The sequence below is a fragment of the Listeria cossartiae subsp. cayugensis genome (genome assembly GCF_014229095.1).
Classification (GTDB): domain Bacteria; phylum Bacillota; class Bacilli; order Lactobacillales; family Listeriaceae; genus Listeria; species Listeria cayugensis.
The window spans coordinates 344752-402422 of record NZ_JAARZC010000003.1 but is presented as its reverse complement, the minus strand read 5'-3'; the positions used below and the strand labels follow the sequence as shown (position 1 = coordinate 402422).

The window sequence follows — 57671 nt, the reverse complement described above, 5'->3', positions numbered from 1 at the left end:
GGAAAGAGCATTAGGGTCATAAGGCGAAAGGAACGCAAAAATACAAGCCACCGTAATAAGTATCAGCACACTCGTCGCAAAAACAGCGCGGCGGTCAGCAAGCATAAAGCGCCAAAAACTACGCTCTCGTGTTGCATGAACAACTTCTGCATCCCGCTCGAAATCTTGCATTGTTTTTTTCGAAAAATCTAATCGCATCATGAACTCCTCACCCCATTTCCCTAATCCGCGGATCGACAATCATATAAGCTAAATCGGCCAGCAAGTTTCCAATAATTAATAACAGCGCTGAAAAAAGTGTAATCGCCATAATAACTGGATAATCCAGTTGGAAAATCGCATTAATTCCAAGCGAACCCATGCCCGGCCATGAAAAAATACTTTCGGTAATAAAAGCACCTGTAATGACTTGCGGAAGTGACATCCCAAGTAGTGTTATGACTGGCAACAAGGAATTTTTCAAAACGTGATGCCCCATAATTTGCACTTTTGACAGCCCTTTTGCATAGCCGAATAAAACATATTCTTCTTTTAATTGGTTGATGGTATTCGAGCGGACGTAACGATAATATGCCGCGCACCCTTGGAAAGTCAGCGTTATAACCGGCAAAATTGCATGCTCCGCCATATCCCAAAAAGAGTCGACCCCAATCGTTCGCATTCCTAGACTCGGAAGCCAACCTAACTGAATCGAAAATACATCAATTAAAATCATCCCAAACCAAAAAATCGGAATCGAAATCCCAATATATGAAATCCCGTTTAACACTTTATCAATCCACGTATTTTCATAATTCGCTGCAACCAAACCAAGTGGAATTGATAATAATAGCGTTAGTACAAGCGAAGTTCCCACCAAACCAAGTGTCGCCGGAATTCTCTCTAAAATTTGTTGTAAAACTGGCTGGCTGTTCACAATCGAATAACCAAGATTCCCTTGCAACAAGTTTCCAAGCCAAATAAAGTACTGCACATAAATCGGTTGATCAAGACCTAAGCTCTGTCTAATCCGCTCCACATCATCAGGATTCATATCAGGCGTAACAAAGGAATTCACAGGATCCCCGGGCGCTAATTTTATAAGGGCAAACGAAATAATCGAGATAATAAATAGCATCGGAATAATTTGCAATACGCGTTTTATGATTGTTTTTAGCATAATTTATCTCCTATCTAAAACACTAAAAATGACAAGTAAAAACCTGAACCTGCCAAAAACAAGCATGGCAGGTCAGATTTTTTACGAATGATTTTTAATTATTATTCCGTTAAATAAAGTTTAGAAAGATCACGGAACATTGTTACTGGTTGTGGTGTTGCAGCTTTTTGTCCACCATAACGGTTATCAAGAGCGAGTACTGCATTATCATAAGAAATTGGATAAATTACAGCATCATCCGCAATTGTTTTTTGGATTTTTTCATAGATTTCTTGACGTTCTTTGTCGTCAGCAGTTACAGCGCCTTTTTCCCAAAGTGCGTCTAGGTCTTTGTTGTGGTAGTTCGAGTAGTTGTAAGGTGCATCGCTTAGATATAGAGATTTATATGCATCAGGGTCGTTCCCCATGATATAACCATTTAGCGCGATGGAGTAATCTGCGTTTTTACGGTCAAGTGTAATGTTGCTAAGTGCATTTGGATCTGTTGGTTTCAAGTCCAGTGTCACGCCGATTTCTTTGTATTGTTGTTGCAAGTAAAGCGCGATACTTTCTTGTGATTTACTGTTGTTTAAATAGTAAACAGTTAGTTTTTGACTTGTATCAAAACCACTTTCTTTTACTAATTTTTTCGCTTTGGCGATGTCTTGGTCGTATGTTTCTACTTTATCCGTGAAGTATTTCGTGTTTTCTGTTAGGAACGAGGAAGCTGGTTTTGCGTATTCATCTGAACCGTATGCTGCATCAATGATATCTTCACGGTCAAGCGCATAAGAAAGGGCTTGGCGAAGTTCTTTTGATTTAAGTGCTGGTTGGTTTTCGTTGAATGTCGCATAGCTTAAGCGATTTTCAGGGTAAGTGATAATGTTTACGGCGCTCGCTTTTTCTACTTTGTTTCTATCAGAAGGTTGAATGGATTTTAAGTTGATTTCACCATTTTGCAGTGCTAAATTAGCTGCGTTTTGGTCTTTTGTGATTCGGAAAGTAACTTTATCCAATTTCGGTTTGCCGTCAAAGTAGTCGTTGAATCTTTCTAAGGAAACGTATTCCCCTGTTTTGTATTCAACAAATTTGTACGGACCTGAGCCGATTGGATTTTTGTTTTTATCACTTTTCTCGATGTTTTCTACCCCTTCAAAAATGTGTTTTGGAATTGGGAAGAAAGTTTTAATTGTATTTTCAAAGGCTGGAGCAACAGTTGGTAAAGTGAATTTCACCGTAGTGTCGTCTACTGCTTCTACTTTTACAGGTTTATTGTCAAAAACAAAGTTGCCGCGGTTCGGGCTGTTTTGTTTTGTATCTAAAATAGAATTTACAGTAAATACTACATCATCTGCAGTTAAAGGTTTGCCGTCGTGCCAAGTTAAACCATCTTTTAGTTTCACAGTGTAAGTTAAGTTGTCATCTGAAATATCTAAGCTTTTTGCAAGTGCCGGTTTCCCGTCAACTTCCCAAAATAGCGGTGCATATACAGCTTGTTGAATCGTTAATGTTACACGGTCAGAAGCGTAGTTAGGATTGATAACTTCTGGATCTCCAGTAACGCCGATAATTAGAGAGCCGCCGTCTTTCGCTTTGCCTGAACCGTTTGCTTTGTCTGAGCTAGCGCCAGAGCCTCCGCAAGCCGTTAACACCAAGGCAAAAACCGAGATAACCGCTACTAATAAAAATTTCTTCATCTAACAAAAACTCCCCTCTTTAAGCGCTAAAAATAACGCTTCCTCTGTTTTTTGGTCAGAATCGAAGCGCCTCATTAAAAGCTACTACTTATCTGCCAGAATATTACTTCTGATCGGATTTAGCATAGAACTTGCGCTCCGCTGCTGGGTTTCACTGGGCCGATTCCCTCCACCACTCTTGATAAGAAAACGTAATACTATTATTCCTATAAGTTTACTGTGAATTAAAGATACACTGAAACAAAGCAGATGTCAAGAAGAGAAAACTGGAATTCTAAAATTTTTTCATAAAAATAGACTAGGCATAAAACCTAGTCTACACTTCTTATTTTGCTGCTTGTACTTCTTGATACTCCGGCTTCTTAGCAAACTCCGCTTTTGCAAATGGACAAAGCGGAACAATTTTCTTTCCTTCTGATTTTGCTTTTTCAACCGCGCGTTTCACGAGTTCTTGGGCTATCCCTTGACCTCGAGCCGCATCATCTACACCTGTGTGGTCAATAATAAACATATCTTCCCCAGTTGGCACAAAAGTCACTTCGCCAACCTCTACTCCTTCATCATTTACCGCATAAATTCTGTTTTCACCGTTTTTATATTCCATCTGATATCCTCCTATTTCTCGAGATATTGAAGCGCTCCACTCGGGCAAGTATGAATCACCCGTTTTGCTTCTTCTTTCGATACATTGTCCGGCACAATCCATGGTTTTCTATCCAAATTAAAAAGTTCTGCGTTACCTTTTACACAATTACCCGAATGCGCGCAAACATTTGTATTAAAATAAATATCTACTTCCGCCCCGCGATACTTACGGTAGCCACGTTCTAGCAATGTTTCTTCGTCCATCTGATTACCTCCTTCGCCAAAGTTTCTCTACCTTTCATCTATTCCACTCTTCCCCCAAAAGAAAACGTCCGAAAAAGCTCCCCCAATCATTGACTTTCCATCCAGTTATTGAAATAATAAAGATATTTTATAAATTCATTTAAAAATAGAAGAAGGAGTGGAAATAATGGCATTTTATTTTGAAGAACCGTCCCGCACATTTAGTGAATTTTTACTTGTTCCAGGCTACTCATCCGCTGAATGTGTTCCAACAAACGTTAGCTTAAAAACACCAATTGTAAAATTTAAAAAGGGTGAAGAATCTGCAATCACAATGAATATTCCGCTTGTTTCCGCAATTATGCAAGCTGTTTCCGATGATAATATGGGGATTGCACTCGCGAAAGAAGGCGGCGTATCATTCATCTTCGGCTCCCAATCCATCGAAAGTGAAGCAGCAATGGTTTCTCGCGTGAAAAATCATAAAGCTGGCTTCGTTATTAGCGATTCCAACATCAGCCCAGACAAAACCCTTCAAGACATTCTTGATTTAAAAGAAAAAACGGGTCATTCCACAGTGGCAGTTACAGAAGACGGCACGGCGCACGGTAAATTACTAGGAATCGTGACAAGTCGCGACTACCGCGTAACGCGCATGAGCCCAGACGAAAAAGTTGCTGATTTCATGACTCCTTTCGAAAAATTAGTTACTGCTAACAAATCGACCACTTTAAAAGAAGCTAACAACATTATTTGGGACAACAAATTAAATGCCCTACCACTTGTAGACGACAATAAAAACTTAGTCCATATGGTATTCCGCAAAGACTATGACTCCAATAAAGAAAACAAATTAGAACTACTTGATTCCTCGAAACGTTACGTTGTTGGAGCTGGTATTAACACGCGCGACTATGAAGAACGTGTTCCGGCTCTTGTAGAAGCTGGCGCAGATATTCTGTGTATTGATTCCTCGGAAGGCTACTCCGAATGGCAAAAACGCACACTTGATTACGTTCGCGGCAAATACGGCGATACTGTCAAAGTTGGCGCAGGAAATGTTGTTGACCGCGATGGTTTCCGTTACCTTGCCGAAGCTGGCGCAGATTTCGTAAAAGTCGGTGTTGGTGGTGGTTCAATCTGTATCACTCGTGAACAAAAAGGCATCGGCCGCGGCCAAGCAACTGCCTTAATTGACGTTGCTAAAGCCCGCGATGAATATTTTGAAGAAACAGGTGTGTATATTCCGATTTGTTCTGACGGCGGAATTGTGTACGACTACCATATGACGCTAGCTCTAGCAATGGGTGCTGACTTCATCATGCTTGGTCGTTACTTCTCCCGTTTTGACGAAAGTCCTACTAATAAAGTGAATTTAAATGGCACATATATGAAAGAATATTGGGGCGAAGGAGCTAACCGCGCGCGTAACTGGCAACGTTATGACCTTGGCGGCGACAAAAAATTATCCTTTGAAGAAGGCGTAGATTCTTATGTTCCTTACGCTGGATCTTTGAAAGACAATGTTGCCATCAGCCTTAGCAAAGTCCGCTCTACCATGTGTAATTGCGGTGCGCTCAATATCCCTGAATTACAACAAAAAGCAAAAATCACTCTTGTTTCGTCCACTTCTATCGTAGAAGGCGGCGCGCATGACGTGGTTGTGAAAGATGCTTCTAACAATTTAATCAAATAAACTAAAATTGGTTGGTGTGAATTTGGTAAATTACCATTCTCACACCAACCAATTTTTTATTTATACAAAGGAATATTTTTCTTTAATTTCTTCCATTGGGAGTGGGCGGCTAAAATAATAACCTTGGAAATAGTCCACTTTCATTTCCCGTAATTTCTCGACTTGCTCGATGTCCTCTACGCCCTCCGTCACTACTTTTCCACCTAAATCATGGCATAAATTCACAATCGCGCGAATAATAATTTGCTGTCTGCGATCCGTTTTTAAAAGCGCAATAAATGACATATCCGTTTTAACAATATCAATCGGCAAGCTCCGCAAATACGCAAGCGAGCTATAACCCTTCCCAAAATCATCCATACTCACTTTGACGCCGAGGTTTTTTATTTTTCGTAAATTTTTGTTCGCAACAGCAAGCTCCGTAATTTCGCCCCGTTCGATAATTTCTATTTCTAAGCATTCAGGGTACTTTAAATTTTCTTTCACATAATCGTGCAAATGAGCCATATAATTACTGCTTACCACGTAATGCGCCGGAATATTAATCGAAATCGAAAAACGTCCACCTAGTTGGTTGAGTTGTTCTATCGCTGTTTCCGCAACAAAATCTTGCATTTCCCGCGTTGCATTTAAAAGGACAATATCTTCAAAGAAATCAATTGGAGTCAAAATTGCCGTCGCTGTTTTTAGTCGAACCAAACCTTCAAAACCGATAATTTTGTTCGTTTTCGCGTCTACTTTTGGTTGATAATAAAGCAAGTAACTATTTCTCCTAATCGCATCCCAAATTTCCGTGCTAGAGATATCCATCTTATCCCTCCTTTTTCTATAGTTTACCCTTTTTTCCATCGAAATGAAAATATAGCCAAATTTTATCATTACATTTACACAAAATCCATATTTCCTATTGCTAGGGTGATTCCACTTTGCTACAATTATAGCTAGGCACCTATGAGTTAGCGCTTACAAAATTGCCACTGGCGAAAAAAGGGAGAGTGTGAAAGTGAACAAATTTTTCAAGAAAACTACACATGTTTTACTCGTAGCAGGGCTCACAATCGGACTTACAGCACCATTCACCGGGACAACAGCACAAGCAGCAGCAGATACGGTTCCCATTCAAATTTTGGGAATAAATGATTTCCACGGAGCGCTTGAGACAGCCTCCAAAGATGCATCCGGCTCACCAATCGGCGGCGCAGATTACTTAGCTACCAACTTGGATAATGCCACTAGCTCATTTTTACAGGCAAATCCTGGAGCTACTGCTGACAACGCCATTCGTGTTCAAGCGGGTGATATGGTCGGCGCAAGTCCAGCAGTATCAGGTTTACTGCAAGACGAGCCAACGATGAAAGTTCTCCAAAAAATGAATTTCGAAGTCGGCACATTAGGTAACCATGAATTTGATGAAGGATTACCTGAATACAAACGAATTTTGGACGGGGTTTCTACAAACAAATTCGGACCAATCGTAGAAGCTTATCCACGCGTTAAAAGTGACATGAAAATCGTCGCAGCTAACGTTGTCAACAAAGGAACAAACACAGTCGCAGAAGGCTTTTTACCATACTATGTAAAAGAAATTGATGGCGTCAAAGTTGGCTTCATTGGTATCGTTACAACAGAAATTCCTAACTTAGTTCTTGCTAATCATATTAAAGACTACGATTTCCTCGATGAAGCAGAAACAATCGTCAAATACTCTGCTGAACTTAGAGGCCAAGGCGTTAACGCAATCGTTGTTCTATCTCATGTTCCGGCACTTTCCACTGGAAATCCAAATACTGGAACAAAACAAGATGTAGCTGGCGAAGCTGCCAATATGATGACAAAAGCAAACGAATTAGACCCAAATAACTCGGTCGATTTAGTCCTTGCTGGTCACAATCACCAATACACAAACGGATTAGTTGGCAAAACTCGTATCGTTCAAAGTTACAACAATGGTAAAGCTTTTTCAGATGTAACTGGCGAACTTGATAAAACAACTGGCGATTTCGTTTCACCTCCAGACGCTAAAATTACATACAACACGAGAAGCGTCGCACCAAATGCCGATATTACAGCCGTAACCGAAGATGCGAAAAGCCGCATTGAAGGAGTTATCAACGAAACTATCGGACTAGCGAATAAAGACGTTATTTCTCGCGACACAAATCTAGACAACAAAGCAATTGATGATAAAGAATCTGAGCTTGGTAACATGATTACGGATGCGCAACGTTACATGGCAAACAAAGCCGGGGCCGATGTCGACTTCGCTATGACAAACAACGGCGGAATCCGTTCCGATCTTTCTACTCGCCTTGCAAATGGTCAAAATGAAATCACATGGGGCGCGGCTCAAGCTGTTCAACCATTTGGTAACATTTTGCAAGTAGTGGAAATGACTGGCGCTGATATTCTTGAAGCACTAAACCAACAATATTTAAGCAACCAAACTTATTTCCTACAAATTTCTGGCCTAAAATACACTTTCACAGATACAGATGACTTAGATCACGCGTACAAAGTGGCAAGCGTTACAACCGAAGACGGCACTCCATTAAAAGCCGACCAAAAATACAAAGTCGTAATCAATGACTTCCTATTTGGCGGCGGCGATGGATTCTCAGCCTTCAAAAAAGCAAATCTAGTAACTGCAATCGACCCAGACACTGAAACATTCATCAACTACATTAAAGACCAAAAAGCTGCTGGCAAAGTCATTACAGCTCAAAAAGAAGGACGCAAAGTCTACAAATCCAAAGCTGAAATCGACAAAGAAACCGAAGATGCGGCCATCAAAGCAATCAAAGACGCAACAAAAATCAACAAATTCGCTGAAAAAGACAAAACATTAACCGGAACTACTTTACCAGGCGCAACAGTTTCCGTTCAAAAAGCTGCTACTAATGCAAGAATGGCACTTGCTGCTGGACCTAACGCAACAGCAGACGCAAACGGCAAGTTTTCCGTAGATGTAACATCTTTAAACCTTAAAAAAGGCGACCAAATCACAACAACTATCACTGACCCGAACGGATACAGCACTACTTTCCAAGCAACTGTTCAAGCTGCCGCAACGACTCCTCCAGATAATGGAAACGGCGGAACGGACAACGGTAATGGAAACGGCAATAACGGTGGAACAGATGGAAATGGCGGAACAAATAACGGTAACGGCTCCGGCACAAATGGCGGAACAACAACTACCGAAGACCCAACTACATCTACACCGAATACAACTAAACCAGGAACATCCTCTAATGCTAATTTACCAACAACTGGTGATACTGCTGGGTTTGCAACTGTTTTTGGGATTATTTTAACAACTACTGCGCTTTATGTGTTGCGTAAGAGAAGTTAATTTTAAAAAGGAGCGGCTAAGTTAGCCGCTCCTTTTTCTATCTTTTCCCTGTGCTCACTTCTGTTTTTAGAACCCAGCTTCCTGGGATCCCTTTTGTAGTAGTTAGATTCAGCGTTTTTTCCGTTTCTTTATAAACAGAAACCTTCGTTCCAGCCGCCAAATATCCCTTAATATTTTTACCGGAAATCGCATCATTACTAGTCGAATATTTTCCTGCTCGGTATTTTGTTGCTGCTGATCCAAAAATCTCTTTCACGCCCGCCACAATACCTAAGCAAAAATCATCTTGATACGTTTTTGCTTTCAAAATAGTCGCATCAGTCGTATCACAAAAACCCGCTTCTAATAAAATGGCATCCATCGCAGTTTCACGTAAAACGGCAAAATTAGCTTTCTTCATACCTCGATCACGCATACCATGTTTGCTGATTCTAGCAATGACATTTTTGTGAATTGTTTTTTGTATATCCGCTGTTTTAGCTGGGGTCGAAGTATAAATATAATCTTCATAACCCATGCCGCCACCCGCATTAAAATGAACTGACAAGAACAAATCTGCTTTAAAACTATTCGCTTTTTTTGCACGTTCACTTAATTCTAAAAACGTATCATTTGTTCGTGTCATCCCCACTTCAAAACCAGCATTCACTAGTTCCGTTTGCAGCTGTTTTGCGATAGCTAGCACCCAATTTTTTTCAACTAAGCCGTTGCCGGTCGCTCCAGAATCTTTACCACCATGGCCAGCATCAATCCATATTTTTGTCATGCTTTTCCTCCTCATCCCCTGACTTCGCATCGAAAATCAAAATTAAATTTTTCAACACTTCCGGAACCTTCATTCCCATTCGAACGAAATTTTCCAAGATGGAAATCAGCTCATTCGCCAAATAGAAAAAGATAACCGCATCCCGCGTCGTATTATGCGTTCCCAGAATCAAATCTATTTGATGCGCAATAGCCACTAAAATTAAGATAGCAATTTTTTTCGCGATTCCTTTGAAACCCATTTTGCTGCTAAGTTCCCCTAGATACCCTGAAGCGAGTAGCCCTGAAACATAGTCAGCTACAATAAAGCACACTAGCACTTTTACCAATATATCCACTTCCCCAAACAAGTATCCAAACACCGCGCCAAATCCTAAAATCCCAATTTTTAGTACGACTTCCATGGAAAACCTCCTTTTTGATTACATAATTGTTACTTGGCGTAGCGCCCATGCTTTATAATTCGAATTATCTGCATGTCCTGAAATACCCGTTGTAGAAACATAGAAATATTTTTTATCTCCATAAGTTCCTGAAGGCATTTGAATTAAAACGCCACCACCTGCAATCTCCAACAATTGTGCTTTGGATAAGAAAACAGAATGATAATAATAATCTTGAGGGGTATTATTTGTTGAGTCATAACGGCTAAATAATAGCGTCATCCCAAATTTCAATTTAGCAGAATCCCATCTGTACGACTGACCCGCACCCATAAGGTTAGCTCCTTTAAAAATGACAATTCCGGAACCAATGGTATCTACATAATCCTTCGCACTATTTAATGCAGTATTTGCTTTTTGTTCTGCACCCGCAGTAGTTTCTTTATCATTCCAAGTTGTTTTCTCTTCCTCTGAAACGGATACCAATCCCTTAACAGCCTCTGCATGTGTTTCTGGATAGAATTGTTCTAACGTTCCATGTTCATTTTTCTCTGACATTTTTACGATTTTAGTCATTCTGTTACCTCCTTAATAGTTTCCAGCGCGATTACTTGCATCGCATCTAATTTTTCTTTGTCATTACTTGATAAAAATCCGCTTTCTGTTGCCGTGGCATCAGGATGGCTATGGTTTATATCAGCCGCCTCCACATCTGATGCAAATAAATCGACTATTCCAGTTCTGCCATTCACACTGACAACGCCAGCTTCCGGTGATACTAATTCATCTATCTTTTGCTTATCAAATGAACTCATAAAGCCATCAGTCGTATAAGTGGCTAAATCATGGCCGTGATTTTTTTTCGCAGCATAAACATCATCTGCTTCGAGCAAAACCCTTCCAGCCTTCCCATTCACACTGACCACACCTGTCGGAAGCTGCCCTGAAACGTATTCTGTCAATCCAACAATTCCTTCCACATGCGTTTCTGGATAAAATTGCTCTTTCGAATTATCTTCCTTTGTTTGCAGCATTCGTTTTATTTCAGTCATTATTCACTCCTCCTTCACGCGCCAATTGACTCCATTTGATATCGTTCGTTTGCCCCTATTTTCGCAAATACTAAACTAGTTAACTTTTCAGAAAAGCTTGTTTCACCAGTTTTTTCAAGAACAATATCCGCGCCTTCGTTAAAACTAGAAACATTTGAGAAACATACCGTTTGCGCCTCTGAAATTGTTTTACTCGTCAACAATCCGATATCTTGCTTCTGCATATTTATGATATTTTCCACATCAAATTGTACTGTACTTTTATTACTAAAAATGAGCTGCTCTTTGTTCAATCGCTCTCTTAAAACTGGGTACCTTGTGCCCTCTGCGTCTACTCTGGAATCCACAACTTCACTTAGCTGTTCTGAGCCACTAATCAGTTCATTTACTCGGGCATTAACTGCTTTGTCCACAGTATCAATTTTTTTATTTAAAATTGAATCTGCTTTGTTTACATAGACGTAAATTTCATTTAAACCCGTCGAAATAAAACTAGACCAATCTATTAATTTCTGCCAATTATCATTAGTTTTATTTCTAAATTCTCGACCTTGAAGAAGCATTTCCCATTTCCATAAATCCAACTTCATATGCAACCTCCTCCCTATTCCACTCTAGTCGCCATTAGCTCGCCTGTATTTGTCACCGTTATTTTAAAATTAGATCCATTTTCTGATACTAAAATTGCATCCTGTTTTTTATTCCAGTTCAAAATATCACTTGCAGTCACATTGTTTTTTTCTGCATTTTCTTCAATTCCATTTAATTTCGTCTTATCACCGGGCGCCATTAGCCCTGAAGTACTGGTAGTAACTATGCCTAGACCGTCTATAGCATTTAAATGTGTCTTAGGATAAAAAACTGTATCATCTGTATTTTTTAAAACTCTAATTTCAGTCGCCATCTACAACACCTACTACTTCTGTTAAAATTCGCGAATCAAAAGCATTCATTGCGATGCTCGAAAACGAATTAATTTTATTTGATTCTACTTTTGCTTTTTTTACTTGGTTCGCAATTTGTGTTTGAATCCTTACCATATCCCGCCGAGAATTACTAAAGCCAACCTCTTGAAATTTCTTACTCCATGGATGCCCTGATTTAATTCTTGTTACTTTTACTTCTGTTTCAAATCCCATTGGCTCATGAATAAAGCACCAAACATCTCGCTCTGTTACTTCCTCAGTTCCTTTATAGGTAATATTTAAAGATGTTTCAGGAACGTCGAGAATTTGTTTTTTTGCAAAGTCTAATAAGTCGTTATTGTTCGTAATTTTGTCATTACTTTTTGCATTTGCCATCCGTTTTCCATAAATAGTTTCATTTGGCGAAGTATACGTAACAACCGCCATATACTTATTATCTCCAGTTAGTTTATCAGCATTTTCTTTTTGCTTTCCGTAACATTTTATCTGCGTTTTCAAATTATCTGTGTTTGTATCGACGGAAGCATCTTCTGTATTATATAAATAGCGGAATTGCTTTTCTGTCTTTATATACCAGCTCGCCTCGTCATAGAAATACAACTTCTTATTGTCCGCAAATAATATCGCCCCGAACTCTTCTAAGCACAAATTTACTAATTCTAAGCCATTTTTATTGCCTAAGTCCTCTAGCTCAACTAACGGAAAACGACCTTGTATCTCATGGGAAAAACCAAGCTCATTACCTTCCAGCGCAAATTCCATCACCGTTTGAATCGAATATTTTTTCAGACCAGCTTTCACATTATACTGAACATGATCCTGCACTGTATAACTAATATGCTGAGCTGTTACTTGCTTAGAAATGGTATTCCCAATAGCTTTTGGCGCACATTTTTTTATGACAAATTGTTGACCCTGATAAGTCAAAATCGCTTCATTTCCTACTAAATCAAAGGTATTAGCATTCTGTTTCGTTTTATTAACTGTAAATGAGATGGCACGACTCGTATTTTTTTCATAATCGTACGAAAATGAGCCGTAATCAATGTCCGTTAAAATCTCTTCTATTTCTTTATCCATACTTTGAATAATCAAATAATCCATGCTTATCACCTACCGATAAATGAACGGAAAATTAAAAGCAATCGTTACATCCGTTACACCCTTAATTTCAAAATCGTTCCAGCCTTTTTCCAGTGTGATAATCCCGTGGTTAGTGTCTTTTCCGACTCGCTTATTATTAACTAATGGATAAATATTATTTAATAAAAGGACATCTGTTTTTTTGATTTCTTTACGATACTCAAAAGTTTCTCCAGTTGTAAGATTATTAATGGTTGGTATTCCATTTGCTGTCAGCGCAATATCTAACTCATGGCGCATCAGTGGATTTACTCGGTCACTTCCGGCATTGTATACACGGAATGTATTCTCTTTAAAAACATAGAATAAATCATCACGGTTCGATAAGTTCATTCCCATTTGCCATAAGTCCTCTTCAAAAGTCATCGGATTAAGACATGTACCTCGTGACTCCGCGTATCCTTTAAATACATCAAATTCGATGTTCAATGTCCCTACACGATCAGATTCTCGGCTAAAATCAAAAGGCTTTGGATGTACCTCATACCGAATTCCCGGCATTTGATCACTCCAAATATAATAACTATCCCGCTGAAATAAAAACTCATAAATTTCTCGTACAGCTAAATGGTAATCTGGTATATCCAGCGCTTGTATATTGCATTTTGCACTGAAAACAAAAGGTTTAAATTGAATTGTTCCCGGAATCACTCCATCAGTTCCGCTAATTTCAGCAGTTTCCATGCTTAGTTGTGGACTTTGCCTCGCTACTTCTTGAACCGAAAGCCCCGGAAACGTTTCACTAAGCGAATGAATTTTTCCATTTAGTTCTAAATACAAATCACTCATTAATAAGCCGCACCTCCCATTGCATAATTATATTGATCAAATGAGTTAGCTTGGTTACGACTAACTACTTCAGACACAACTTTATCATCCATCTTGATAACTGGATTTTTTTGTAGTAAACGTTCTAAAAGATTTTCCACCCTAGCCAAATCAGTCCCTTGATTTGTATATAGCATGGACTTATTACCACGTGCGCTTTCTCTTGCGTATTTCATCGTTGCATCATGTGGAATAACTTGCGAACCAGATGGTAAAACAACCATTTCCCCCCGGCCACCTTCGTTCATTCGAGCAAATCCGCCTTGGAAATTCGTTGTCCCAGAAATTAATTGTGGGATTTTACTTATTTCAACACCTGGAATTTTATTAATCAGACCAATTGCTGAGTTAATTCCGCTAATTACAACATTGACAAACCCTTTTACATTGTCTACAACTGTCTGAATTGCACTGGAAACTCCATCAAAAATATTGCCAACAAAATCAGTCAGTCCACCCCAAGCACCTTTAATTCCATCAAAAACATCTGTGATAATTCGCTTCACACCATTAAATACGGATGAAACAGTGTCTGAAATGCCCGTAATGACTGCTTTAATTCCATCAATAATCCCTGAAATTGTCGACATAATAGAATTCCAAATTTTAGATGCGACTGCAAATACAACTCCGAATGCTGTACCAATAATAGAAACGATAGTGGTAAAAATATTGGTAATAAAAGCAATAATCGGCTGGATAATTCCAATAACTGCTGTAATTACACTAGCAATAAAGCTAATAATTTTCCCAATAACATTGGAAATCGTTGTCGCAATAATGACAACATAGCTAATAATTGTAGTAATAATCGAGATAATAATGCCAATAATCGTCATAACAATCGGCATAATTTTACTTATATAAGAAATAATCGTCATAACAATCTGGATAACAACCGTGGCAATCTGCATAATTATCGGAATCAAAAATTGAATAACTCCCATGATTCCTTGAATAATCACCATAACACTCGGTAAAATTGCCGAAACAAGTGACATTACAGCTTGAACAATTTGCATAATAACTGGCATAAGCATTGAAACCAGCATAGAAATAAATGGCATTAATTGAGCCACTAACTGAGCGAAAAAGGTGATAAATTGCATAACCATTGGCATTAAAGCAGCGCCAATTTGACCGACCGCTGTAACAATTTGCATGATAATCGGCATTAAACTGGCCATTAATTGTCCAAATAGCTGCCCAACTTGCGTCACCACCGACATTACAGTATTACGAAATGATTCATTAGTACTCATCAAATACACAAATGCTGCTACTAGTGCTACAATCCCGATAATAACTAATCCCATTGGTGAAGTTAACTTACCCATAATTCCGCCAACACTACCAATAGAAGACATCAATCCGCCTAAATGCTTCTTCACTTCCATGAAGCCACTAGCTAGATTCGTAATTCCTTGCACCCCGCCAGATACTCCGCCAAGCATCGTGCTCAAGCCACCAACCCCGGTTGACAAACTTGAAAATAACGTACCATTCTGGACACTTGACCCTAGATTTTTAAACGCATCCGTGATCCCACCAACAGAGCCAACAGCTGTACCAAATCCCGATGTAATCGCTTGGCTACTAGAACCCAGTTGACCAAACGCCGAACTGATACTACCAAGTCCAGATTGGAGACCATCCAAAGACCCCGTAATTTTGGAAGCTGGATCAGCTTTTCCTACGTCTTCAATCGTCATTTTCATTTCTGTAAATCGTTGCTGAACAGTAGCTGCCATTTCATCTAACCTACCAACTTGCGCTGTCAAAACACTCTCGTTAAACTCGAACGTTATTTTTTTAGAATCCGCCATCCATTTTCCTCCTTTCTTCTTTATTTTTAGGTCTACGCAACCCATTTGCACCATAAACCCTATCAATCCACGCTTTGCCTTCCTGCGCCTCATTCTCAGAAATTGCTTGAAGTGCATTTACTGTATAATTAACATCTGCTTTCTTCTGACGTTTTTTATGCAACTCGATAAAACGTGAATTCCGTTTTCGATTAAGATTTTGTTCTGCATTTAAAACAGCATTTCGGAGCATAGTCGATTCAAAGATCACCTTGTTTTCCCATTCTTTCATGATGAAATTTTTCTCCACTTCGGTTAATTCCTCAAAATCATGTTTTGTCATATGGAAATTAACTACAAAAAAAGCGAGTTGTTTTTCAAGCTCAAAATTAGTATCACTTTCACTATCCGCTTCATCGTCTTCTGCTCCAAAATATTCAAACTCAATTTGCTTTAACGGAACAAAAAACCCATATCCTCTTGCAATTTCTCAATAACTGCGACGTTAAGCGAAATCAAGCCTTGTTCTTCCACTAACTTGTCGAAAATATCCAAAGCTTCTTTTTGTTTTACAGGTACTAGACCTTTTTCTTCCACTAGGCCAGAAACAAATAGCGTTTCAATTACTTGGTAGCTCAAAATCCCTTTATTCGCAGTCAAAGCCGCGACTAGGCTAATTCCCGATGTTAGTTCCACCGTTTTAACTTTTTGCTTATTAAATCGTAAAATATAAGTTGTATCATTCACTTCAAACATTTAATTTCCTCCTAAGGGAAAGCCACTTTTTCAGTGGCTTTCTATTTTATTGTGCTGGTGTTTCTGGTGTTTCGCCGGGCATTTGATCTCCACCCTCAGTAATTGTTAAATCAACAAGCGCGCCCATTCCGTCTAGTTTTACAGAATAAGTCATTGCTTCATCAAAAGGTGCTTCGAAACTATAGTCAGCTACAATCGCTAAGCCGCCAAAAAGACCTTTTTTCGATGCTTGGTTAATAACTTTCACACAAACCGGGCTATCACTTTCAAAATATTTCGCCAATTCTTTATGAGACTCTGCATCAGCGACATATAAACCGTCATTTTCAATAGACCATTCTTTCATTCCGCCAATTTTAGACTTCCAACCGCCAACTGTATCTTTAGATGTAATTTCGATACTATCTTTAGAACGATTGATAGTTAAACCTTGTTGGCCAGCCACCGCTAATAATTTATCTCCTGTTGCGTTAAAAATCGCTAAAAGTACGTCTTTCCCCGCGACCGCTTTAGCAGCTCCCGGTGTATAATCACAATATAAATTCTCTTCAAATGCCATTAATAATTCCTCCTAAATTTTTACTTTTAACTCACGACAAATACTTACTTCAAAACTAGTTTTTGCATGAATTAACGTATTTTCTTTAACTAAATTTTGTTTTCCAAAATGTCGAACTGCCAATAATTTGTATCCTTCAGGCAAAGTAAAGCCCGTTTGGATTAATGTATCTATTTTTTCGACTCCCGCTAAATCCATTTCATTTGTATAATGATGAACTGCAAAACGGTATTTTTCTCTCCAAGATCTGCGGCTTTCTTCTTCCTCTTGCTCGATCATTTCTAGCATCGTTGTGGGCATTTCCACTTGGTCACGCATTACGACAGAAACATCTAGCTGGCCTTTTTCCTGGAGCATTGTTCGGACTGCTTCCAAAACTCTCATGAAGCTCAAACTCTTCACCAAGCGCTCACTCCTTTTAAAAACGAAAAGCAACATTCGGTCAAGACCATTCTTAATAATTTATTCCTCCGAACGTCACTTCTCAAAATAGAATATTTGTTTATGTCAACGGAATTAGCATCCAGTAATAAAAACAAATTTCTTGTAAAACATCATGTATTATCAGAAAATCGGTGCACCTTCATTCTGACGCAGCTTTTATTGTCATCCGCTTGCTGGACAATTAGCTTACTTTTATATTAACGGTAAAAGGACGTTTCAAAATATCATGAAAGTATCATCCTTTTCTTACTAAAATCCCCATTATCGTTGCCAGTTCTAGTACTGCTCGTTTTTTGATGCGTTTAAACTGAGCTATTTCATACGGCAACTCCATCATCACCGCCACATCTTGTTTTTGTTCCACATAACATTCCAGCAAAATATTTCGATATAAATCATCCATTTGATTTAACGTTTCCGTATATTTCTCCACCAACCAGCGCGCTTCCATAATCACTTCCTTATTATGTCTAGCAGAAAATGCCAGCGTGCCAAAATGTGGCTCTTCCAAAAATCCATCCTTAAGTAAAAATGGTTTTTTCGATAATCCAGCAATCACCCGAAATCGCTGAAAATCCGCAAAAAATCGTTTTACTTCGTGAACTGTCTTTATATAATTGATATCTTTATTTTCCGGTAAAATTAAAACTTGCATCCCATCACTCCTTAATTGTGAGCTTCGTTAATGACATAGGCTTCATATTGACACTCAATAGCTGCAGCAGGCAAGCGACCAATTTCCTCTTCTGTTTTATCTAAATGAAAAGCTAACACCTCAATCATTTCCTGCTGTACCGGTTGCGACTTTTTTCTATTTAATCCTTTTTTTCGTTTCCACTCAGCAAGCGACGACCTTGATACGCCAATCAACTTGCTAATTTGCACATCGGATTTGGTCTTTTTATATTCTCGGTATTCGCCAGGCGTTAAAATAAGCAGCTTTTGTTCCGCCGTCAAAAGACCTTTTTCCTTATCTCCAAGTGCTTCAAAAAACTCCAACTCTTCTATTAAACGTTTCCGAATAAATCGATCCTCTTCTTGTTCCAGTTGAAAAATCAGTTGGATTTGCTTTTCTTTCAAAAGTTGTCTATCCATCCATTCCCACTTCCATCTCATAAGTTAATAACTAGTTTTTGTCACCAAAACGGTGCTATCAGTTCAAAAATTAGCCTCATTTATTTTTTAGCTCTACAAATATTATAGCACCAATTTGGTTACTTGAAAACTTTTTCCGACAAATATGTTCGGAAAAGTTCCGTTTTGGTGCTAAAAGTGCTATACTGGAGCCATAAACATATGGAGGACAATTATAATGGAGTTAAATAAATTTGTAGGAAATAGAATAAAACAATATCGCGAAGAACGAGGCTTAAATCAAGAAGCTTTAGCAGAAAAGCTTCATACAACTCGCCAAACAATTAGCCGCTACGAAAATGGCGACCGAAAAGCGAATCAAGACGTTTTATTTGAACTTGCAAAAATCTTCAACAAACGATTAGATGATTTTTTCCCAGAAAGAAGTTTACCGCCTGTTGATGAACGCTTGGTTACCATTGCGGCCCACATAGATGATGATGTAACAGATGAAGAAATGCGGGATATTCTAGCGTATATAGATATGAAGAAAAAACTCCATCGCGGGATGTGATTTTATTGTACGAAAAATTGGTAAACAAATACCAAGACGAGGTAACGATTAGAGAAGAGAAAATGCCTTACAAACTACCCGGTCTTTATTTAAACGGGACGATTTTTATTAGCAAAGATCAGTCTTCTATTGAAAAAGGTTGTATTTTAGTAGAAGAATTAATGCATTACAAATATACGGTAGGCAATATCACGAAACAGGAAACCATTACGGATAAAAAGCAAGAAATTTTTGCTCGTCGGAAAGGGTACGAGGAATTGATACCGCTTGATGATATTATTTCGTGCTTTTATCTCGGTTTACGTGAATATTTTGAAGTAGCGGAGTTTTTAGAAGTGACAGAAGAATTTTTGCGCCATACTGTTTCTCATTATGCTGATAAATACGGCCCAATGTATGATTATGGCGGCTATCTAATTAATTTTGGCAATTCCATCGATGTTTATAAGAAATTTTAAAAGGCTCCTTTTTCCGGGCCTTTTTTTGTATTGTTATTTTAAAAAGTATGTTTTTAGTCGTAAAATTATTGGAAATGTTGCTAAAAAGTGACTTTTTCTTATCTGTATTGCGAAAATATTTTTAATCTGGTATCTTTTTAGGACAGATAGCAGTAAAGTAGTATAGTAATTAACAATTTTACTTTAGTATAGGAGTTTTGATCATGCTTTCCACTATAGATTTTTCAGCTATTTTTTCTAGTGATTATTCGAGTAAAGTCTCTTTTAAAAAAGGTGATATTATTCATGCATTTCGCGCTTACGAAGACAAACCACCTCAAATGGGGGTACTTTTAAAAGGAACTGCTGTTTTGGAAGGACCTACAAGCGAAGGACGCTGGATGATAAATGCTTTAATTGCTCAAAGTGCGATTTTTGGAATGGAAAGTTTGCTCGAAACAAAAACGGCCCCGGAACTTACGGAATACCGCGTTCGTGCATTAGAAAATGGCACTGCTTTATTCATCGACCGCGAATTTTTTCTCAATTATTTATATGCGAATCCGCAATTTTTCCATCTTGTACTGGACGATGTTATTGTGCGCTACCTTTTCACAGCGAAAAATTACAAAAATATCAATCAGCCACCAATAGTAAAAGTTACTCGTATTTTTGTGGAAATTGTCGAGCTTCTCAATTTGCATCAATCCGATGGGCCAATTAAACTTCCATCCTATATTAATCAAACTTTCTTAGCTGATTATTGCCGTTCTAGTCGCGCGCGAATTACAGAAGCCTTAGAAGAATTACGCGAAAGTGGCTTATTGCTTTCTAAAAGGCCAATTATAATTAGTTCTCATGAAAACTTGTTAGACCAAGTGGACAGTTTTCAAACAGGGAACGGCTTATTAACTAAATAACCTTGAAAAATCGATACGCCATGGCTTTCTAGTAGAGTCATGGTTTCTTTTGTTTCAATTCCTTCAACCACAAAATCAAGACTGTTTTTTTGCGCAAAATTCGCCCATGCTTTAATAAATAATAGTAAATCTTCTAATGGAATATTTTTGAAATGAATTAATGAGAATTTAATTTCTATTATGTAAGGTAGGTAGCTCATCACTCGCTCTAGGCTGTTTAAGCCACAACTCACATCATCAATTGCGATGTGATAGCCAAGACCGTGAATCACTTTAATTTTGTTTAGGATAAATGCGTCTTTATCATTCGCATTGAGGTGGCGTTTATGCGCGGGAACATCAAAAATATCTTCGGTCATTTCTACGGTAATGCGGTGGCTCTCGATTTTCAATCTGTCTAGCCAGTGGAGAGTCTCTATATAAAAAAGTTGCTGTGGCGCGATGTTTATAGCAAATCGATCATTTGGATATTTCGCTAAAACCTCAAAAAAAGCATCGCAAAACCACTCCGAAAAAGCCAAATATAATTCTTCATCTGCGAGTACTGCCTCTAATTCTGATAGAGGAAATCTAGGAACTTTACTATCATCGCGCAAAAGTATTTCATATTCGACAATATTTCCCTGAAGAACGTCTAACTTAGGTTGAATAAAAAGTTGAAATTTCATGAGTCCCATCATCCCTTCCCATTTCTCCTCTCTATTCTAATACATTTTTAGTACTAATCGCAAAATTTAGTATAATAATATACAATTAGCCAATACTTTGTAAAAAGAAATTATAAAGCGCGCCATATAAATTAGCATCGTTTCGGAAATGACAAGTAACTATTTTGGGGTTGGCGGCGATGAATGGGCTCGCAGCTTTTATTTCTTCAATCGCTTCATTCAAACGTTTAACAACAATGGGTTGCGCACTAATTCCGCCACCAATCGCAATAATTTCCGGATCAATCAAATATTGGATATTCAAAACTTGCGCGGCTAGCCCATAAATATAATCATCAAAAATAGCTTGAGCCTCCTCGTCCCCTTGATTTATCCACTCAAACACTTGCTCGCCGTCTTTTTTATCTGCCATATTTTTCTTGGTAGCAATTCTTTTAATTAACTCAACCGCAGATCCAGTCCGCCCAAAGAACTTCCCTCGTAATTTTTCCGTATCAAAAGAGGTCTGGATAAAACTTACTTCCCCGGCCATTAAATTAAAACCAGATTGCAGCTTACCGTTCATAATAATCCCGCCACCAACACCACTTCCAAGCGTTAAAATCGCTGCACTATCAACATCTTTCGCTACACCTAACCATAACTCTGCTAGTGCTGCACTTTTAGCATCATTTTGTAAAACGACCGGAACATGACATTCGCGCGCGAGCATTTCAGCCAAGTTTTTTTCATGCATAAATAACAGCGAACCGCCTTGGTAAATCACGCCTGTTTCCGTATCAACTACCCCAGGACAACTCACAGCAATTCCTGTTACTTCTTGTTGATAAGGACGCCATTTTTCTACCATCTGCCCTACAAGTTCTTCCGCGTTTTTGGCAGTAGTAGGGAATTTGTCTTTCATTTTTATCGTTCCATTATTCTCCATCAATGCAAATTTTATAAAAGTTCCACCGATGTCATATACAAAATACATCTGCCAGCATCCTCTCTAATGTCTTTTATTCATTGTAATATGCTGGCTATGATTTTGTCCTCTTTTTCAAATAAAAACAGAGATTCTCCGGAAAGAATCTCTGTTTTTGTCTATTAATTTATTAACAACCAAGGGCCCCATTGTTCAGCTCCTGGTTCATTCCCTTGGGTCCACCACTGTGCTTCATATGTTTTCCCTTTATAAGAAACCCTGTCTCCCTTATTGTACGTTTTGGCAGTGTCCCATGCTGGTGTTGCTGGTGGTGTTGCTGCGTCAAGCGTTGTCACAGTTAGCGCCGAGCTTGCTGCCGAGAAATTTCCAGCCGCATCATACGCTTTTACTGTGTAAGTGTACGCTGTTTTTGCAGTTAAGCCACTATCTGTAAAAGTAGTTCCTGAAACAGAGCCAACTTCGGTCCCATTTCGGTACACTTTATATCCAGCCACCGCTTTATTGTCCGTTGAAGCTGTCCACGTTAGAGTAGCAGATTTATCGGTTACATTAGAAGATGTGAGTGCTTTTGGTACGGTTGGTGCTTCTGTGTCACTTGGATCAGGTACAACACTTCCGCCGCCAAAAATAGTTTGTTTACCAAATTCGACACTCGATTTTACCATCCGTTGTGTTAAATCAATTTTAGAAATATTATTTACATCCACACTAGATGCACTCGATTTTAAACGGAACGTATAAGATGCGCCTTGTGGAATTTGCTGTGCATCATATACAGAAGCTAAATCAACTACTGTGTTGCCACCTGAAGTAGTAACTGTCCCAGCTTTATAATCCCCAGCAGTTAGCGTTTCGCCTGCTTTTACCGGAATATAAAACTTAGGTAATTTCACTGTTTCAAACGATAGCTCAGTTGATTTCAAGACTTCATTGGTTTCGTCCGCTTTTTCATTGTTTGTAATTGTAATTTCGTATCCGACCCCATTTTCGCTATAAGGTTTTACAGTTGCTACCACATTTAAATTCGCATATGTGATTGCGTTTTGCGGGATTGCACTTGTACCGAACAATCCAGTTTTAATAGCCTTCGTGAGTTCATCGCGCTTAGTCGAAGTCGTGGTTTTATCCTGCGACTGCATCCAAGAAATCATCCCCCCAAGGTTATTATCTTTTACATATTGTGCCTTATAGCCAATCGAACGTGGATTGTCATATGTGTAAAACTCCCCAGTTTCCTTACTATAAAGATACGGCGCTTTGGCAGTATCATCCCAATATTCTTTCAAAGTTGGCGTTTTAGCTTTCAGCGCATCAATACTTCTATACGCCCAAACTCCGCCAGCACGGCCCCCATCGCCAGTTTTAATTGGGTTTTCGTTGTTTGCCCCATAAGTAAGCGAGCCATCCGCATCTTTATTCGTTTTTTCAGCAGCTTGGAAAAGACCTGGCAATACCGTATCCGTTCCAGCAGCTACTTTATTCCAGCCCCGAGTATAAAATGCTGCCCCAACAACAATTTTATTCGAAACTGCTCCCTTTTCTTTTAAGTATTTCACGGTTTGATCTACGGAAAACCCACTATCATAATTCGGATCTTTCGGATTGCCGTAAAGCGCTGTATGATGCGCACTATTCGGTGTCCAAGCACCATTTAAGTCATACGTCATCACATTCGCAAAATCGACTACTTTAAATAAATTCGCTACATCAATCCCATTTTCTAAAGTAGATTTTGCAGCTGGTAAAGCAACCGATAATTCGTATTTCTTGTTAATATCAACGCCTTGTTTATCCAAAGCCGTTCTTAAATCTTGTAAAAGTGTAATAAAGTTTTGTTTGTCCGCAGGTTTTGCATTTGGAGTGCCTTCATCGTTTTTATTATCAACAAGGTCAGCGTCCCGAACCGAAGCAGGATATTCCCAGTCCAAATCAACAAAATCCATATTGGTATATTTCACAAACTTCATCACGTTTTTCACAAAGTTAGCCCGTTTTGTCGGATCTGCTGCAACCGTCGAGAAATCTCCCGACTTAGACCAGCCTCCAACCGACACACCGATTTTCAAATTCGGGTTTTGAGCGCGTAAATCTTGAATCGCATTCAAAACACCAGCATTCGCTCCGCCCCATTGAACTCCCTCTTGCCCAACAGGCGCCCCAACAGCAGCATCTTTATCAGTAAAAACCAAATCCCCATTACTATTAAAATCCAGAAAAGCAAAATTCAAATGCGTTAATTGATCAGCCGGAATATCTTTCGGATAAAAGTTCCCTTCTCCTCCCCAAATCGACCAATCACCATAATACATTACATTTCGATACTGTGGCACATTTTCAGCCGCTTTCGCCCGTTTTGGCTGTGCACCAATCGATACCACCACTAATGATAAAACCAACAACACAACAGAAGTAATACTAAAAAGCTTTTTCATCTTCTTATTCATCTCTTCACCCCGATTTTTGATTTATAAACCTCATTTCGGTAGTTCTAAGTTTGTCTCTCTGTACCCCTTTTCGTGTGGTTGCCAGAATGCCTTTTTCTCTAATTTCCTCCCCCCAATTAAAGATTCATTCCAAGCATCTGTATATCATGCAATAATCATGCCAAAAGAAAGCGCTGTCATTGTGCGGTTTATCTACCATTTCTTAGCTACACAGATAAAATATCCACTTACACAGATAAAAAAATAGCATGCGCACTTGGCCCATACTATCTACTAGTTATCTCTTTATTTTCACAAATTCAAACCAATGCTTTCGCGAATAAAAAAATGATGCTAAGCAAAGACCAAGCGCAATCAACGTAGCTACCAAACTAGTCATAACAAAACCGTAAAAAAGAAACGGGAACATCGCATAATTTAATATTAGTGCCTTACGATTAATCCGCACAATCACATCACTGCTATTTTCCAAAATCGCTTCTTCGCTCCCATAAAACCAGTTTGTTACCCGAACCTTCGTTTTCTCCACCTTAGGCATAAAAAAGTGCGATTGGTAGTTATCTAATTTCACAATCTCTTCATTTTCAATTCTAATATTCACCGGAGTAATGCTGCCGCCAATGCCTGTTTTACGAGTTATTTTGATAGTCACAGTTGCTTCTCCTCCTTGGCTTTATGTCCCTTTAATTATACCAAGAAACAAAAAAAGAACAAGGAAATATCAACTATTTCCCCGTTCCTATTTTAAGCAAAACTAGTAACATCAGTAATCGGCAATCGATAAGACTGATAACCAGCATTTTTCGCTTTTCCGATAGAAACAATCATCACTGGTACATAACGCTCTGGGTCCATATTAAAAGCTTCTGCAACTTCTGTACGCTCAAAACCGCCGATTGGGTTTGTATCATAACCGTGCGCACGAGCAACGAGCATTAACTGCATTGCTACAAGTCCACCGTCAATAAGTACCACGCGTTCTGCTTCTGAACGAGGAATCGCTTCAAAATACTGGCTTAATTTCGCCATTTGTTGTTCTTTCACTTCTGCTGGCATCAAGCCTCGTTCCACAGATTCTCCATAGATTTTTTCACCGTTTTCGAAGTTTTGTAAGTCACCGAAAACTAAAATCATTGCGGAAGAAGATTCGTTTTGACGAGTATTAAAGCGAACTAACGAGTTTAATTTTTCTTTACCCGCGTCACTTTCCACAACTACAAAACGCCATGGCTGCATATTTACAGAAGAAGGAGCAGTTACCGCATCCTCTAAAATAGCTTTCATTTCCTCTTGGCTAATTTTCACCGTTTCATCGTATTCCCGAATCGAGCGACGGTTTTTCATTAAGTCTTCAAAATCATTATTTAAATAAGTCATCGTTTTCTCCTCCTTATCGCGCAAGTGGCGTTAACACTGAAATTTCAAGTTCTTTAGCAACAAAATTGGCAGCGGCTTTCTGGAATTTTTTGAAATGCTCGCTATCATTGTGTTGTTGAATGGCATCCATATCCGCCCATTTTTCTAACATATAAAAAACTGTTTCGTTTTCCGTCGATTGCACTAATTCATAACCATGGTTTCCTGCTTCTTTTTGTGATGCGGCGATAACTTCTTTAACAGCCTGCAAAAAAGCTTCGGTTTGCTCTTTTTTTATCGTCATTCGCGCTTCAATATGCAACATGTCTCAACAACTTCTTTCAGATTTTATAGTTCGATTAATTTCGAACTATCATAATATAACATAGCAGCAAGTTCCGCGCAATTAAAATGTAAGTTATGATATGATATTTATATGAAAAAGTTAAATGAGCTCTCAAAATCAGATTTATTATTAATTTTCCAAGCATTAAGCGACCCAATCCGTCTCGATATTTTCCTATGTTTACTGAAAAGCAAAGAAAAACGCTTCTCTGGCACAACTTATAATATTTCCAAATCAACCATGTCACACCACATTAAACTGCTTAAAGAGGCACAACTGATTAATTTAAGAAAGGAAGGGACAACGCATATTTATTCGGTGAACGAAGAATTAGTGGATGCAATTGGCTACTTCTTTGATACGTGCAAAAACAAACACTAATAACTTCACCCCGAAAACTATTAACCTTATTAACATTTTGATATAATTTAAATATCAACTTACTTAAGGATGTGGTTTTTTAGTGAAGAGAATATTAATTAGGTCAGGCATGCGACCCACGAATGTATACATGCCGGAAGACCTATATTTAAAAGATCGGACAGGTTTTAACAATGGCAACCTTGCTTATCAATACAGTGTTTATCGAGCTTTATGGAATGACGATGTAGAAATACACGCAGATGGGCTTTCATCTAGTCCTAACCTCGCAGAAAAAATCAATGAAAATTACGACCTCTATGTTATGCCTTTAGCAGATGCATTTCGAGATGACTTCAGGCCCGTACTCCGCAATTACACCCAACTTATACGCAAATTAAAAATCCCCGTCGTCGTCACGGGCGTAGGCTTACGAGCGAATTACGAACCACAACTAGATCAGGGTTTTGCTTTTGATGAAGATGTTACTAACTTTGTAAAAGCAGTCCTAGAAAAATCAGCTCAAATTGGTGTCCGCGGACAAATTACTGCTGATTACCTAAAAAAACTAGGCTTTAACGATGACCTCGACTTTCGAGTAATTGGTTGTCCTTCCCTCTATACATTCGGACGAGAAATAAAAATAAGAGATTTACACTTAACAAATCAATCCTCCATCGCGATTAACGCATCTCCAACCTCTTCAGAAACTGCTATCCAATTCTTAAACAATCTGATTACTACATACAAAGACTATCACTTTATTCCTCAACATCTAGACGAATTCCATTTAATGTACGCTGGTGGTCCAGATATTACTAGCGATATCAAAGGTTACCCCACAAATATCGAACATAAATATTATCAAGAAGGTCGCGTAAAATACTTTACTAGCATGCCTAGTTGGTATGATTTCGTGAAAAATATTGATTTTAGTATTGGTTCTCGCTTGCACGGAAACGTTATTCCTACAATCGTCGGAACACCTAATATTTCTTTTGTACAAGATGCCCGAATGCGCGAACTAGCTTCCTACCACGCTCTTCCTCACGTCACAATAGACGAACTAGAGCAAACCAACAACATTCAAGAATTACTCGATAAAGTCGATTTGAAATCTGCTGAAAAAGTGCAAGCGCAAAATTTCGATAATTACATTGATTTCTTAGATACAAATGGGCTAAATCACATCTATAAACACGACAAAAACAGAAAATCTGCCCCAATGGATGAACTTATTCATTCCATTAATTTCCCCACTAGCCCAGAAGTCATTTCCACATTAAATCCAACAGAGATGCTAAATCGAGTAAAATTTTCTGCCAATCTATTAAAAGAAAGGCATGATTTTAGCACCAAATACCGAGTAAACGCCGTTAATAACCAACTTACCCAACTGAGAAAAACTACTGCAGACCAAAACAAAAAACACCAAGAAAAAAATAAACACTTAGAAAATGAACTTAAACAAACTGAACAAAAATTACAACTTACAACAAATAAAAATAATGAACTAACGAACAAAATCAAACATTATCAAGGGACTTTAAATCGAAAATCCGTGAAAATGACTTTAAAAGTTGCTAACTCATTAGCAGACGTTAAAAAGAAAGTTTCCAAAAGCTGATACACAAAAAAAGCAGCCTTCACACCGGCTGCTTTTTTGTTTATTTTCTTAAAATCTTCTCCATCTTTTTCCCTTTTGCGAGTTCATCAACTAATTTATCCAAATAACGAATTTGTTGCATCAGTTTATCTTCAATTTCTTCCACTCGGTAGCCGCAAATAACTCCGGTAATTAAGGAAGCATTGGGGTTCATTTTTGGAGCTTGGTTGAAAAAGGTCTCGAAATCAATTTCTTCATCAATGGCTTGCTGCAAGGAAGCTTGGTCGTAGCCTGTTAGCCAGAAAATAATTTCGTCCACTTCTTCTTTGGTGCGGTCTTTTTTCTCCGCTTTTTGTATGTAAAGAGGGTATACACTAGCGAATGACATCGTGTAGATTCTTGGTTTTTTCATGTTGGTGTTCCTCCTTTGATTATGTTTTAATTACACTTTCTATTGTATCAAAATAAGCTATTTGTTCAATTATTATGTACGAAAAAAAGCATCAACAGACATGGTCCATTGAAGCTTTTCGGTATAAATCGGCTTATTTATTTTTGTTTTTCTTCTTGCTAAATATCGACCGAAACGAGCGCTTCATAACATCAAAGAAACTGAGCGAGCTCACCATATTGGCCGGGTCGACATAAACTCGTATTTTACGTAAAACTTCTTTAGGTCGTTTAGAAGCAAATGTATATGTGCCGTTGCGCTTTGTTTTAATGGCATAGCGAGGGATCCACTTACCTTTTAGCATAACGGATACAATAACTTGATCTACTTCTTCCCAAGGGATTTGGACGAATTTACGCACATCACGTGAGTTGAAAAATTCAAAACCTTTGTCGCCAATCATAATTTTCCCGTAATCTGTAAGTCCAGTATACGCGGTGGCATCTATTGTTAAGTCTACCTTTGTATTAATCGATTGAACCAACTGTATTCGCTCCATTTCTTTTCGCTTGTTTTGTTTATTATACCGTATTCGTTTATCTGTGTCATATATCTAAACGAAAAGAGGCTCGGTGAATATTGCACCAGCCTCTTTTCGATCAGCTTATTTTTACAGAAGCCCGATTAAGTGACCAACTATACCAACTACGAATAGACCTAGAATGATGATAATTGGGCTGATTTTTTTCTTAAGTAACCACATACATAGGAATGTAAGAGCTACTGCTGCAAGTCCTGGGATTAAGTTATCCAAGTTATTTTGCAAGGTTGTTACTTTAATTTCAGATAGAGCTAAACCTGCTTGTTGTTGTTCTAAAGCAGTTTTGATACCTTGAGCGCCTTGTGGAAGATGACTCCAATCAATATACGCACCTTCATCAAGTTTAACTTTCGAGATAATTGGTGCAAACTGAATATTTACCCATCTCTGCACCAAGGCGGCGAGGACGAACATCCCGAGTATCGAAGCACCTTTTGTAATGTCTTGTAGTAATCCACCAGAAAGGTCATCAGTAATTTTCGAACCAGCTTTGTAGCCGAATTCTTGTGTATACCACATGAAGCCCCAACGGATTACGTTCCAAGCAACGAAGAATAAAATTGGTCCAAGAATGTTTCCACTCAAGGCAAGAGAAGCACCTAATGCACCTAACATTGGACGAATTGTAAACCAGAATACTGGGTCACCAACACCAGCTAGAGGTCCCATCATACCAACTTTAACCCCTTGAATTGCTACATCATCAACTTCTGCACCATTTGCACGTTCTTCTTCAAGTGCAAGTGTTACCCCAAGAATTGGAGACGCGATATATGGATGTGTATTAAAGAATTCTAAGTGACGTTTTAGAGCTTGCGAACGATCTTCTTTAGTTTTATATAATTTTTTAATAGCGGGAATCATAGAGAATGCCCAGCCACCATTTTGCATACGTTCGTAGTTCCATGAACCTTGAATGAACGTAGAGCGCCATGCTACGCGTAGACGGTCTCTCTTTGATAATTCGATTTTTTCTGCCATTCTATTCTCCTCCTTTTTTTATTAATAGTCGTTTAATATATCGCCCAGTGGATCGCGAGAATTTCCGCCTCCACCGCCGTTTGAGTTACCGCCACCCATTTTAGATAGATTAAGGTAAATAAGAGCAAGTGCAACACCTAGAGCACCAATTGCGATAAGTGTAAGTTGAGAAATTGCAGCTACTACGAAACCGATAACAAAGAACGGCCATACTTCTTTAGTAGCCATCATGTTGATAACTAGTGCATAACCAACGGCAACTACCATTCCTCCACCGATAGCCATACCATCTGTTAACCAAGCTGGCATTGCTTCTAAGAAAGATTGAACGCTGTCTGCTGGAATGAATAAAAGTGCTGCTGCAGGAATCGCGATACGAATACCTTGCATACAAATTGCTGAAATATGTAACCACTCTACGCTGCGAATATTCCCTTTTTCAGCGGCTCTGTCCATCAAGTGAACAATTGGAACTGCCAATGTACGAACGATCATTGTTAAGAAAAGACCTGCTACTGCAAGTGGAATTGCAATTGCGATTGCGGACGGAATACCTGCTACCCCTTGTCCACCTAATACTAATATAATTGCTGAAGCTACTGAGGCAAGCGCGGCATCTGGTGCTACGGCTGCTCCGATGTTTGCCCATCCAAGTGCGATCATTTGTAGAGTTCCGCCAAGGATGATACATGCTGTTAAGTTACCTGTTACGAGACCAATTAATGTACATGCGATTAATGGCTGATGGAACTGAAATTCATCTAGAATTCCTTCAATACCTGCTAAAAATGCAATAAGTACTACTAAAATTATTGATATGACAGACATAATAAACCTCCTATTTTAATTTTTTATTGTGTCTTTAATTCATTTTTTGCTTTTTTGATGATGTCATCCATGTTTGCGCTTGAGTCATTAGGGACTTTACGCACATCGAATTTAACGCCTTTTTCTTTTAATTTCTCAAAAGTGGCAACATCATCTTTACCCATGGAAAGTACTTTGCTAACAACAACTTTACCTACAGAGTGAGCCATGGAACCAACGTTTACTTGTTCGATTTCTACGCCACCTTCAATTGCGCGTAAAACATCTTGAGGATTTTCGAATAATAAAAGTGCTTTTGTATTGCCGAAACGTGGATCTTTTGAAATCTCAATCATTTTTTGGACTGGGATAACGTTAGCTTTTACTCCTGGTGGTGCAGCTTGTTCGATTAATTTTTTACGAAGATCGTCTTTTGCAACTGCATCTGAAACAACGATAATTCTTGTTGGGTGTGTTGCTTTTGTCCATGCAGTGGCTACTTGACCATGCAAGAGACGTGAATCAACACGAGCTAGAACGAATTCAATTTTGCCGTCACCAACTGCAGCGATTTCTGCTTGTGGCTGTTCAGTAGCTGTTACTTGCGGTTGTAGTTCTTCTGGTTTCACACGGATACCTTCTTGAGCTGGCGCAAGGATATTTGCTGCGATTTCGTGTGCGCTTTCCATTGTAAAACGTGATGAGAAAGCTTCAATCAACATTGGCAAGTTAAGTCCTGCTACGATTGCCCACTTATCTTTATGTAACTCATAAAGACCGTTTGCTTGATTGAATGGTGTGCCTCCCCAAAGATCCACTAAGAATAAAACTTCATCTTGGCTATCAAAGGATGCAATTGCAGCTTCCATTTTAGCTTTGATGTCTTCTGGACCTTCGCTTGGCATCAAAGTGATTGCTTTAACGTTTTCTTGCTCGCCGAAAATCATTGTTCCGGACTGCAAAATACCTTCAGCAAATTCACCGTGAGTTGCGAGGATAATTCCTACCATCTTTTTCCCTCCTAATATAATTCATTTATTTTGCTACCCGCTCTATTTATTGCAAGTTCCGTGCCAACTTTATAGTATTGCAGCTAGAATACTGTTGTATCAGTACTTTTACGAATTAATTTTTTACGGTATTAATTAGTGTATCAGTCGTCGATACAGAAAAACATGTATTATAATTTAGTGTATTCATGTAATTAATAATGTATATCAAAAAAACACTATTAATTCATCATAATCGCTATAAAAAGTAAAAAAACTACCCAAAAATTGTATTTGAGTAGTTTTTTTATGATATTTACAAGACACATAATACTTCTAAATCCTGCATTAAAATCCAAGGTGTCTTTTTTACATTAATTATTCCTTTATCAGCCAAGCCATTTATAATTAAAGATGTTGTTGAAACGGAGCATTTGGCTAATTTTGCTAGGACGTAAATTTTTAACCATCGTGGAAATACGGGTTTGCTTGCCGGGTGTAATTCATACCACTTGATAATTCTCAGTAAGACTTTTTCAACTCGTTCTTCGGGCCCTGCCGACATTATCTCTCTTTGCCATTCTAAACTTTTCTCAAAATCTTCCGCTATCTGCAAGAAGAAATTCGATAATAAATTGTGCTCGTCTAGCTTTTCGAATAGTTCATCTGTTGGAATAATGCTATAGGTTGTATTTTCTAAGGCGGATAGTAGTAATACTCTTTCCGTGGTGTAAATAATACGTTCACCCGCAAATATTCGTTCAATTGTGGATTTCTTTCCCGCACTCTCTTGTATCATTAAACCTTTTTCCATGATAATTATTTGTCCATGTTGCAATTTAAGTTCCTTACCTACCTCCAATTCTTGGTGAGTAAGAGAAAAATTCTTTCTAATCCATGAATAAATCAGCAAATCTTGACTGATTAGTCTATGAAATTCTAAAAAAGTCATTTTCTATTTCCTTTCCTCCCATTTCTTTAAAAAAATTGGGCTATCGGCCGAACTATCTCTGTCTTTTCACGAAAAAAAATTTGTTTCATTCAGCGGGAAAAGGTAGGCTAGCCTTCAATTTAAGACTCCCTACCTCCCCGTTTTGTTTATTTGTGGCTTCTTCTTTGTCTATTGATCCATAGGAATAACGCTAATCCTACTAAGCAAACTCCTAGCAAGACAATCCATAAGTTCATTTGATCGCCAGTTCTTGGAATTGCTTCACGGAATGTTGCAGTGCGCTGTTTTATTTCCGCCAAATCGTTGCCGCCCTTAATAATCAATTCTTTCTCGACTACTCGAATGTTAGCAACCACGGATAATTCTTTCTTACCTGCGTCTGCTGTACCTTCATTAGGGTCGATTGTGTAAGTGACTTTGTAAGTGCCAGCTTTTTTTGTATTAACTTTCCCTTTGACTTTTACATTAGAAAGTGGGATTTCGCTACCATTTCTCGACATTGCGCTCACGAAATTATCTTTCGGATCCCATTTTCCATTTAGTTGTAACTGACTATCATGGACGATTATTTTCGCGTGATTTTGTAGTACTGTCACATGAGATACACTTGTCACACCATCATAACTATAGGTGATTTCGTATGTGCCTGGCGTTTGTGTATCAACTTGGCCTGTGACTGTAACGTTAGCCAATTTCACGTTGTCGCCTTTTTTGTCCGTAGCCGTGTCAAAGTTATCTTTCGCTTGCCAATCATCTCCAGCATAGATTGTGCTATCATGGCTTTCCACTTTCGTCAGCCTTGGTTTTACAGTAATTTGCACGACTTTTGAGACACCCGCGTAACGATATGTCACGGAATAAGTTCCCGGAGTTGCCAAGTCAACATCAGCAGCATCTTCCACTGTAATGTCTTTATAAGCAACCGCATTTCCGGCTTTATCAATCGCTCGGTCAAAATTGTCTTTTGCTGACCAAGTATCTCCAGTATAAACCACAGAATCATGTGCATAAATAGCTGTTTGTGGATTTTTTACAGAAACTTGAATCGTCTTAGAAAAACCATCGTATTTATATGTGATTGGATACGTGTCGGCTTTCGTATTATCGACAGTTCCTTCTACTGTAATATCTGCAAAAGTGACCGCATTTCCATCTTTATCGCGTGCGCTATCAAAGTTATCTTTTGCATCCCACGACTCATCAATATAAATTGTGGAGTTATGCGCATTTACAGCTGTTAGAATATTTTTCACTGTTAATGTCACTGTTTTAGTAGCTCCATCAAAACTGTATTTGATTTGGTATGTGCCAGCTTTATTTGTATTTACCGCCGGAGTCTCTGTCACGCTCACTTCGGAAAAGGCTACTGGATCACCGTCTTTATCTACGGCATTATCAAAGTTATCCTCGGCTGTCCAACTATCGCCTACATAAATAGTAGCATTGTGTGCATTAATTCCTTTTTTGTTTTCTTTTACTGTTACAGTGATTGTTTTTGCTTCACCCGCGTACGTATAGGTGATTGGGTAAGTGCCGGCTTGCGTTGTGTTGACTGTATTTGTCACAGTAATTTTATCAAAAGTGATTGAATTACCATCTTTATCTGCGGCGCTATCAAAGTTATCTTTCGCACTCCATGTATCACCCGTATAGATAGTAGAATCATGGGCATTAACTTCGGTTGCATTGTCTTTAACTGTAACATTAACAGTGGTTACTGTGTCGTTATATTTATAAGAGACTGGATATGTGCCAGCTGTTGTTGTATCAACGGAACCAGTGACTATGATATCCGCAAAAGTAACGGTTTCTCCTTCTTTATTAAGCGCGCTATCGAAATTATCAGCTGCACTCCAACTATCGCCGACATAAATCTTAGAGTCATGCGCGTTTACTGTTGTTAAATCTTTTTCAACTTTTACTTGAATAACTACTTCGACTTCTTTGCTATCTTGTTCCAATGTATAGGTAAGCGGGTATGTGCCACCTTGGTTTGGACCATCTTGAATAGCTTTTAGTTGTGTTTCATCAACTTTTACAACATTTGTACGATCTTGGGCGTTTGAATTTACGCCATTTTTCACTTCTTCAAAAGCTGCTGTTTTTGCTTTTGTCACTGCTTGGGCTTCTGTTAGTGCTAATGCATCTTTGTATTCAAGTGTGAAGTTAGTTGCTCCGATTCTTAATTGGTCTTTCTGAGCAGTATTGCCGCTCGTTGCTGTTACATAAATCGGTGCAGTAGACTTCTGTTCTGTTCCAAAAATGTCTTTAACTGCAATCGTAAGGTCCGTAGCTGCAATTGTTTTTCCGTTAGTAGAAACGCCTACGATTGCGCCGGAACCATCGCTTAGGGTTTTCGCTGTCGCTATTCCCGCATTAGCTGTAGTCCACTTATAGCCATCCGTTGTTGCTTGGATTTTTTGGAAAAAGTCTGGTTCGATTGTATCTTCTGCTGCTTCACCATTTGTTTGGGCTACTTTTGGTAGAGTAATCTTTAAGCTTTTTCCTTCTTGAACAATTTTTTCATTTAAGTTTACTTTTAAATCTGTTTCAGGCACGTAAGAAATATAACCTGCGTTGATATGTTGTGCAGCCGGTTGTGCTGGATCGATTTCTTTTACCCAACCTGTCTCAGCGCCTAAATTCGGCGTCGCACTATTTAATGATTTATCTTTACCAACATTCTGTAAGGTAAATTTGTAACCTTCTTTATCTGGGAATTTAACTGCATATTTTCCGTAACCAATACCTAAATTGTAGTCAAACTTATAATCTCCATTTGCATCGGTTGTCGTTGTTACGCTTTCCCCATCTTTAGTAAATGCTTCATACTTTGAGGTTGCTTCATTCCATTTATATAATTCAACTGTTTCATTCGCAAGTGGTGTATCAGTTTGCGCCGATTCATACACACCATTTGCATTTTTGTCTTTAAATAGTTTACCTGCTACTTCTACAATTACTAATTCCGCGCCTACTCGAGTACCTGCGATAGATCCGGAGTAAGTGTTTGTTGTAACTGCATAGTAAGGGTTGTATACGTCGCGTTCGCCAATTTTATTTCCAGCTGTAGCAGAATCAAACGTTTCATCTACTTTTAGTGGAACTTTAATTGTTTGCGTTTCTCCAGATTCAATCTCTGTTTTCACTTTGATACGAACCATATTTGCTTTTCCGTAATCGGCAAGTGTATTACTGTAGATAGCATCTGTCGTATAATTATTTGAAGTTGCTTCAGTTGTATAGCTTATGTCAAACTGCTCTTTTTGCGCGGCTGTCATTGCAAGCGCATCGCTTAGTTTCATATCCCATTTGAAAGGTTCACTTTGGAATTTCGAGCCAAAATCTTGACCAGTTTTTGGAATTGGGATGTAAATATCTAGGCTTTCAGCACTTCCACTTGAAGTATTTGTAATCTTAACCATATAATCCGCGTCAGTTCCTGGTGTGAAATACGAAACTGTGCTGTCATCATCTTCTACATAAGCTGCTTTAATTCCTTCTCCAGCTACATTTAAGAAAGTTTCTACTGTAACTGTATCTTGTTTAGGAACACTTAGCGTACTTGTGTTAGTGGACAGCAATCGTTCTGCATCTTTACCATTTTGGTTCACATCAAGACCATTATCCGGGAAAAAATTCGCTCCTAGCGCCGAAGTAACATTACTTCCACCCCAAGCAAGCAACTCTTGAATACCTGTGTGGATACTCTTACTTAAAGTCATATCGAATGTTGTATTATAGCTAATATTTAAATATTGTTTTTTAGCAGGATAACCGATATATTCACCTACTGTAACATCTGTTGTTTTGATAACATATACTTTATCGCCGTTATTAGCTGATTTCGCTTCAACAGAAAAATCGACTTCTTTGCCGTCTTGATCTGTCAGTTTAATAGATCCCGGTTTAACCGTTGTTCCTTCTAATTGACGTAAATAAATTTCTGGATTGTTAAGGACGGTTCTTGTTCCATATGGGTAATCATGCATAATTAATGATGCTTTTGTGGTTACTGTGTCTCCCGCACGAGCAGTCTTAATTAGTGCACCTTCACTGTTATAAAATGAAGCTGTTCCATTCGCAGCCGTGCTTACACCCGTTGTAGTAGTGTACGTTGATGAACCGGAAACTTTGGTATTTGCTTCATCTTCAGCATCCCAAATATTGACATCAAATTGAACCGAAGTGATACCCGGCTTCACTATTCCGTATGATGCGCTATTGGCCGCTTTAAATGGTGCGGAAGTATCAATATTTGTAAATCCAGTGGAGAAGTCCCCTACATTCGCTTTTACTTCTGTAAAGTATTCCCCTTCTTGAAGACCTACTGCCGTTGCTTCTAGCGTTAGCATTTTATTCGCATTTGTTTTAGGAAGAGTACCTTCGTAAGTTCGATATTCTGGATTTAAATTAGTTTTATATTGTACATCTGATGCCTTATTGCCAGCTAATTTGCCATCAAAAGGTAAATTAACTATGTATGCTTCCCAGTTTTCATCAAATTTAATTTGGTAAACTTGATTTGTTTTCACTCCGGCAGTTTGCTTATTGTTAATCTGAATAAGACCTGCCCAAGTTTCATTATCTGGATTAATATAGTTATTTCTTGGTAGCATAACCATTTTATTTGCTGTTCCACCAACTACTTTACACGTATCTTTCGCAGCTAGCGTTGTTGTATCATTGGAATCATTGGTTAATGCCTCTGTTTCAAATACTTGGTCATCATATGTTGTAATAACCGCATGCGGGACTTTAGGCGCCGTATAGTTCCCAACCGGGGTTCCAGCTGGCACTTTATATTTAACCGCAAAAATGGTTTCTACTATACCATAGTAATTTTCTTGTTTAAAATCAATAACGACTTTGTTTTCGCTTGGATAATGGGTGATAGTTCTATTGTCAGTATTTCCAAGCACACTTTTACCTTCGTTAACTACACCGACATACTCCATACCTTCTGGATAATAAAGGGTTGTTGTAACATTTTTAGGAACAAAGATTTTTGATCCACGGCTATCTGCTTGGTTAATACCATTTACAACTGAATATGGTTTTGTATAATTATAAGAATCTTCTGTATCTGTACTTGCGATCACTTCTGGCAAAAAGGACGATGTATACCAGTTTCTAAACATGGTTTGAACACTCTTTTGAGAAGCGTAACCGACAACATTTTTTCCTTCGGCGTGAACGCTTTGCTCTGCTGAGGCAACCGGCGTGCTTCCTTCACCCATGTAAGCATCGACTTTGATAGGCGATTTTAAGTCTGCTGTGCCATAATACTTGGCTGCATCTACTTGAACAGAAAAGCTAAGCGTTAGTTTCTCCGTGGCAGGCTCTAGCTCATAACTCACTGTCCCATAAGTGGCCTTGTTATAACCCGCCTCTTTATCAGGAACTGTCACCGAAGTAATTGAGTCCCCAACCGGATTACCAGCGCCAAAATAACTTAGAATACTTGAATCAGAGCTACTTGTTGGTTGGTAGCTGCTCGGAACAGGTAGCGAGACAAATCGCATACCATCTGGTAACGTGAAATTTATTTTTTTACCAGTGGAACTATTATTATTAAACTCTACTGTGACAGAAACGTCTTTGATATCCCCATTACCCCATGCCGTTTTGTTATAATCAGGAATATTTAAGGCTACAGTAGGCGCACTGGATTTAAGCCCTGTTTTACCAGGAGTTACAGTTGCCGTCTCTTCAGATATTTCACTTACTTTATAAGAAGCAGTGTATTCTTTTTCTGCGCCGGCTTTATCTTTGTAGGAAATAATAAAGTCGACAGAGCCATTTTTGGTAGCTACATATTCAGCTTCCTCGCCATCCGTCTTTTCTCCATCAGGCGTTTCTATAGCTAATATGTTAACTTGCGTGTTTTTCGGTGTGGCTTTAAGTGTTAGTGTAGCTTTCTTTTTGTCGCTTGAAAGCTCATTTTGAACCGTATAAGAAACGGAATCATTACCATTTTCTTCTGCAAAAACTCGGAATGAAGAAAGATTAAGCTGGCCGAGTATTAATAAAGCAGCCATGACTAACAATAAGGAACGCCTCAAGCTTGTTGTTTTTATCATATAAGTTTATCTCCTTTTGAATTTTCCAAATTGCCCGGGATGTGTTTTCCGTTAATCTAACCGCGGACGCTGAGGATTTTTTTATTAAAATTATTTCAGCAATTTCACATAGATACGTTGCCATATAAATACGGCCCCACCTGCCACAAGCAGGCTACAAAGAACTAGGTAACTCCTTATTCCAAATTGAATCGGCCAAGGGGATCCGACTACTTGTACAAGCACAGAATGCATAGTATTCATCGAAAAATATCCAACAAAGTACAAGCCAGTAATTAAAAGTAAACCTAGTAACTGCATCATTTCTTTTTTAAATTTTTGAGCTACGCGTGTTTTCTTCCACAAGGAAAGCAGATGAAATAACCACGTACTCCAAAATATAAATAGTATAAATTGGAAAGGTATTGCTAATATTTGCAGCGCTATGATACACACTACAAGCGTTGCGCTAATAACGACAAGGAAAGCCGTAACTTCTCCGTCCAGTTGAAAACGTTGGTACCACGATTGATACCGCCGAGCTCTTTCTAAAGGTATTTCATCTCGGGTTAAAAAATGGCGAATACCAACAAGAAGAAGCAAAACTATTAGAAAAAAAGCAGCAAACAAAGCAACAATTTGTAGCAATGTATCTAAAAATCCGCTCGTCATATAATCCCCCGCTCTCCTTGTTTTCGCTTACTAAGTCTTTCAAAAATCCGTTCAGCTTGATTGGCATCCGTTGAAGCAAATTGCGCCATGATATTTGCTTCATTTTGAACAAGATGTAAATAACCGAGGGCGACAAAGATAGGCTCTGTAGCGGCACTATCTAAAATAGTAATTTCACTATAGTCGAAGAAACTAAGGCAATCGATATGTTCTTCTAATACCGTTTGCTGCCCTTCTTTTGTATCGATAACAAAACCCTCTACATCACCTTCAAAAAATTGCCCCATAGGCGAGACGATTTTTAATTTCATTTGCCTCTCCTCCTATTTCAAGTCTTTGTAGGATCCTATAAACAAGAATTCTCGCTCTGAACGTTCATCATATTCGCCACTCAGAATACGCTCGATGCTAACCAGTAAGTCTTCAATTTCAACAAAAATCCCTTCTGTACCAGTGAATTTTTCGGAAACATAAAATGGTTGTGATAGGAAGTTACGAATTTTCCGTGCACGGTGAACGAGTTTTTTATCCTCGTCGCTCAACTCAGCCATACCTAGCACGTTGATGATTTCTTGCAATTCCATATAGCGTTGTAGAATAAATTTCACTTGTACAGCTAATTGATAATGACGTTCGCCAACAAAGGTTGGATTAAGCGCCCGGGAGAATGATTGAAGTGGATTAACAGCTGGGAAAATCCCTAACGCCGCAATCGAACGTTCTAATACAATCGTTGAGTCTAGGTGACTGAATGTTGCAACCGCAGATGGGTCATCAATATCATCGGCCGGTAAGAATACACATTGGATTGACGTAATCGAGCCATTCTTAGTAGATGCGATTCTATCTTGAAAATCACCCACTTCTTTTGAAAGTGTTGATTGATATCCCCCTGTAATCGGGATTTTACCTTGCAAAGAGGATACTTCGGAACCCGCTTGGATGAAACGAAAGACATTATCGATAAATAGTAAAACATCTTTTTTCTCTTCATCACGCAAATATTCCGCGATTGTAAGACCTGTTAGCGCGACACGCATGCGGACACCAGGCGACTCGTTCATTTGGCCAAGTACGACGGTTGTTTGCGGTAATACGCCACTAGATTCTAGTTCTTTATATAAACCAATACCTTCTCTGACACGCTCGCCAACCCCAGTAAAAACGGAATTCCCGCCCATCATACTGATATTGTTAATCAACTCTTGCATTAAAACGGATTTCCCAACTCCGGCACCACCGAAAAGGCCCGTTTTACCACCTTTTAAAATCGGACAAATCAAGTCAATAACTTTGATGCCGGTATAAAGGATTTCTTTATTTGTATCTAATTCTCGAAGTAAGGGCTGTTCACGAAAAATTGGCCATTTAACTTTGGCTTCTGGTTCGGGTAGCCCATCAATTGCTTTGCCGTATACATTCAGCATCCGTCCTTGAACCGTTTCTCCAACAGGAACTTCAATCGGATGACCAAGGTTGACGACTTCTGCTCCTCTTGCCAAACCACTAACTTCTCCAATCGCAATTGCTGAAACAGTATTAATACCTGTATGTTGAACGACTTCCGCTAAATAAGTTCCTTGGTGTGTCTCATATTCGAGCGCATGGCTAATTTCAGGGAGTTCGCTTTCATTAAATTCAATTTTTAAAACAAAACCACTAATGCTTATAATGGTCCCAGTGTTTTTTTTCATTTATTCTTCTTCCTTCCTGATCGTCTGTGCGCCGCTGATGATATCCAACAATTCGCCTGTTTTTTGTTGTAATGCTTTTTTTCTAGCATCAAAAACGGCTTCTTCATGCTGTTTATGAATATTGTCTTTCGCTTGTTTCATCGCAATTCGGCGCATACAGTACTCACTTGCCACCGAATAGCGAAACATGCTGTAAAGCAACCCACATAGATAATTTTCTAGTAACAACTGCTCCACTTGTTCGTCATCCGTCTCGAAATCAAGTACATAATCAACTTCGATTGACTCCGCATCTGATTCTTCAGGAATATCCGGATAAATTTTTTCGCACATCGCTTCTGACTGAACGGCATTAAGATATTTTGTAAAAATGACATAAAGTGCATCCATTTCTTGTTTATTAATTTGATCAATAAAATCCGCTGTCACTTCTGTCGTTGTTTCCAAATCAATATTTTCAAGCGAAAACTGCAAGTATGTGGTGATTTTCTGACCTAGATTCGTTAAATAACGATGCCCTTGTTCCCCCACCACAATCCAATTAATGTTCACTTGATCGCCAAGCGTTTCAATCAATTTGTCTATCTCAGCAAAAACCTCACTATTATAGGCTCCACAAAGCCCTCGTTCGGATGTAATCGCAAGTGCAGTCACATTCTTTTCTTCTATTGCTTGTACATTTTTGCTGGTATACATCGTTTTTCTAACCCATCGCAAACTTTTCAAGATAGTTTCATAATAACTAACGGCTGCTTCGGCTTTTTCTCGCAAACCTGAAAGTTTTCCAAGGGTTGCTAATTCCGTTACATGGACAATTTTATAAGTTGAGTTCAGTGCTTTAATTTTTTTTCGCGCCTGGTCTATGCTACTCAACGGAAAGGCCTCCCCGCTTCCTGAATAATTTCTTCTAATAGTTTGACGTGAGATACATCTAGTTCACTGATTTCCTCAATTTGGTTCGAAAATGATTCAAAGTCCGGATGAGCATGCGCTTTTTCTAACAACAATCCTTTAAAAGATTGAACATTCGTTGGCGCCATTTTGTTTAAGAAACCGTTTTGGAATGCATATAAAATGGTAATTAATTCTGGTACGGATAGCGGGCTCAAAATATTTTGTTTAAACAGTTCGGTCAACATCCGTCCATCTGTTACCATTTTCATACTTCCGTCATCAAGTGCATTACCAAAATCCAGTAATTCTTTTAACTCTTCAAATTGAGAAAGTATCAGCGTCAAATTCTTGCTAAGTTTGCGAATAATCGGGTGTTGCGCGTCGCCACCTATTCTGGAAACCGATACACCGACATCTACGGCAGGCTTTTGACCACGGTTGAATAAATCGGATTTTAAGAACAACTGACCATCTGTAATCGAAATAACATTGGTCGGAATATATGCCGTTACATCATCAGATAAAGTTTCAATCATTGGGATAGCAGTGATAGAACCACCACCATGCTCCTGATTCATTTGTACTGCACGTTCCAAAAGGCTTGAGTGGATGTAGAAACTATCTCCAGGATAAGCTTCTCTTCCCGGCGGTCGATTGAAGAGCAACGTAATCGCTCGATAAGCATCTGCATGTTTTGTTAAATCATCAAAAATAATTAAGACGTCTTTCCCTTGGTCCCGTAGTGCCTCTGCGACCGCCATCCCCGCGTATGGGGTTAAATATTGGGCGGTAAGAGAATCACTTGCAGCTGTTGCAACCACCGTCGAATAGTCCATCGCGCCATATTTACGCAATGTTTCAATCACTTCAGCAATATAAGCTGCTTTTAGACCAATTGCTACATAGATACAATGCACATTTTGGTTGTGCTGATTAATGATTGTATCCACCGCGATTTGGGTTTTTCCTGATTGCCGGTTGCCAAGGATTAGTTGGCGCTGACCCCGACCAATTGGTGTAATAGAGTCAATTACTGCGAGCCCAGTATTCAGCGGGCGAGTAACGCTATCAATCGTCATAATGGCCGGTGTTACACAAAATAGCGGGGAAGTAGCAGTTGGCTGTTCATCGCTAATGTCGTATAACATTTTTCCAGTCGTATCAATAATACGACCTGCCATATCTTCAAACAGATTTACTTCGATGAAATGATCCGTAACAGATACAGTCATTCCCTCTAAAATATCATTGGTTTTATCAATTAACCCTATACCAACAAATTCTTCATTTAATTCAAGGATTACGCCGCGGTGTTTACCGTCAATCGTAACAGCTTGGTGAAGTGCCGCATTTTCTAAGCCAGAAGAAAAAATTACACCATCAGAGATTTTCTCAACCCGGCCATGTTCTTTTAAATATTCCAAATCCACAGGGGTTTCGTATTTGTTCATATCAAAATGAATAGTTTTCAAAGTCTCACTTCCGATTCCATTTTTTCTGTTGTGCGCTTGATTAGTTCCTGATAGCTCATATCAATCGACTTTGTTCCATAATTGATAATAACTCCACCAATTAATTCTTTTTGAACTTGATACTCGATTTTATAGCCCGTATGTGTCGGTTGCCATAGCTTATCAAAATGACTTGCCGATTCTTCGTTAGCAACATTTACACGAATAAGTCCTGTATAAAAATGGACATTGTAAACTTCTATATAATTCCGGTAAAGTCCACGTGTTTGACGATAAGAAAAATGCGTCAACATATAGAATAGAAATTCGACAAATTGATGATCAAGTTCATCCAATGTGCCGTCTTCACGCATTACCTTCACTTTTTGTTCCGGCGACAAGTAGCTACTCTGATAAATTTGTTTCACAGAAAGCTTACTCGCGCGCTCATTGAACTTTTCAAATGACTTCGTAAATGCGTGTAACTCTTCTGGCGTATACATTTCAAACAAACGCAACAAGACTTTGTAAGGAAGAGCTAGACGAATCTTTTCAACCCGGACTAGTGCATCAAATTCGCGAATTGCTTCCGTGAACAGTTGCGCTTCCTCTTCTTCAGATGTAATAAAAACCTTTTGAATGATTTCATTAACACAGCTACTTAGCGATTTGAACGGCGCATGTGGTGTCGTTTCAACACTTGGAACTTCAATGATTTGTGCTGGTTTTTCATTTTGCCAAATTTGTAATTCTTGTTCATATTTTCTATTTCGCGCAACTAACTGGTCGATTTCTTCAAGAAAAATGCTCTCTTTCTGTTCTGCTTCGATAGCTAATTGTCTATTTCTCTGTTCTTCTTGATTTGTCGCAACTTTTTGTCGTTTTAAGCGACGTAATAAACTTTCTTTTTCAAGCGATTTATCTTGGCTAAGTTCGTAAAAAAAGCTCGTGAGGATATTTTCCAATTTTCGCAAGGTAAAATAGAGTAAATACAGAAAACCAATTGCAAAAATACCATAAAGTACTATCGTTTGAATCATATTTTCCATGCTCTCACCTATCATATAAACGGATTAACCCAAAGCAAGATGACTGCGATTGCCAGTGCAAAAAGCATTAATGCGACAATCATTAGAAGCCCTAAGAAAAGACCTCCCATAACTTCTTTTTTTGCATTTGGGTTTTTTCCGATAATTTCTGTTGCTCTACTAACCGCTATTCCTTGTCCAATTGCAGCTCCCAAAGTCGCAAGCCCAATTGCGAGCGCGGCGCCAATTACGCTACATGCAACTACTAAATCCATTATTTTTTTCCTACCTTCTGTATGAGATTGGGGTACTGAGAAAATGTACCCCTCTACTATTATTGATATACGTAAAGTTGCAACGTGCCTTTCGTATCATAAACTGCAATTCGGTAATCAAAACTTTCTTTCGCCATCCTCGAAATGGTCTCCATGTGGCTTACTAATCCAGTTTCGTCAGCAAGTAGTTCTTTGCTACTAAAAGAAGTCCAGCCATCACTTGTTCCAACCGCACGTCTTTCAAAAGCTACTCGATATGTTTCGCCTGCTTCGCGTTTCATGGAAAACATCATGTCGTAAGTGGCATTTTGAGGTGCTAAAACTTCTTCAATCTTGGTTGCTAAGCTTACATTTCGTGTTGTTTCTTGTTCAGCTTCCTCGGTTTGCTTTGTACTATTTTCTTCTGTTTGGAATGGTGTTAAGGAAATAGTTAGTTTCGCATCCTTGTCGTACTGAACGTCTTGCTCAATCGGATATTCGAATGTTTTGCTTTCCTTTGTATCGTTGTTTGTTGTTTTTAGGACTAACTTAGCTTCTAAATCAACTGCTTCTTCATCAGTGATTGGCACTAAGCGAATGCTCCCTTTTTCTTGGTTGACGATTTTGTAATCGACTTCAGCTTTTTCTTCGTCCTTTAATTCAACAGTAGCTTGGTTTAGCGTGTAATCTGTTGATGTCCAATCGTACTCCACTTGCACAACTTTATTCGCTGATAAATTAGCTCGCAAGCTCTTTAAAACAGTCGCCTGCATAGTGTAGTATTTTTCTGAGCTATTCAATTCGATTGTTTCGCCACTTTTCATTTCAATAATCGTTTGGAATTGGTATGCGGTGCCTGGATCTAAGCCGATTACGTTTAGAAGCTCTCCGTTACCCTTAATAAAACTGGTACCAACATTCATATAGAAAGAATCACCATTTGCTTTTTTAACTTTGATTCGAGCTCGTTTGATATCTTCTATTTGTGCGTCAAGAGCTATATTTACTTTGATTGACGTACTAGTCACGCTTTGCATTTGATAAATAGCTGATACTGATTGGGTTGTGAAAGAGTCGCTCTTCATTTTCACTTCTTGGATGCCTTTATCGGTGCCTAGGTCATATTGATACGTGAACTCAAGATGGTATTTTCCATTAGGAGAAAGCCCAGTTAGGGTAGCTTCTGTATCTACAGCAGATGCATAGTGCGTATTAATAGCTTTACCTGTTTTTTCATCTACCACACTGATTTTCGTTACACCAACCAAGGTGTTATTGGGGTCTGAATATTTATAACTTACTTTCGCACTTGTTACGCCTGGTGCTATATAGCCAATTCTTAGTACTGGAATATTTCGTTCCAGCTTTTTATTTAGTTCTTCAATTTTTTTCAGAACCGCTTCATAATTATCAATTTTTTCTAAGTCTTTTTGCGTATTTCCGCTCGTGCCACTTCCGCTACCGTTAGTTCCCGTATCTGCTGAGCCGCTATCTGTTTTAATTTCATTTCCATATTTCTTAGTTGCATTCAGGCCACTATTCGCAGATTCATTCTTCTTATCGGCATCGCCGTTTGACTCTTTATCCTTTGCGGCTGTTTTATCGCTTGCTTCTTTCTCGTCTTTTTTTACGACGACTTTTTCATTATCTGTTCCGCCGAAGCTAGCAAGGTCGATTTTACGTTCGCCAATGGTATATGTTTCATTACTCGCATCTAAAATGGTTTCATCATTGACCTTTAATGTCATATGACCTAAATAGCGGCTTTTCTTTTTATTTTCATAAATGGTTACACTACCGGTTTTATCGATGAGAAGAAGTGGTTTGGAAACTTTCTTAATTTCTTTTCCACCAAGATAAAGGGTTGCCTCAGCGTTTAAGAAATATTGGCGATTCGCTAGTTTTACAACACTTTTTTCGGCAATTTCTGAGTCTTTGTATTGATAGGAAGCTCCTTTTGATTCATAAACTTGTCTTCCTTTTAACTTTGTACTAACGCCATTTATATCAATGACTGGGACACTCTTGGTGAACATCAATGCATCTTTATCCAAATAGAGAATCGTACTTTGCATAATTTTATTGCGCGTATCGTCTTCATCATTTTTGGCGATTAGCTGATCTTCATTCCAGCTTCGATAAAGTGTGTGTCCTTTTTGAAATTGCAATGTTTCTTGTTCATCATTTAATACCACACCGTTACTGGGGAGGGAGACAAGATCATATCTTGCCTCTTTAAATGATCCCCATAAGATTACAGAAATAATGATTAACGGGACAGCTGCAACGATTATGCCTATTTTCCATGCAGGTTTCATTTGCTTGCCTCCAGTTCGATAATCCCAAAAGTTTTTCCTGATTCTGTTTCTTTAACAGTAACTTTTGAATCATGATAATTTGCATCGAATTCCACACCGGTATCTAGCTCTTCTTTTTCGAGCGTTTTCGTTTCTGTGAAATCTTTGCCGAACCATGACTGTACTTTTTCCCAAGTGGAAAGTTCTTTTGGTTCAATCGTGACAGTTAGTTTTGTTTTTGCATCTGCGGTGTCATTTGCCATCAATGTAAAATTATCCTTTGTGATATTAGCTTTAAGATTATTTTCTTCGTTATTGCCTTGATAAAGCGCAATTGGCTTGTCTTTCTGATCGAATACAGTTATTGCATAATTGCTCGTTGGTTCCATCGACAAATTAACTGTCTCCTCAATATCTTTGGCCGCAACTTTTTCTGTATCGATCACTTCGCCGTCTTCATCTTTAAGCTCGAACGTGTAAGTTTCTTTTGCTTCTTTATCTACTTTTGTCGTGTCTAGTTGTACAGCCACATTAGTATCAGTAGCTCTTACGCTTCTGAATGACCGTAAGTTTGCCGCAATATCTTCTTGCAAGGTTACAAAGTTGGATGTTTTTTCATAGGTTTTAACTTCATTTAACGGCGTACGATAAGTGACGACCATTTTGCCTAAGAAACTTTGATTCTGCTTCTTCCCTGCAATACTAAAGCTTTCAGAAATTGTTGCGGGATATGAGCTTGGTAAAGTGACCGTTTTTCTTTCAACTAAACTAGTTCGCTCATTGTTACCACCATAATCAAGCAACTCATAGAACTCCATTTCGATTTTCTCAATGGTTGTTGATCCTGGACTCAATTCTTTTGCTTGAAACTTGATTTTTTTCGTTGCGGCATCAAGTTGAATTGTTAGTGAGTTCGAGGTTACATACTCATCATCGGTCGTAAAGTTTAAACTTGTACTCCATGGATGACTTCCATCGCCAGCCAAATTGTCGTAATTTGTACTGATAGTTAATGTATAACCTTTCGCTGGTTCCAACTCGTCGAATGTGTTCAACCAGCTAGCTGTATTTCCACCTGTGAAAGCACCATTCTTAACTATCTTGCCAGACGTTGTTTCTTTTAAGACGTATTGGAATTGCTTATTCGTCCCGCCTACAAAGTAACTATCTGGGTCGTTATAAGAGAATTTCAATGTTGCTTGCCTAGCAGAAACACTTTCTAGCTTAATTGGTGCACTAACCGTTTTTGGTGGCGCAAGATAAATGGTCTTCGCATTACTTAAAAAAATTGGTGCCTTAGCTAGACTTGTTTTCATAAAGGCCGCAATTACATAGGTTTTTCCGGAAACATAATTTTGAGCGCCAAGATTATTATAGAAATCAAATTCTGGCGTCTTCGATAAATTATTAAACGTCGCTGCTGGCGTTTTGCTACCTAGTTCTTGTTCCAGCGCGACTAGATTCGTTATGCTAGAAGATACTGTCGAAGCATCATACAAACGATACTCGATGTCTGTTAAAACGCTACTTTCATCAATAAAGTTGTTATTTCCTTTGATTGTCCTGTATCCATAAGCTGGGTTCCACGAATAACTTGTAGAAGCCATGCTTGGTAGACTTTTCTCGGTAGTGATTGTTTCGGTATAGTAAACTTTATTTTTTGCACCTTCTCCGTCTAACAAATCATATTTTCCTTCTACTTTAATAACATACGTTTTGTCTGGTGAAAGTTCAGTAAGAGAGACATCTCGAGTTGGTAAGCCGTCAATTCGAACCGACTTCACAAGTGTTGTCCCGTCCTCTTTGTATGCATTCGCAAATAGCTCATTTTCGTTAGCTTTTTTAACAATGGTATTATCTTTATCTTCACCAATAACATCTAACTTGACTCGCTTGTCATAAATACTAAGCGACTCAGCTGTAATGTCTGGCTCTGCTAGTGCTTTCGTAGTTATCGATTGCGAAACTTTGCCTGTTTCTTCTTGTGCAGAATAAAGATCGATTTTTGAACCGGCCGCTTCCGTTGAAACAAGACCTGATGAGAAGTCAACATAACGACCATTTAGTTCCGCTACATAACTTCCATCTTCTTGACGTCTAAAATTAAACGGATCTGCTGTCTCACTGTTACTAATCAGAACTCCACCGCGGTATGCAATGTAAGTCCCAGTCCAAATATTTTTAAATTTAACACCGGAAATATTGCCTTCTGCGTCAGTTGGACCTTTTGTCACGCGGTAAACATCTGCCCGATTTGCATTTCTAGTTGTTGATACACCGCCGTTAGACGAGGTTACAAATGCTGTGTTATCGTTTAGCGACAGATAATAGCTTTCAAATAATTTTTCATAGTTCAGCCTGTTTTCCATATAGTTCATTTTCATATCAAGCGCTAACTGATATGAATTGTTAAACCATACATTCCCGAATGGCAAATCAATAGTTTGGGCGTCAAATTGTTCATCGCCTATTCTAGCTACAGAATAATCTGGGCTAGAACTATTTTCAGCTTGAATACTGTAGGTTGTTTTCATTACATTACTTTTGGCCACATCATCAGGTTGCGGCGTTAAAATCAGCGAACGACCTGTTTCATCTAATGCAAATTGCGCACTAGCTTGCGGTGCCGTTGTGTTCATCGCCACCAAGTTTTTTGTCATAAAGACCGTTGATTCCGCAGGCTCACCGCTAGTAACGACGTAATCGCCTACTGTTTTAATCGTTGTCGCACCTCCACTTGAAAGCGGTAATGTTACGGTGTTTTTCCCATTCACAAGCGGTACAGAACCGCCTGTTGAGCTAGAAATATCAAGTTTTCCAGGGATAATCGCTCCCTCAATATCTCTCACATATACATTGAGTTTTACTTCGGTTGCTGTTCTTCTTAAAATTTCATATTCCACAGTTGGTTTTTCTTTTTTAATTTGAATTGTTTCAGAACTGATTTCAATACGATGATCTTCATAATTATCATTCCAAATTACTTCTGCTTTGATCATGTAATCAAACCCGCGCCCTAAATCAGTATTTGTTAAATCAAAATAAGAATACTTTTCAAATTCGCCTGCTGTCGAAACTTCTTGTTCTACAAGCGGCGTATTTAAGTCGTCTACTTTATAGATTCTATAAGTGATAGAGCTAACCGCATTGTAATCATCAAGCATTGGTTTTTCCGTAGCTTCAATACCTGCTAACCCACCCACTTTCATTTTATTCGGCTGATAATCTAGTAGAACTTTATCGGTTATTGGTGTTTCTCTTTTCGTTTTGAAAACTAATTCGCCTTCTACAGGGACCTGGTTCATTCCACTATCAAAGCCATCTTCTACTTTTAACAAGTATTCTTTATTAATAGCTAGATCTTCGAAAAGATAGTTTTTCCCATCTGCGCTCATGAGCTTTTCAAAGTCGCTGTTTAAAGGAATTGTTTTTATAAGTGTGTTATTTTTCTTATCATAGATTTTTAAGTTTGCCGTGCTTAGTTTTGTCGCGGTTTCAGAGAATTTGACATTAATTTCTGCCTGATTAGTCGTGACCGATTCGAGTGTAAACGTGGCATCCACTTTTGCTATTTCCGTTGTTTGGAAAACACTAGATTGGCCAATACGCTGATCCACCATAATTCCCGTGCCATCGTCTAAATTATAGGAAGCAGTCATTACAACAACATAATAAGTCTCACTTTCTAAACGATCGAATTCCAGTAAATTTGTAATGTCAGATTTATTTCGCAGGTCTACTGTAGCAACCGGATTGCCACTATATAAACCTTGCGCATTTGATTTATAAAGTTTTAAGGTCGGATGCGTCAAATTATCATAAAGCAATGTATTATCCGCATCAAAAACTTCATAATTGATGGTTAATTTGTCTTGTTCTGCTGCTTTTAGAGAAAATTCTACAGTTGGTATAGATTTCATTCCAACTACTACCACATTAGATACTGGTGTAGCAAAAGTATAGTCGGATTGATTGTTATTACCAGAGATATAAGCTACAAAAACATAATTCCCATCGCTCATATCAACTGTTCGACCAACTTTTACCGATGTTTTCTTCTGACTTGAATCAACAACAGAATAAGCATATTCTTTAGCATTCTCACCATTCGCTTTATAATCTTCTTCTAAATAAGCAACATAGCGAATGCTAGTAATAGAACTATCTTTATCGATTAAATTAATTGGCACCGCTGTGAATTCACCTTTCTCCGTACTATAAGAAAGGTCTATTCCGGTCATCGTTGGTTTTGCTTTTAGTGTTGAGGCAATAAAATACCAATTTTCGTCTGTTACTTCTTTACCATCAACCACTAATTTTTCCATTTCGACGATGTATTCTTTACTACTACTCAACGAATCTAATTTAACTTCTACTTTGCCATTTTTTGTAAGTGCCGTAGTATCGACTTTAACGGTTTTAGAAGTAGTTACGTTACTGTTGTTTTCTTTGATTTTTAAAACTAATTCGTCCACTTTGCCGTATAATTCTGTAGCAGTTATCTCCGCTGTTAAACTATCTTCACTGCGTTCCACTACTTTTGGCGTTAATACGACTGGTTTTGCTTCTACCATTTGGCGGAAGAAAATCGTTTCTTGAATTTTGTCACTTGCAGATTTGTACTTCCCTTGAACGACAACTTGGTAGGTTTCGCCATATTTTAAACTATCGAAAGCAAAATTTTGGTCTACCTTTGCTGAATCCAATGCTACTTTTTTCACAACCTTATTTTCACTATCGTATAAAATTGCTTCTAAAGATTGTAGACGTTTAGAAGAATCGGTTAGTTGTAATTTCGCGGAAGCTTTTTGCCCCTTCACAGTTAGTTCAACATCCACAATTGGTACTTGGAATGCGGTTAAACTCTCAGCATCATTTAGCTTTTTGATAATTTCATTTGTTTTGCTGGCGTCCGTGTTATTTTGGTTGTTTTCCGGAGTTTCATTGCCGTTTGCGCCATTTTTGGTCGTTGTTCCAGTGTCTCCACCAGTAGAGTTTCCGGCTGCAGCTTCGTTATTTGCTGCATTACCATTGTTTGCTTGATTTGTTTGTTCATTACTTTTATCTTCTTGCTTCTTTGTTTCATCCGTTGTAGTTGTTTCTTTTGTAGATTTTAGATTTCGTTTCTCGGCCTTATCATCTATTTCAACCTTAATCGAACGAATATCAATATCTTCTTCCTTGTCCGTTTGGCTAACTAGCATTTCTTTCTTTAAATCAAATTGATAACGGTTATTTTCCATTTCAATATAAGCATCATCGCCCGCTAGTTCCTCTAAAGTTTTTTCCCCCATTAATAAAACTTTCTTATTCTCATCAATGGAAACAATAACATTTTTCGGTAATTTTTTGTTAAGTCCTTTTTTATTTTTCAAATATGAATTATCTAAAATAATGTAGCGTCCTTCAGCAAGTTTAACAACCGTGCCTTTCGGAAGCTGTGCAATCGTTTTGTCTTTCGTAGCGTTTGCTTTATACGCTCCTTTGCTTTCCGTGACAGTTGTTTTTGAAGGCATCTCTATTAAATCGGATGCACTTTTAATAGCCACACTTTTTCCTAAAAATTGGATTCGACCATCTTTTAAAAATAATGTTCTCGCCAAGTTGATCGGTTTTACTTCTTTTCCGTCTGAAATGGTCTTTTCATTATTAAGCCACGCGTCATTGTACTTCGCATCAGCTGAAAACGTCACTGGTTCTCCTTTTGGACTATACGTAAACCCCTCTGCTTCAATAGCATAAGCGTCATCCCTCATTAGGAAAAATGCTGAAACAATCGCACTAATAGCAAGTACCGAAACAATAATTACAACTAAAATATTTTTCTTCAAGTCCTACTTCCACCTCGTTTGTGTGTATATTTTTTGTACTTGGAAAAGAACTTGATTCATTCAAGCCTTGTACCATCAGAAAACAAATGTGCCTTGTTTTCGTCTAAATTAATCCGCTACTTTTTGAACTTCTCTTTCAAAATATTCAAGCCTCATTTCGCGTCCTTTAAGTTTCCAGGGAGAAGATTTAATATCGAGTTTTCCGTTATTATGCAGTTCATTTACAGTGGAAGATATAGTGGAAATGGAGCAATTAGCTAATTTTGCTAAAATGTTTATCTGGAGCCATTCTGGAAAAACTGGCAATGTAGTATTAGCCAAATTATTTTCTAATAGGAAGTTTAGCGTAGATACAACTTTATTTTTTGAATTCTCTATACCGAGCAGTGCTTGCCTTTTTAAATCTTGTTCGTTTTTCTCTGCGATTTGTAAAAAGAAGTTAGACAATATTTGATCCTCCTCTAATTTTCCAAATACACCCTCCGCACTAATCAGGCAAATTTCCGATGTTTCCAAAGCTTTTAATACCACCGGATTTCTAGTAGGAAATACAAGATTTTTCTGGAAAAAGCAACGTACAATCCCTTTTTTCTTACCGTCACTTTCTTCAATTAGCGTGCCATTCTTCACCAGTAAGACATGTTCTCTATCTATCGTAATACTCTCCCAGGCCTTAATTTGTTTACAAACATAAGAAAAATTATCGAGTAAATAAGCATAAATAATAGCGTCTCTTTTGATGTAGTCGTGGTATTCAATGTACTTCATTATCATAACCATCCTCTCTAAATTTCCATCACAGACTTATTATCTTAGAAAACGAATAATTTTCGTACAGGCAATTACAACTGATTTACGATAAAAACGGTATTGTTTGACAATTTTTCGTAACATTTAAGCGATTGCTTCATTTTTAAAATCCGAAAAAACGTTGATAAATCTAACTTTCAAAAAAACGGCAGAAAAAAGAAGCCTAAAACGATACATTTTTATCGATTCCGGCTTCAATTTTCGCTTTTAATCGTAGTCCATTCGTTCTATTAAACAATGTAAACTACTGAAATAGGAAAATTTGGTTTTTTAAAGGTAGTTTGCCATTCTTTATTTTATTACAAAAACAAAGAAAAATTGCAAATAAATTTTCTTTAAAACCCGCTTTTCTCAGGCGTTTTATGGTACTATAAAGGAGTAAATTTTTCTCATTTTATAATAAAAAAGACTATTTACAACAGCATATAGAAAAAAGGAGAGAAGGAACATGGCAAAAGTCATTAAAATTGAAGATAATTCAGCGATAGTACTAAAAGATAACGGGGAAACAATCGATGTTTCATTGACTTGTTTTACATTTAGTCCTGACACTGGAGATGAAGTGGAAGTTTATAAACACGGAGAAGAATTAATTGTTAATAAAAAAACGGAGAAATCAACTGAAAATCCTAATATCAATATCGTTAACAATAACTCCCAAAATCAAGATCAGGCCCAAGAGCAAGCTCAGACTCAGACACAAACTCAAACAGTTGTAACAGAAATCCGCTTTTCCCAAAAAGATGAAGGAAAATTAGTTAATAAATGGGTTTATGTTGCCTTAGCACTTCTACTTGGGACATTCGGCGCCCATAAATTCTTAGCAGGAAAAAATGGTCAAGGCGTTCTTTACGTAGTATTTTGCTGGACTGGTATTCCTTCAATTGTATCGTTTATAGAAGGAATTGTGGCTATATTTAAAAAAGCGGACGCTAATAATGAGATTCTTATTCAATAATATAGAGAAAGACAACCTATTAGCTAGGTTGTCTTTTTTAGGCGCTCTTTCTGTTATGTAGCAATTTTGCTAGGTGAAAAATAAGACTTAAAATGATGAAAATAAGCACAAAGCTTCCTATTAAATTGAACCATTGGATGCTTATACCTTCATTCCCGGTGAAAAACGTCTCTGTAAACTTATTTTTCTCCTCTGTTATCGTCATTACAGTTAGCCATTTTAAAGGCGCTCCGTATACATATTCATATAAGCTCACCATACTTCCATCAGCTATCCCAAATATTGGAGGGACCACAAATAGCGCAGTAATTAATAAAATCGATGATACAAATGCTCGATTAACTATCCATTGAATTTTCTTCATTTTTTCTCCTGTCGATAATAAATGGAGATTATATTCTTTTTTTGATATTAGCACCTATACACTACTATCATCTGTTCTCAGAATTTGCATGGTATGCTCAAATGTGTACTCCTGATTTTCGAAAATCAATTTATTATTTATATGATTTATCTTCGTCATAAGCTTTTTCCTCATCTTTGTGTTTGAATCTTTCTGCAACCTATATCAGCCCAGCAATATCAATATCCTAACCTCTGAAAAAAGTTTTATATTCTTTTGCGTGTAGTTCACTCAGTCTACTTCTCTCATGAAAAGACACCTTCAGCTAATTTTTTCTCATCTTCATCTAAAGAGTTATAAAACGTATTTAAATTAAGTTCATTTAATGTAGCGATTGCTACTATTCTCATTGTTAAAACTCCTAAACCTTTAGATGATATTTCATTCTTGCTTGACGCGATTTCAGTTACTTTCATTATAATTCCATTTGTCTTTATTTTTTTATAGGCAATTTCATGAAGCGTATTATACACGACCGTTATACTATTATGACTTAAATATCTTAATAAATCCGCTTCCTCATAATTGCCTTCTCGTAGTTTCCGCTCAATTTTCATAGCACTTTCCAATTAAAATCCTCCTCAAAATCCAAAAATAATTTGGTTCCGTTCTTTAATATAATTTTCAAATAACTGGTTTGCTAACTTTTTATTCCCCATTTTTTCCGCTATTTTAATTTCCCTCATGTAAGCATTAAATTCTAATTTTAGACGATTCTTTGTTTGGAAATTGAATTTTGCTCCTGGGAATCCATTTGCTAAATCATCTATGTAATGTTGTTCTTCATGCATCAAAGCGCTATAAGAAGATTTTGCATCTATATTTACTTGAGGCTTTCTAAAATCAGTTTTAGGGGCATATCCCATAGTCCCATTATTCTTTATTACTACTTCAACCTCGTTATTTATAAAATTTTCAATAGTTTGGTCCCATTCTTTCGGATGAGAGTTTTTACCTGGTCCAAGTATCTTCTTCGCTGGATCCGATTCATATGCATTAAATACATAAGACTTTTTACCAATTGGCTTTAATAGACTGCGCCAATCTTCATAACCAAGTCTTGCTTCTACACTCTTGCCCGCAGCTACATCATCCCAGAATTTTTCATATCTCGTTACATCAGAAACACTCATATCTCCAAATATTGATGACCTATTTGCTTTTGGTTGTTTATAGCGTATCGCAGCCGTACTCAACCCAAGCCCCAGCACAACATCCGCTAACCCACTCTTATCTATATATCCTTTCCCAGCTTCAACATATGCTGAGGTAGATAAAACGCCACCTGTTAAGCCATCATACTTATTACCATTAAGATAATAAACACCATCTCGCCAAGCTTTATTGATTTTCTTATTCAAGTCTTCATTAGTAATAATCGAATAATCTTCTGGGTTAAGATATTTTCCGTTTTTTTCTAAATAAGCTTTAAGTTCGGCATTCTCCACTCCCAAGCCATCTCGCTCTAATAACCACATGACTTGTTCTTTTCCATTACTATCTAAATATACCACTGCAAGCACTGTGTAGTCTTGTAGTTCTTTTATAATATCTTCTTTTATTCCTCGTGCTTTATTTAATGCTTGTTGCATGCGGCTCACTGTAGCTTGATTCAGCTTACTTAGATCGTAAGTGCCTGTTTGGCTATTGAACTGGATATTAGACTGGAGTTCGCGGATGGTCTGCTGAACGGCTTGAACTAAATCAATCAAATGGTCAAAAAAGCTAGCGTGGCTTTGTTCAAATGACAAATATTTCTCGAGAATGTTTTCCTGTTTATAGGCAATAGCTAACTGGGAACGGTAATTCTGCATTTGTCCTTCTGTTCCACTATTCATTCGCTGTGCTAAAGCTTCTTTTTTGCTTTCTATTCGGTCAATCATTTTACCCAGTTCATATAAACCGTCCGCATCGATTTTGGCATCTGGTGAACTATCGACTTGAGCATGGAAATCTTGGATATACTGCTGCAATCTTTCTTCACTTTCGTCCATGGCTTCGATTATTGCATCACAGAGAGGGAAATAAGTCATTTGATAATAATTTTTCGATGCATCAACTGCTTTTCCTTTTAAACTATTATCTCCCACATACTTTGTCACGGCCGTTTTGATAGATTGGATGGTTTTTCTTCCTGATTCATTAGCTGTGCGCAATTGAAACACAAAGGCTTGTATTTCTCCGATGTCAATTCGACTCACTGTAGCAACTCCTTTTGTATATCATGTAGTTGATTTAATATGGACTATATTCATTTTTCATCATATGTACTATGTAATTGATAAAATTTTAAAAAGAAAGCGACTGATTATTTAAATAATTAACATTCCAGCTATAAAAACGACAAAACACCAACGACTTTAACAGTCACTGGTGTTTGTTTTTTATGGGTTGTGAGGGTTTCGAACCCCCGACCCGCTGATTAAGAGTCAGCTGCTCTACCAACTGAGCTAACAACCCGATGTCGTATTCCGACAAAAAATATTATACCATAATTTAGCGGAAAACACA

At 38.1% G+C, this 57671-nt stretch carries 54 protein-coding genes, 1 tRNA gene, 1 pseudogene and 1 riboswitch (1 of these 57 running past the window's edge); of the genes and pseudogenes, 8 read left to right on the top strand and 48 right to left on the bottom strand.

Annotated elements, in window-relative coordinates; translation table 11 throughout:
• The 5 genes from HCB49_RS11760 to HCB49_RS11740 form a co-directional block, all read right to left on the bottom strand.
• Nucleotides 1-198, bottom strand: the start of a protein-coding gene (locus HCB49_RS11760) for an ABC transporter permease (RefSeq protein ID WP_008946540.1). Its footprint begins 696 nt before the window's first position; 198 of the gene's 894 nt are visible here — the first part of the coding sequence; the start codon lies at nt 196-198; its stop codon lies beyond the left edge, outside the window.
• 10 nt (nt 199-208) lie between these two features.
• On the bottom strand, nt 209-1159 hold the full coding sequence (locus HCB49_RS11755; RefSeq protein ID WP_003724034.1) for an ABC transporter permease: 951 nt from the start codon (nt 1157-1159) through the stop codon (nt 209-211).
• 101 nt (nt 1160-1260) lie between these two features.
• Nucleotides 1261-2835, bottom strand: a complete 1575-nt coding sequence (locus HCB49_RS11750; protein WP_185605042.1) for an ABC transporter substrate-binding protein — start codon at nt 2833-2835, stop codon at nt 1261-1263.
• Nucleotides 2836-2920: 85 nt separating this feature from the next.
• Nucleotides 2921-3023: riboswitch (SAM riboswitch) on the bottom strand.
• A gap of 137 nt (nt 3024-3160) precedes the next feature.
• Entirely contained in the window at nt 3161-3439 is a 279-nt protein-coding gene (locus HCB49_RS11745) for a GNAT family N-acetyltransferase (protein ID WP_003732231.1), read from the bottom strand.
• An 11-nt stretch (nt 3440-3450) separates the two neighbouring features.
• Nucleotides 3451-3684, bottom strand: a complete 234-nt coding sequence (locus HCB49_RS11740) for a (4Fe-4S)-binding protein (protein ID WP_185605041.1) — start codon at nt 3682-3684, stop codon at nt 3451-3453.
• A 166-nt stretch (nt 3685-3850) separates the two neighbouring features.
• Here HCB49_RS11740 and HCB49_RS11735 point away from each other — a divergent pair, with 166 nt between their 5' ends.
• Nucleotides 3851-5359 (top strand): IMP dehydrogenase, encoded by a 1509-nt coding sequence (locus tag HCB49_RS11735; protein ID WP_185481357.1) that lies wholly within the window; start codon nt 3851-3853, stop codon nt 5357-5359.
• A gap of 60 nt (nt 5360-5419) precedes the next feature.
• Here HCB49_RS11735 and HCB49_RS11730 read toward each other — a convergent pair whose 3' ends face one another.
• Nucleotides 5420-6169, bottom strand: coding sequence for an EAL domain-containing protein (locus tag HCB49_RS11730; RefSeq protein ID WP_185481356.1), 750 nt, complete (start codon nt 6167-6169; stop codon nt 5420-5422).
• Nucleotides 6170-6356: 187 nt separating this feature from the next.
• Between HCB49_RS11730 and HCB49_RS11725 the strand changes: the two genes are divergently transcribed.
• On the top strand, nt 6357-8711 hold the full coding sequence (locus HCB49_RS11725) for a bifunctional metallophosphatase/5'-nucleotidase (RefSeq protein WP_185605040.1): 2355 nt from the start codon (nt 6357-6359) through the stop codon (nt 8709-8711).
• 37 nt (nt 8712-8748) lie between these two features.
• Here the strand turns inward: HCB49_RS11725 and HCB49_RS11720 are convergent, their stop codons facing one another.
• The 15 genes from HCB49_RS11720 to lmaD form a co-directional block, all read right to left on the bottom strand.
• Entirely contained in the window at nt 8749-9477 is a 729-nt protein-coding gene (locus HCB49_RS11720; protein ID WP_185605039.1) for an N-acetylmuramoyl-L-alanine amidase, read from the bottom strand.
• Entirely contained in the window at nt 9458-9880 is a 423-nt protein-coding gene (locus tag HCB49_RS11715; protein ID WP_008946531.1) for a phage holin family protein, read from the bottom strand. The genes HCB49_RS11720 and HCB49_RS11715 overlap by 20 nt, the downstream gene beginning before the upstream one ends.
• Nucleotides 9881-9898: 18 nt before the next feature.
• Nucleotides 9899-10435, bottom strand: a complete 537-nt coding sequence (locus tag HCB49_RS11710; protein WP_185605038.1) for a hypothetical protein — start codon at nt 10433-10435, stop codon at nt 9899-9901.
• Nucleotides 10432-10911, bottom strand: a complete 480-nt coding sequence (locus HCB49_RS11705; RefSeq protein WP_185502721.1) for a hypothetical protein — start codon at nt 10909-10911, stop codon at nt 10432-10434. Before HCB49_RS11705 ends, HCB49_RS11710 begins: the two co-directional genes overlap by 4 nt.
• 14 nt (nt 10912-10925) lie before the next feature.
• Nucleotides 10926-11501, bottom strand: a complete 576-nt coding sequence (locus HCB49_RS11700) for an alpha-amylase (RefSeq protein WP_185605037.1) — start codon at nt 11499-11501, stop codon at nt 10926-10928.
• 14 nt (nt 11502-11515) lie between these two features.
• Nucleotides 11516-11815: a CCA-adding enzyme gene (locus tag HCB49_RS11695; protein ID WP_185605036.1), complete on the bottom strand. Its 300-nt coding sequence runs from the start codon at nt 11813-11815 to the stop codon at nt 11516-11518.
• Complete coding sequence (locus HCB49_RS11690; protein ID WP_185605035.1) at nt 11805-12941, bottom strand: phage tail protein; 1137 nt, start codon at nt 12939-12941, stop codon at nt 11805-11807. The genes HCB49_RS11695 and HCB49_RS11690 overlap by 11 nt, the downstream gene beginning before the upstream one ends.
• Nucleotides 12942-12950: 9 nt before the next feature.
• Nucleotides 12951-13769, bottom strand: a complete 819-nt coding sequence (locus tag HCB49_RS11685; RefSeq protein WP_185605034.1) for a phage tail family protein — start codon at nt 13767-13769, stop codon at nt 12951-12953.
• A complete protein-coding gene (locus HCB49_RS11680) occupies nt 13769-15634 on the bottom strand; it encodes a phage tail protein (RefSeq protein ID WP_185605033.1) in 1866 nt (621 codons plus the stop codon). Before HCB49_RS11680 ends, HCB49_RS11685 begins: the two co-directional genes overlap by 1 nt.
• Nucleotides 15621-15956 carry a phenylalanine racemase gene (locus HCB49_RS11675; RefSeq protein ID WP_221770768.1) on the bottom strand — a complete coding sequence of 112 codons (336 nt, stop codon included), beginning with the start codon at nt 15954-15956 and terminating at the stop codon, nt 15621-15623. The genes HCB49_RS11680 and HCB49_RS11675 overlap by 14 nt, the downstream gene beginning before the upstream one ends.
• A 110-nt stretch (nt 15957-16066) precedes the next feature.
• Nucleotides 16067-16369 (bottom strand): segregation and condensation protein B, encoded by a 303-nt coding sequence (locus HCB49_RS11670; RefSeq protein ID WP_185391670.1) that lies wholly within the window; start codon nt 16367-16369, stop codon nt 16067-16069.
• 46 nt (nt 16370-16415) lie between these two features.
• Nucleotides 16416-16928 (bottom strand): protein LmaA, encoded by a 513-nt coding sequence (gene lmaA / locus HCB49_RS11665; protein WP_185502729.1) that lies wholly within the window; start codon nt 16926-16928, stop codon nt 16416-16418.
• 12 nt (nt 16929-16940) lie between these two features.
• Nucleotides 16941-17330, bottom strand: coding sequence for a DUF5072 family protein (locus tag HCB49_RS11660; protein ID WP_185605032.1), 390 nt, complete (start codon nt 17328-17330; stop codon nt 16941-16943).
• A 277-nt stretch (nt 17331-17607) separates the two neighbouring features.
• On the bottom strand, nt 17608-18027 hold the full coding sequence (locus tag HCB49_RS11655; protein WP_185605031.1) for an ArpU family phage packaging/lysis transcriptional regulator: 420 nt from the start codon (nt 18025-18027) through the stop codon (nt 17608-17610).
• An 11-nt stretch (nt 18028-18038) separates the two neighbouring features.
• Nucleotides 18039-18467 carry a protein LmaD gene (lmaD, locus tag HCB49_RS11650; RefSeq protein ID WP_185605030.1) on the bottom strand — a complete coding sequence of 143 codons (429 nt, stop codon included), beginning with the start codon at nt 18465-18467 and terminating at the stop codon, nt 18039-18041.
• A 217-nt stretch (nt 18468-18684) separates the two neighbouring features.
• Here lmaD and HCB49_RS11645 point away from each other — a divergent pair, with 217 nt between their 5' ends.
• From HCB49_RS11645 to HCB49_RS11635, 3 genes are all read left to right on the top strand, one after another.
• The gene (locus tag HCB49_RS11645) at nt 18685-19020 is read left to right on the top strand and encodes a helix-turn-helix transcriptional regulator (RefSeq protein ID WP_185391674.1); all 336 of its coding nucleotides are present in this window, start codon (nt 18685-18687) and stop codon (nt 19018-19020) included.
• A 5-nt stretch (nt 19021-19025) separates the two neighbouring features.
• The gene (locus tag HCB49_RS11640) at nt 19026-19478 is read left to right on the top strand and encodes an ImmA/IrrE family metallo-endopeptidase (protein WP_185605029.1); all 453 of its coding nucleotides are present in this window, start codon (nt 19026-19028) and stop codon (nt 19476-19478) included.
• Between the two features lie 203 nt (nt 19479-19681).
• On the top strand, nt 19682-20377 hold the full coding sequence (locus tag HCB49_RS11635) for a Crp/Fnr family transcriptional regulator (RefSeq protein ID WP_185605028.1): 696 nt from the start codon (nt 19682-19684) through the stop codon (nt 20375-20377).
• On the opposite strand, the gene HCB49_RS11630 is transcribed toward HCB49_RS11635, so the two are convergent.
• The 6 genes from HCB49_RS11630 to HCB49_RS11605 all read right to left on the bottom strand — a co-directional run bounded on the left by HCB49_RS11630 (nt 20347) and on the right by HCB49_RS11605 (nt 26098).
• Complete coding sequence (locus HCB49_RS11630; protein WP_185481410.1) at nt 20347-21054, bottom strand: EAL domain-containing protein; 708 nt, start codon at nt 21052-21054, stop codon at nt 20347-20349. The two genes, HCB49_RS11635 and HCB49_RS11630, sit on opposite strands and share 31 nt — an antisense overlap.
• A 76-nt stretch (nt 21055-21130) precedes the next feature.
• Nucleotides 21131-22021, bottom strand: coding sequence for an ROK family protein (locus HCB49_RS11625; RefSeq protein ID WP_185605027.1), 891 nt, complete (start codon nt 22019-22021; stop codon nt 21131-21133).
• Nucleotides 22022-22134: 113 nt separating this feature from the next.
• Nucleotides 22135-24405: a chitinase ChiB gene (gene chiB / locus HCB49_RS11620; protein ID WP_185605026.1), complete on the bottom strand. Its 2271-nt coding sequence runs from the start codon at nt 24403-24405 to the stop codon at nt 22135-22137.
• 289 nt (nt 24406-24694) lie between these two features.
• The gene (locus HCB49_RS11615; RefSeq protein WP_185605025.1) at nt 24695-25069 is read right to left on the bottom strand and encodes a hypothetical protein; all 375 of its coding nucleotides are present in this window, start codon (nt 25067-25069) and stop codon (nt 24695-24697) included.
• A 92-nt stretch (nt 25070-25161) separates the two neighbouring features.
• Nucleotides 25162-25794: a nitroreductase family protein gene (locus tag HCB49_RS11610; RefSeq protein ID WP_185396388.1), complete on the bottom strand. Its 633-nt coding sequence runs from the start codon at nt 25792-25794 to the stop codon at nt 25162-25164.
• A 13-nt stretch (nt 25795-25807) separates the two neighbouring features.
• Nucleotides 25808-26098 carry a putative quinol monooxygenase gene (locus tag HCB49_RS11605; RefSeq protein WP_185480585.1) on the bottom strand — a complete coding sequence of 97 codons (291 nt, stop codon included), beginning with the start codon at nt 26096-26098 and terminating at the stop codon, nt 25808-25810.
• A 111-nt stretch (nt 26099-26209) separates the two neighbouring features.
• On the opposite strand from HCB49_RS11605, the gene HCB49_RS11600 reads away from it, so the two are divergent.
• Both HCB49_RS11600 and HCB49_RS11595 read left to right on the top strand, forming a co-directional pair.
• Nucleotides 26210-26500 (top strand): ArsR/SmtB family transcription factor, encoded by a 291-nt coding sequence (locus HCB49_RS11600; RefSeq protein WP_185605024.1) that lies wholly within the window; start codon nt 26210-26212, stop codon nt 26498-26500.
• Nucleotides 26501-26609: 109 nt separating this feature from the next.
• On the top strand, nt 26610-28106 hold the full coding sequence (locus HCB49_RS11595; RefSeq protein ID WP_185605089.1) for a polysaccharide pyruvyl transferase family protein: 1497 nt from the start codon (nt 26610-26612) through the stop codon (nt 28104-28106).
• Between the two features lie 40 nt (nt 28107-28146).
• Here the strand turns inward: HCB49_RS11595 and HCB49_RS11590 are convergent, their stop codons facing one another.
• The 17 genes from HCB49_RS11590 to HCB49_RS11510 all read right to left on the bottom strand — a co-directional run bounded on the left by HCB49_RS11590 (nt 28147) and on the right by HCB49_RS11510 (nt 53757).
• A complete protein-coding gene (locus tag HCB49_RS11590; RefSeq protein ID WP_185605023.1) occupies nt 28147-28497 on the bottom strand; it encodes a DUF2200 domain-containing protein in 351 nt (116 codons plus the stop codon).
• 133 nt (nt 28498-28630) lie between these two features.
• The gene (locus tag HCB49_RS11585) at nt 28631-29020 is read right to left on the bottom strand and encodes a DUF956 family protein (RefSeq protein ID WP_003728363.1); all 390 of its coding nucleotides are present in this window, start codon (nt 29018-29020) and stop codon (nt 28631-28633) included.
• A gap of 126 nt (nt 29021-29146) precedes the next feature.
• Nucleotides 29147-30058 (bottom strand): PTS system mannose/fructose/sorbose family transporter subunit IID, encoded by a 912-nt coding sequence (locus HCB49_RS11580; RefSeq protein ID WP_003721724.1) that lies wholly within the window; start codon nt 30056-30058, stop codon nt 29147-29149.
• Nucleotides 30059-30079: 21 nt separating this feature from the next.
• Nucleotides 30080-30886 carry a PTS mannose/fructose/sorbose transporter subunit IIC gene (locus HCB49_RS11575; RefSeq protein ID WP_003724931.1) on the bottom strand — a complete coding sequence of 269 codons (807 nt, stop codon included), beginning with the start codon at nt 30884-30886 and terminating at the stop codon, nt 30080-30082.
• 23 nt (nt 30887-30909) lie between these two features.
• The gene (locus HCB49_RS11570) at nt 30910-31875 is read right to left on the bottom strand and encodes a mannose/fructose/sorbose PTS transporter subunit IIA (RefSeq protein ID WP_185480582.1); all 966 of its coding nucleotides are present in this window, start codon (nt 31873-31875) and stop codon (nt 30910-30912) included.
• 295 nt (nt 31876-32170) lie between these two features.
• On the bottom strand, nt 32171-32806 hold the full coding sequence (locus tag HCB49_RS11565) for a mpt operon Crp-Fnr family transcription regulator (protein WP_185480581.1): 636 nt from the start codon (nt 32804-32806) through the stop codon (nt 32171-32173).
• Between the two features lie 146 nt (nt 32807-32952).
• Nucleotides 32953-38889 carry a putative cellulose-binding protein LCP gene (lcp, locus tag HCB49_RS11560; RefSeq protein ID WP_185605022.1) on the bottom strand — a complete coding sequence of 1979 codons (5937 nt, stop codon included), beginning with the start codon at nt 38887-38889 and terminating at the stop codon, nt 32953-32955.
• 90 nt (nt 38890-38979) lie between these two features.
• A complete protein-coding gene (locus tag HCB49_RS11555) occupies nt 38980-39540 on the bottom strand; it encodes a hypothetical protein (RefSeq protein ID WP_185605021.1) in 561 nt (186 codons plus the stop codon).
• A complete protein-coding gene (locus HCB49_RS11550; RefSeq protein WP_185480578.1) occupies nt 39537-39851 on the bottom strand; it encodes a F0F1 ATP synthase subunit epsilon in 315 nt (104 codons plus the stop codon). Before HCB49_RS11550 ends, HCB49_RS11555 begins: the two co-directional genes overlap by 4 nt.
• Before the next feature lie 12 nt (nt 39852-39863).
• Nucleotides 39864-41234: a F0F1 ATP synthase subunit beta gene (gene atpD, locus HCB49_RS11545; RefSeq protein ID WP_185480577.1), complete on the bottom strand. Its 1371-nt coding sequence runs from the start codon at nt 41232-41234 to the stop codon at nt 39864-39866.
• Nucleotides 41235-42107 carry a F0F1 ATP synthase subunit gamma gene (locus tag HCB49_RS11540; RefSeq protein WP_185480576.1) on the bottom strand — a complete coding sequence of 291 codons (873 nt, stop codon included), beginning with the start codon at nt 42105-42107 and terminating at the stop codon, nt 41235-41237.
• Nucleotides 42104-43600, bottom strand: a complete 1497-nt coding sequence (locus HCB49_RS11535) for a F0F1 ATP synthase subunit alpha (RefSeq protein ID WP_185605020.1) — start codon at nt 43598-43600, stop codon at nt 42104-42106. Before HCB49_RS11535 ends, HCB49_RS11540 begins: the two co-directional genes overlap by 4 nt.
• The gene (locus HCB49_RS11530; RefSeq protein WP_185605019.1) at nt 43597-44628 is read right to left on the bottom strand and encodes a F0F1 ATP synthase subunit delta; all 1032 of its coding nucleotides are present in this window, start codon (nt 44626-44628) and stop codon (nt 43597-43599) included. The genes HCB49_RS11535 and HCB49_RS11530 overlap by 4 nt, the downstream gene beginning before the upstream one ends.
• 11 nt (nt 44629-44639) lie before the next feature.
• Nucleotides 44640-44882 (bottom strand): ATP synthase subunit C-like protein, encoded by a 243-nt coding sequence (locus HCB49_RS11525; RefSeq protein WP_003721714.1) that lies wholly within the window; start codon nt 44880-44882, stop codon nt 44640-44642.
• A 59-nt stretch (nt 44883-44941) separates the two neighbouring features.
• Entirely contained in the window at nt 44942-47179 is a 2238-nt protein-coding gene (locus HCB49_RS11520; protein ID WP_185605018.1) for a cell envelope integrity TolA family protein, read from the bottom strand.
• The gene (locus HCB49_RS11515; RefSeq protein WP_185605017.1) at nt 47176-52989 is read right to left on the bottom strand and encodes an ATP phosphoribosyltransferase regulatory subunit; all 5814 of its coding nucleotides are present in this window, start codon (nt 52987-52989) and stop codon (nt 47176-47178) included. The genes HCB49_RS11520 and HCB49_RS11515 overlap by 4 nt, the downstream gene beginning before the upstream one ends.
• Before the next feature lie 108 nt (nt 52990-53097).
• On the bottom strand, nt 53098-53757 hold the full coding sequence (locus HCB49_RS11510; protein WP_185480571.1) for a cyclic nucleotide-binding domain-containing protein: 660 nt from the start codon (nt 53755-53757) through the stop codon (nt 53098-53100).
• Between the two features lie 490 nt (nt 53758-54247).
• Between HCB49_RS11510 and HCB49_RS14460 the strand changes: the two genes are divergently transcribed.
• The gene (locus HCB49_RS14460; protein WP_185605016.1) at nt 54248-54757 is read left to right on the top strand and encodes a TM2 domain-containing protein; all 510 of its coding nucleotides are present in this window, start codon (nt 54248-54250) and stop codon (nt 54755-54757) included.
• A gap of 37 nt (nt 54758-54794) precedes the next feature.
• Here the strand turns inward: HCB49_RS14460 and HCB49_RS11500 are convergent, their stop codons facing one another.
• The 4 genes and pseudogenes from HCB49_RS11500 to HCB49_RS11485 form a co-directional block, all read right to left on the bottom strand.
• Nucleotides 54795-55121, bottom strand: coding sequence for a hypothetical protein (locus tag HCB49_RS11500; RefSeq protein WP_185605015.1), 327 nt, complete (start codon nt 55119-55121; stop codon nt 54795-54797).
• Between the two features lie 284 nt (nt 55122-55405).
• A complete protein-coding gene (locus HCB49_RS11495) occupies nt 55406-55729 on the bottom strand; it encodes a hypothetical protein (protein WP_185605014.1) in 324 nt (107 codons plus the stop codon).
• A 606-nt stretch (nt 55730-56335) separates the two neighbouring features.
• A pseudogene (locus tag HCB49_RS11490) lies at nt 56336-57361 on the bottom strand (LXG domain-containing protein); the annotation flags it as partial.
• Between the two features lie 186 nt (nt 57362-57547).
• Nucleotides 57548-57620 (bottom strand) — tRNA-Lys (locus HCB49_RS11485).
• Between the last annotated feature and the right edge of the window lie 51 nt (nt 57621-57671).

Bases quoted from the DNA above. Each gene is read 5' to 3' on its own strand.
- HCB49_RS11755 (WP_003724034.1), bottom strand. From the start codon at position 1,159: ATGCTAAAAACAATCATAAAACGCGTATTGCAAATTATTCCGATGCTA.
- HCB49_RS11750 (WP_185605042.1), bottom strand. From the start codon at position 2,835: ATGAAGAAATTTTTATTAGTAGCGGTTATCTCGGTTTTTGCCTTGGTG.
- HCB49_RS11745 (WP_003732231.1), bottom strand. From the start codon at position 3,439: ATGGAATATAAAAACGGTGAAAACAGAATTTATGCGGTAAATGATGAA.
- HCB49_RS11740 (WP_185605041.1), bottom strand. From the start codon at position 3,684: ATGGACGAAGAAACATTGCTAGAACGTGGCTACCGTAAGTATCGCGGG.
- HCB49_RS11735 (WP_185481357.1), top strand. From the start codon at position 3,851: ATGGCATTTTATTTTGAAGAACCGTCCCGCACATTTAGTGAATTTTTA.
- HCB49_RS11730 (WP_185481356.1), bottom strand. From the start codon at position 6,169: ATGGATATCTCTAGCACGGAAATTTGGGATGCGATTAGGAGAAATAGT.
- HCB49_RS11720 (WP_185605039.1), bottom strand. From the start codon at position 9,477: ATGACAAAAATATGGATTGATGCTGGCCATGGTGGTAAAGATTCTGGA.
- HCB49_RS11715 (WP_008946531.1), bottom strand. From the start codon at position 9,880: ATGGAAGTCGTACTAAAAATTGGGATTTTAGGATTTGGCGCGGTGTTT.
- HCB49_RS11710 (WP_185605038.1), bottom strand. From the start codon at position 10,435: ATGACTAAAATCGTAAAAATGTCAGAGAAAAATGAACATGGAACGTTA.
- HCB49_RS11705 (WP_185502721.1), bottom strand. From the start codon at position 10,911: ATGACTGAAATAAAACGAATGCTGCAAACAAAGGAAGATAATTCGAAA.
- HCB49_RS11700 (WP_185605037.1), bottom strand. From the start codon at position 11,501: ATGAAGTTGGATTTATGGAAATGGGAAATGCTTCTTCAAGGTCGAGAA.
- HCB49_RS11695 (WP_185605036.1), bottom strand. From the start codon at position 11,815: ATGGCGACTGAAATTAGAGTTTTAAAAAATACAGATGATACAGTTTTT.
- HCB49_RS11690 (WP_185605035.1), bottom strand. From the start codon at position 12,941: ATGGATTATTTGATTATTCAAAGTATGGATAAAGAAATAGAAGAGATT.
- HCB49_RS11685 (WP_185605034.1), bottom strand. From the start codon at position 13,769: ATGAGTGATTTGTATTTAGAACTAAATGGAAAAATTCATTCGCTTAGT.
- HCB49_RS11680 (WP_185605033.1), bottom strand. From the start codon at position 15,634: ATGGCGGATTCTAAAAAAATAACGTTCGAGTTTAACGAGAGTGTTTTG.
- HCB49_RS11675 (WP_221770768.1), bottom strand. From the start codon at position 15,956: ATGACAAAACATGATTTTGAGGAATTAACCGAAGTGGAGAAAAATTTC.
- HCB49_RS11670 (WP_185391670.1), bottom strand. From the start codon at position 16,369: ATGTTTGAAGTGAATGATACAACTTATATTTTACGATTTAATAAGCAA.
- lmaA (WP_185502729.1), bottom strand. From the start codon at position 16,928: ATGGCATTTGAAGAGAATTTATATTGTGATTATACACCGGGAGCTGCT.
- HCB49_RS11655 (WP_185605031.1), bottom strand. From the start codon at position 18,027: ATGCAAGTTTTAATTTTACCGGAAAATAAAGATATCAATTATATAAAG.
- lmaD (WP_185605030.1), bottom strand. From the start codon at position 18,467: ATGGATAGACAACTTTTGAAAGAAAAGCAAATCCAACTGATTTTTCAA.
- HCB49_RS11645 (WP_185391674.1), top strand. From the start codon at position 18,685: ATGGAGTTAAATAAATTTGTAGGAAATAGAATAAAACAATATCGCGAA.
- HCB49_RS11635 (WP_185605028.1), top strand. From the start codon at position 19,682: ATGCTTTCCACTATAGATTTTTCAGCTATTTTTTCTAGTGATTATTCG.
- HCB49_RS11630 (WP_185481410.1), bottom strand. From the start codon at position 21,054: ATGGGACTCATGAAATTTCAACTTTTTATTCAACCTAAGTTAGACGTT.
- HCB49_RS11625 (WP_185605027.1), bottom strand. From the start codon at position 22,021: ATGTATTTTGTATATGACATCGGTGGAACTTTTATAAAATTTGCATTG.
- chiB (WP_185605026.1), bottom strand. From the start codon at position 24,405: ATGAAAAAGCTTTTTAGTATTACTTCTGTTGTGTTGTTGGTTTTATCA.
- HCB49_RS11610 (WP_185396388.1), bottom strand. From the start codon at position 25,794: ATGACTTATTTAAATAATGATTTTGAAGACTTAATGAAAAACCGTCGC.
- HCB49_RS11605 (WP_185480585.1), bottom strand. From the start codon at position 26,098: ATGTTGCATATTGAAGCGCGAATGACGATAAAAAAAGAGCAAACCGAA.
- HCB49_RS11600 (WP_185605024.1), top strand. From the start codon at position 26,210: ATGAAAAAGTTAAATGAGCTCTCAAAATCAGATTTATTATTAATTTTC.
- HCB49_RS11595 (WP_185605089.1), top strand. From the start codon at position 26,610: ATGCGACCCACGAATGTATACATGCCGGAAGACCTATATTTAAAAGAT.
- HCB49_RS11590 (WP_185605023.1), bottom strand. From the start codon at position 28,497: ATGAAAAAACCAAGAATCTACACGATGTCATTCGCTAGTGTATACCCT.
- HCB49_RS11580 (WP_003721724.1), bottom strand. From the start codon at position 30,058: ATGGCAGAAAAAATCGAATTATCAAAGAGAGACCGTCTACGCGTAGCA.
- HCB49_RS11575 (WP_003724931.1), bottom strand. From the start codon at position 30,886: ATGTCTGTCATATCAATAATTTTAGTAGTACTTATTGCATTTTTAGCA.
- HCB49_RS11570 (WP_185480582.1), bottom strand. From the start codon at position 31,875: ATGGTAGGAATTATCCTCGCAACTCACGGTGAATTTGCTGAAGGTATT.
- HCB49_RS11565 (WP_185480581.1), bottom strand. From the start codon at position 32,806: ATGACTTTTTTAGAATTTCATAGACTAATCAGTCAAGATTTGCTGATT.
- lcp (WP_185605022.1), bottom strand. From the start codon at position 38,889: ATGATAAAAACAACAAGCTTGAGGCGTTCCTTATTGTTAGTCATGGCT.
- HCB49_RS11555 (WP_185605021.1), bottom strand. From the start codon at position 39,540: ATGACGAGCGGATTTTTAGATACATTGCTACAAATTGTTGCTTTGTTT.
- HCB49_RS11550 (WP_185480578.1), bottom strand. From the start codon at position 39,851: ATGAAATTAAAAATCGTCTCGCCTATGGGGCAATTTTTTGAAGGTGAT.
- atpD (WP_185480577.1), bottom strand. From the start codon at position 41,234: ATGAAAAAAAACACTGGGACCATTATAAGCATTAGTGGTTTTGTTTTA.
- HCB49_RS11530 (WP_185605019.1), bottom strand. From the start codon at position 44,628: ATGGAAAATATGATTCAAACGATAGTACTTTATGGTATTTTTGCAATT.
- HCB49_RS11525 (WP_003721714.1), bottom strand. From the start codon at position 44,882: ATGGATTTAGTAGTTGCATGTAGCGTAATTGGCGCCGCGCTCGCAATT.
- HCB49_RS11520 (WP_185605018.1), bottom strand. From the start codon at position 47,179: ATGAAACCTGCATGGAAAATAGGCATAATCGTTGCAGCTGTCCCGTTA.
- HCB49_RS11510 (WP_185480571.1), bottom strand. From the start codon at position 53,757: ATGAAGTACATTGAATACCACGACTACATCAAAAGAGACGCTATTATT.
- HCB49_RS14460 (WP_185605016.1), top strand. From the start codon at position 54,248: ATGGCAAAAGTCATTAAAATTGAAGATAATTCAGCGATAGTACTAAAA.
- HCB49_RS11500 (WP_185605015.1), bottom strand. From the start codon at position 55,121: ATGAAGAAAATTCAATGGATAGTTAATCGAGCATTTGTATCATCGATT.